This is a genomic window from Bounagaea algeriensis, from assembly GCF_054491375.1.
This window is the reverse complement of the sequence record NZ_CM137102.1, coordinates 1,256,043-1,311,291: the sequence shown is the minus strand read 5'-3', so window position 1 is coordinate 1,311,291 and position 55,249 is coordinate 1,256,043. Positions and strand designations below refer to the sequence as shown.

Annotated in this window: 57 protein-coding genes, 3 tRNA genes and 1 pseudogene (2 of these 61 only partly in view); 30 read left to right on the top strand and 31 right to left on the bottom strand. The window is 71.2% G+C overall.

Annotation, left to right across the window (positions count from 1 at the left end):
- The 3 genes from ACVGV2_RS06030 to ACVGV2_RS06020 form a co-directional block, all read right to left on the bottom strand.
- On the bottom strand, positions 1–163 hold the 5' portion of the coding sequence (locus ACVGV2_RS06030) for a hypothetical protein (RefSeq protein WP_459165053.1). 77 nt of this gene lie to the left of the window's left edge; the window shows 163 of its 240 coding nt (coding positions 1–163); the start codon lies at positions 161–163; its stop codon lies beyond the left edge, outside the window.
- A gap of 183 nt (positions 164–346) precedes the next feature.
- Positions 347–1,393: a hemolysin family protein gene (locus ACVGV2_RS06025; protein WP_459165052.1), complete on the bottom strand. Its 1,047-nt coding sequence runs from the start codon at positions 1,391–1,393 to the stop codon at positions 347–349.
- Positions 1,393–2,736 (bottom strand): hemolysin family protein, encoded by a 1,344-nt coding sequence (locus tag ACVGV2_RS06020; protein ID WP_459165051.1) that lies wholly within the window; start codon positions 2,734–2,736, stop codon positions 1,393–1,395. The genes ACVGV2_RS06025 and ACVGV2_RS06020 overlap by 1 nt, the downstream gene beginning before the upstream one ends.
- A 180-nt stretch (positions 2,737–2,916) precedes the next feature.
- Between ACVGV2_RS06020 and ACVGV2_RS06015 the strand changes: the two genes are divergently transcribed.
- Together ACVGV2_RS06015 and ACVGV2_RS06010 are read left to right on the top strand one after the other, a co-directional pair.
- The gene (locus tag ACVGV2_RS06015) at positions 2,917–4,233 is read left to right on the top strand and encodes an MFS transporter (protein ID WP_459165893.1); all 1,317 of its coding nucleotides are present in this window, start codon (positions 2,917–2,919) and stop codon (positions 4,231–4,233) included.
- A 159-nt stretch (positions 4,234–4,392) separates the two neighbouring features.
- On the top strand, positions 4,393–4,983 hold the full coding sequence (locus ACVGV2_RS06010; RefSeq protein WP_459165050.1) for a copper chaperone PCu(A)C: 591 nt from the start codon (positions 4,393–4,395) through the stop codon (positions 4,981–4,983).
- A 216-nt stretch (positions 4,984–5,199) separates the two neighbouring features.
- Here the strand turns inward: ACVGV2_RS06010 and ACVGV2_RS06005 are convergent, their stop codons facing one another.
- A complete protein-coding gene (locus ACVGV2_RS06005; protein ID WP_459165049.1) occupies positions 5,200–6,807 on the bottom strand; it encodes a peptide chain release factor 3 in 1,608 nt (535 codons plus the stop codon).
- A 397-nt stretch (positions 6,808–7,204) separates the two neighbouring features.
- Here ACVGV2_RS06005 and ACVGV2_RS06000 point away from each other — a divergent pair, with 397 nt between their 5' ends.
- Positions 7,205–8,161: an ADP-ribosylglycohydrolase family protein gene (locus tag ACVGV2_RS06000; RefSeq protein WP_459165048.1), complete on the top strand. Its 957-nt coding sequence runs from the start codon at positions 7,205–7,207 to the stop codon at positions 8,159–8,161.
- 16 nt (positions 8,162–8,177) lie between these two features.
- Positions 8,178–8,375, top strand: coding sequence for a DUF6962 family protein (locus ACVGV2_RS05995; protein ID WP_459165047.1), 198 nt, complete (start codon positions 8,178–8,180; stop codon positions 8,373–8,375).
- A gap of 54 nt (positions 8,376–8,429) precedes the next feature.
- Here the strand turns inward: ACVGV2_RS05995 and ACVGV2_RS05990 are convergent, their stop codons facing one another.
- Positions 8,430–8,804 (bottom strand): MerR family transcriptional regulator, encoded by a 375-nt coding sequence (locus ACVGV2_RS05990; RefSeq protein WP_459165892.1) that lies wholly within the window; start codon positions 8,802–8,804, stop codon positions 8,430–8,432.
- A 251-nt stretch (positions 8,805–9,055) separates the two neighbouring features.
- On the opposite strand from ACVGV2_RS05990, the gene ACVGV2_RS05985 reads away from it, so the two are divergent.
- From ACVGV2_RS05985 to crcB, 8 genes and pseudogenes are all read left to right on the top strand, one after another.
- Positions 9,056–9,280: a hypothetical protein gene (locus ACVGV2_RS05985; RefSeq protein ID WP_459165046.1), complete on the top strand. Its 225-nt coding sequence runs from the start codon at positions 9,056–9,058 to the stop codon at positions 9,278–9,280.
- Between the two features lie 467 nt (positions 9,281–9,747).
- The gene (locus ACVGV2_RS05980; protein ID WP_459165045.1) at positions 9,748–10,086 is read left to right on the top strand and encodes a PadR family transcriptional regulator; all 339 of its coding nucleotides are present in this window, start codon (positions 9,748–9,750) and stop codon (positions 10,084–10,086) included.
- An 11-nt stretch (positions 10,087–10,097) separates the two neighbouring features.
- The gene (locus ACVGV2_RS05975) at positions 10,098–10,394 is read left to right on the top strand and encodes a hypothetical protein (RefSeq protein ID WP_459165044.1); all 297 of its coding nucleotides are present in this window, start codon (positions 10,098–10,100) and stop codon (positions 10,392–10,394) included.
- 66 nt (positions 10,395–10,460) lie between these two features.
- A complete protein-coding gene (locus ACVGV2_RS05970) occupies positions 10,461–11,750 on the top strand; it encodes an APC family permease (protein WP_459165043.1) in 1,290 nt (429 codons plus the stop codon).
- A gap of 2 nt (positions 11,751–11,752) precedes the next feature.
- Complete coding sequence (locus tag ACVGV2_RS05965; RefSeq protein ID WP_459165042.1) at positions 11,753–12,067, top strand: hypothetical protein; 315 nt, start codon at positions 11,753–11,755, stop codon at positions 12,065–12,067.
- A 126-nt stretch (positions 12,068–12,193) separates the two neighbouring features.
- Complete coding sequence (locus ACVGV2_RS05960) at positions 12,194–12,682, top strand: fluoride efflux transporter FluC (RefSeq protein ID WP_459165041.1); 489 nt, start codon at positions 12,194–12,196, stop codon at positions 12,680–12,682.
- Positions 12,679–12,912, top strand: a pseudogene (locus ACVGV2_RS05955) (DUF190 domain-containing protein); the annotation flags it as partial. The gene ACVGV2_RS05960 and the pseudogene ACVGV2_RS05955, both read left to right, overlap by 4 nt.
- 17 nt (positions 12,913–12,929) lie before the next feature.
- A complete protein-coding gene (gene crcB / locus ACVGV2_RS05950; RefSeq protein WP_459165040.1) occupies positions 12,930–13,295 on the top strand; it encodes a fluoride efflux transporter CrcB in 366 nt (121 codons plus the stop codon).
- A gap of 218 nt (positions 13,296–13,513) precedes the next feature.
- Here crcB and ACVGV2_RS05945 read toward each other — a convergent pair.
- From ACVGV2_RS05945 to ACVGV2_RS05935, 3 genes are all read right to left on the bottom strand, one after another.
- A tRNA-Val gene (locus ACVGV2_RS05945) sits at positions 13,514–13,585 on the bottom strand.
- 75 nt (positions 13,586–13,660) lie between these two features.
- Positions 13,661–14,125, bottom strand: coding sequence for a peroxiredoxin (locus tag ACVGV2_RS05940; protein WP_459165039.1), 465 nt, complete (start codon positions 14,123–14,125; stop codon positions 13,661–13,663).
- A gap of 142 nt (positions 14,126–14,267) precedes the next feature.
- Positions 14,268–14,705 carry a DUF3052 domain-containing protein gene (locus ACVGV2_RS05935; protein WP_459165038.1) on the bottom strand — a complete coding sequence of 146 codons (438 nt, stop codon included), beginning with the start codon at positions 14,703–14,705 and terminating at the stop codon, positions 14,268–14,270.
- Between the two features lie 229 nt (positions 14,706–14,934).
- Here ACVGV2_RS05935 and aceE point away from each other — a divergent pair, with 229 nt between their 5' ends.
- Positions 14,935–17,808: a pyruvate dehydrogenase (acetyl-transferring), homodimeric type gene (gene aceE, locus ACVGV2_RS05930; protein WP_459165891.1), complete on the top strand. Its 2,874-nt coding sequence runs from the start codon at positions 14,935–14,937 to the stop codon at positions 17,806–17,808.
- A 257-nt stretch (positions 17,809–18,065) separates the two neighbouring features.
- Here the strand turns inward: aceE and ACVGV2_RS05925 are convergent, their stop codons facing one another.
- On the bottom strand, positions 18,066–19,343 hold the full coding sequence (locus ACVGV2_RS05925; RefSeq protein ID WP_459165037.1) for a M14 family zinc carboxypeptidase: 1,278 nt from the start codon (positions 19,341–19,343) through the stop codon (positions 18,066–18,068).
- Positions 19,344–19,521: 178 nt separating this feature from the next.
- Here ACVGV2_RS05925 and ACVGV2_RS05920 point away from each other — a divergent pair, with 178 nt between their 5' ends.
- From ACVGV2_RS05920 to ACVGV2_RS05890, 7 genes are all read left to right on the top strand, one after another.
- Positions 19,522–19,806, top strand: a complete 285-nt coding sequence (locus tag ACVGV2_RS05920) for a DUF3263 domain-containing protein (RefSeq protein ID WP_459165036.1) — start codon at positions 19,522–19,524, stop codon at positions 19,804–19,806.
- Between the two features lie 121 nt (positions 19,807–19,927).
- Entirely contained in the window at positions 19,928–21,142 is a 1,215-nt protein-coding gene (locus ACVGV2_RS05915) for a PucR family transcriptional regulator (RefSeq protein ID WP_459165035.1), read from the top strand.
- A gap of 351 nt (positions 21,143–21,493) precedes the next feature.
- A complete protein-coding gene (locus ACVGV2_RS05910) occupies positions 21,494–22,414 on the top strand; it encodes an ACP S-malonyltransferase (RefSeq protein WP_459165034.1) in 921 nt (306 codons plus the stop codon).
- Positions 22,411–23,394, top strand: coding sequence for a beta-ketoacyl-ACP synthase III (locus tag ACVGV2_RS05905; protein WP_459165033.1), 984 nt, complete (start codon positions 22,411–22,413; stop codon positions 23,392–23,394). Before ACVGV2_RS05910 ends, ACVGV2_RS05905 begins: the two co-directional genes overlap by 4 nt.
- Before the next feature lie 57 nt (positions 23,395–23,451).
- Positions 23,452–23,691, top strand: a complete 240-nt coding sequence (locus tag ACVGV2_RS05900) for an acyl carrier protein (protein WP_459165032.1) — start codon at positions 23,452–23,454, stop codon at positions 23,689–23,691.
- Complete coding sequence (locus ACVGV2_RS05895) at positions 23,688–24,932, top strand: beta-ketoacyl-[acyl-carrier-protein] synthase family protein (protein WP_459165031.1); 1,245 nt, start codon at positions 23,688–23,690, stop codon at positions 24,930–24,932. Before ACVGV2_RS05900 ends, ACVGV2_RS05895 begins: the two co-directional genes overlap by 4 nt.
- 127 nt (positions 24,933–25,059) lie before the next feature.
- A complete protein-coding gene (locus tag ACVGV2_RS05890) occupies positions 25,060–26,496 on the top strand; it encodes an acyl-CoA carboxylase subunit beta (protein WP_459165030.1) in 1,437 nt (478 codons plus the stop codon).
- A 187-nt stretch (positions 26,497–26,683) separates the two neighbouring features.
- On the opposite strand, the gene ACVGV2_RS05885 is transcribed toward ACVGV2_RS05890, so the two are convergent.
- From ACVGV2_RS05885 to ACVGV2_RS05865, 5 genes are all read right to left on the bottom strand, one after another.
- Positions 26,684–27,226, bottom strand: a complete 543-nt coding sequence (locus ACVGV2_RS05885; protein WP_459165029.1) for a hypothetical protein — start codon at positions 27,224–27,226, stop codon at positions 26,684–26,686.
- Positions 27,227–27,320: 94 nt separating this feature from the next.
- A complete protein-coding gene (locus ACVGV2_RS05880) occupies positions 27,321–27,797 on the bottom strand; it encodes a DUF3145 domain-containing protein (RefSeq protein ID WP_459165890.1) in 477 nt (158 codons plus the stop codon).
- A gap of 407 nt (positions 27,798–28,204) precedes the next feature.
- On the bottom strand, positions 28,205–28,927 hold the full coding sequence (locus tag ACVGV2_RS05875) for a hypothetical protein (protein WP_459165028.1): 723 nt from the start codon (positions 28,925–28,927) through the stop codon (positions 28,205–28,207).
- Between the two features lie 139 nt (positions 28,928–29,066).
- Positions 29,067–30,104 carry a hypothetical protein gene (locus ACVGV2_RS05870; protein ID WP_459165027.1) on the bottom strand — a complete coding sequence of 346 codons (1,038 nt, stop codon included), beginning with the start codon at positions 30,102–30,104 and terminating at the stop codon, positions 29,067–29,069.
- Positions 30,101–30,592: a SigE family RNA polymerase sigma factor gene (locus ACVGV2_RS05865; RefSeq protein WP_459165889.1), complete on the bottom strand. Its 492-nt coding sequence runs from the start codon at positions 30,590–30,592 to the stop codon at positions 30,101–30,103. Before ACVGV2_RS05865 ends, ACVGV2_RS05870 begins: the two co-directional genes overlap by 4 nt.
- 211 nt (positions 30,593–30,803) lie before the next feature.
- Here ACVGV2_RS05865 and ACVGV2_RS05860 point away from each other — a divergent pair, with 211 nt between their 5' ends.
- Positions 30,804–31,637, top strand: a complete 834-nt coding sequence (locus ACVGV2_RS05860) for an LLM class F420-dependent oxidoreductase (protein ID WP_459165026.1) — start codon at positions 30,804–30,806, stop codon at positions 31,635–31,637.
- Positions 31,638–31,956: 319 nt separating this feature from the next.
- Here ACVGV2_RS05860 and pobA read toward each other — a convergent pair whose 3' ends face one another.
- Positions 31,957–33,129: a 4-hydroxybenzoate 3-monooxygenase gene (gene pobA / locus ACVGV2_RS05855; protein WP_459165025.1), complete on the bottom strand. Its 1,173-nt coding sequence runs from the start codon at positions 33,127–33,129 to the stop codon at positions 31,957–31,959.
- A 226-nt stretch (positions 33,130–33,355) separates the two neighbouring features.
- On the opposite strand from pobA, the gene ACVGV2_RS05850 reads away from it, so the two are divergent.
- The 4 genes from ACVGV2_RS05850 (at position 33,356) to ACVGV2_RS05835 (ending at position 37,893) form a co-directional block, all read left to right on the top strand.
- Entirely contained in the window at positions 33,356–34,159 is an 804-nt protein-coding gene (locus tag ACVGV2_RS05850) for an SAM-dependent methyltransferase (RefSeq protein ID WP_459165024.1), read from the top strand.
- A gap of 125 nt (positions 34,160–34,284) precedes the next feature.
- Entirely contained in the window at positions 34,285–34,743 is a 459-nt protein-coding gene (locus ACVGV2_RS05845; protein ID WP_459165023.1) for an RrF2 family transcriptional regulator, read from the top strand.
- 317 nt (positions 34,744–35,060) lie between these two features.
- Entirely contained in the window at positions 35,061–36,029 is a 969-nt protein-coding gene (locus tag ACVGV2_RS05840) for a sulfite exporter TauE/SafE family protein (protein ID WP_459165022.1), read from the top strand.
- 319 nt (positions 36,030–36,348) lie between these two features.
- Positions 36,349–37,893 carry an AMP-binding protein gene (locus ACVGV2_RS05835; RefSeq protein WP_459165021.1) on the top strand — a complete coding sequence of 515 codons (1,545 nt, stop codon included), beginning with the start codon at positions 36,349–36,351 and terminating at the stop codon, positions 37,891–37,893.
- Positions 37,894–37,948: 55 nt separating this feature from the next.
- Here ACVGV2_RS05835 and ACVGV2_RS05830 read toward each other — a convergent pair whose 3' ends face one another.
- Positions 37,949–38,785: an SDR family NAD(P)-dependent oxidoreductase gene (locus ACVGV2_RS05830; RefSeq protein ID WP_459165020.1), complete on the bottom strand. Its 837-nt coding sequence runs from the start codon at positions 38,783–38,785 to the stop codon at positions 37,949–37,951.
- 110 nt (positions 38,786–38,895) lie between these two features.
- Between ACVGV2_RS05830 and ACVGV2_RS05825 the strand changes: the two genes are divergently transcribed.
- Positions 38,896–39,291: a hypothetical protein gene (locus ACVGV2_RS05825; RefSeq protein ID WP_459165019.1), complete on the top strand. Its 396-nt coding sequence runs from the start codon at positions 38,896–38,898 to the stop codon at positions 39,289–39,291.
- A gap of 57 nt (positions 39,292–39,348) precedes the next feature.
- Complete coding sequence (locus tag ACVGV2_RS05820) at positions 39,349–40,323, top strand: NADPH:quinone reductase (protein WP_459165018.1); 975 nt, start codon at positions 39,349–39,351, stop codon at positions 40,321–40,323.
- A gap of 89 nt (positions 40,324–40,412) precedes the next feature.
- Here ACVGV2_RS05820 and ACVGV2_RS05815 read toward each other — a convergent pair whose 3' ends face one another.
- The 7 genes from ACVGV2_RS05815 to dnaG all read right to left on the bottom strand — a co-directional run bounded on the left by ACVGV2_RS05815 (position 40,413) and on the right by dnaG (position 46,168).
- Positions 40,413–41,117, bottom strand: a complete 705-nt coding sequence (locus tag ACVGV2_RS05815) for a superoxide dismutase family protein (RefSeq protein ID WP_459165017.1) — start codon at positions 41,115–41,117, stop codon at positions 40,413–40,415.
- Between the two features lie 375 nt (positions 41,118–41,492).
- Positions 41,493–41,567 (bottom strand) — tRNA-Ile (locus ACVGV2_RS05810).
- A 141-nt stretch (positions 41,568–41,708) separates the two neighbouring features.
- Complete coding sequence (locus tag ACVGV2_RS05805) at positions 41,709–41,915, bottom strand: hypothetical protein (protein WP_459165016.1); 207 nt, start codon at positions 41,913–41,915, stop codon at positions 41,709–41,711.
- 769 nt (positions 41,916–42,684) lie between these two features.
- Positions 42,685–42,756, bottom strand: a tRNA-Asn gene (locus tag ACVGV2_RS05800).
- A 129-nt stretch (positions 42,757–42,885) separates the two neighbouring features.
- Positions 42,886–43,647 (bottom strand): trans-aconitate 2-methyltransferase, encoded by a 762-nt coding sequence (locus ACVGV2_RS05795; RefSeq protein WP_459165888.1) that lies wholly within the window; start codon positions 43,645–43,647, stop codon positions 42,886–42,888.
- A gap of 47 nt (positions 43,648–43,694) precedes the next feature.
- On the bottom strand, positions 43,695–44,240 hold the full coding sequence (locus tag ACVGV2_RS05790; RefSeq protein WP_459165015.1) for a hypothetical protein: 546 nt from the start codon (positions 44,238–44,240) through the stop codon (positions 43,695–43,697).
- Positions 44,240–46,168: a DNA primase gene (gene dnaG, locus ACVGV2_RS05785; RefSeq protein WP_459165014.1), complete on the bottom strand. Its 1,929-nt coding sequence runs from the start codon at positions 46,166–46,168 to the stop codon at positions 44,240–44,242. The genes ACVGV2_RS05790 and dnaG overlap by 1 nt, the downstream gene beginning before the upstream one ends.
- A 65-nt stretch (positions 46,169–46,233) precedes the next feature.
- On the opposite strand from dnaG, the gene ACVGV2_RS05780 reads away from it, so the two are divergent.
- Positions 46,234–47,118: a sigma-70 family RNA polymerase sigma factor gene (locus ACVGV2_RS05780; protein WP_459165013.1), complete on the top strand. Its 885-nt coding sequence runs from the start codon at positions 46,234–46,236 to the stop codon at positions 47,116–47,118.
- A 48-nt stretch (positions 47,119–47,166) separates the two neighbouring features.
- Here the strand turns inward: ACVGV2_RS05780 and ACVGV2_RS05775 are convergent, their stop codons facing one another.
- The 6 genes from ACVGV2_RS05775 to ACVGV2_RS05750 form a co-directional block, all read right to left on the bottom strand.
- The gene (locus ACVGV2_RS05775) at positions 47,167–47,757 is read right to left on the bottom strand and encodes a carboxymuconolactone decarboxylase family protein (protein WP_459165012.1); all 591 of its coding nucleotides are present in this window, start codon (positions 47,755–47,757) and stop codon (positions 47,167–47,169) included.
- An 88-nt stretch (positions 47,758–47,845) separates the two neighbouring features.
- Positions 47,846–48,970 (bottom strand): serpin family protein, encoded by a 1,125-nt coding sequence (locus ACVGV2_RS05770; RefSeq protein WP_459165011.1) that lies wholly within the window; start codon positions 48,968–48,970, stop codon positions 47,846–47,848.
- Positions 48,971–49,135: 165 nt separating this feature from the next.
- Positions 49,136–49,321 (bottom strand): hypothetical protein, encoded by a 186-nt coding sequence (locus ACVGV2_RS05765; protein ID WP_459165010.1) that lies wholly within the window; start codon positions 49,319–49,321, stop codon positions 49,136–49,138.
- Between the two features lie 244 nt (positions 49,322–49,565).
- Positions 49,566–50,864 (bottom strand): deoxyguanosinetriphosphate triphosphohydrolase, encoded by a 1,299-nt coding sequence (locus ACVGV2_RS05760; RefSeq protein WP_459165009.1) that lies wholly within the window; start codon positions 50,862–50,864, stop codon positions 49,566–49,568.
- Between the two features lie 86 nt (positions 50,865–50,950).
- A complete protein-coding gene (locus ACVGV2_RS05755; protein WP_459165008.1) occupies positions 50,951–51,619 on the bottom strand; it encodes a YdcF family protein in 669 nt (222 codons plus the stop codon).
- Between the two features lie 74 nt (positions 51,620–51,693).
- Complete coding sequence (locus ACVGV2_RS05750) at positions 51,694–53,079, bottom strand: glycine--tRNA ligase (RefSeq protein ID WP_459165007.1); 1,386 nt, start codon at positions 53,077–53,079, stop codon at positions 51,694–51,696.
- A gap of 688 nt (positions 53,080–53,767) precedes the next feature.
- Between ACVGV2_RS05750 and ACVGV2_RS05745 the strand changes: the two genes are divergently transcribed.
- Together ACVGV2_RS05745 and ACVGV2_RS05740 are read left to right on the top strand one after the other, a co-directional pair.
- Complete coding sequence (locus ACVGV2_RS05745; protein ID WP_459165887.1) at positions 53,768–54,166, top strand: ArsR/SmtB family transcription factor; 399 nt, start codon at positions 53,768–53,770, stop codon at positions 54,164–54,166.
- Entirely contained in the window at positions 54,163–54,582 is a 420-nt protein-coding gene (locus ACVGV2_RS05740; RefSeq protein WP_459165006.1) for a Fur family transcriptional regulator, read from the top strand. Before ACVGV2_RS05745 ends, ACVGV2_RS05740 begins: the two co-directional genes overlap by 4 nt.
- A gap of 6 nt (positions 54,583–54,588) precedes the next feature.
- Here ACVGV2_RS05740 and ACVGV2_RS05735 read toward each other — a convergent pair whose 3' ends face one another.
- Complete coding sequence (locus ACVGV2_RS05735; RefSeq protein ID WP_459165886.1) at positions 54,589–55,014, bottom strand: hypothetical protein; 426 nt, start codon at positions 55,012–55,014, stop codon at positions 54,589–54,591.
- Positions 55,015–55,019: 5 nt separating this feature from the next.
- A protein-coding gene (locus ACVGV2_RS05730; protein WP_459165005.1) for an isoprenyl transferase crosses the window boundary here: on the bottom strand, positions 55,020–55,249 show its end. Its footprint extends 652 nt past the window's final position; only the last 230 of its 882 coding nucleotides appear in the window; its start codon lies beyond the right edge, outside the window; the stop codon is at positions 55,020–55,022.

Below are 55,249 nucleotides of genomic sequence, written 5' to 3'. Positions count from 1 at the left end.
GCAGACCGCCGAGCAGCGTCACCGGACTGGCGAGGGTTTCGAGGTAGGTGTTTTCTTCGATTTTTCCGTATCCGGTGAATGTGCCTCTGCCGAGGAGGAGCAGCAGCGGGAGCAGGAAGAGGAAAGTGATCCCTCCGAGAAGGGTGGTGTACATGTTGCGCATGGGATGTGTGATCTCTGTCGAGGATGCTTTCCCGCCGTTTCGGGGGTGATTCCTACTGTAGTGCCGTTGCGACTGGGATGCGAATGCAACGTCGGCACACCGCGCATTCTTCGCGGTAATACCGGAGATAGACCCTTCCTCGGGATGCGCTGCCGACTTCCGTGCTGCGTGCGCCTGCTGCGGTTATGCCGACCGGCGGCGGTGGGCGGTGTCGCGGATTTCGCCGACGAGTTGTTCGAGTACGTCTTCCAGGGCCACGACGCCGAGGGCGGTGCCGTGGGAGCCGGTGACCCGGGCCAGGTGGGTGCCTTGGCGGCGCATGGTGTGCAGGGCTTCGTGCAGCGGGGTCTGGTCCGACACGGTGGGCAACGTGCGCAGCGCACCGGCCAGCGGTGGCTGTCCCGGTGGCGGTGTGGTGCGGGCGGCGGTGAGGGCGTCGCGCAGGTGCACGTAGCCGGCCAATTGACCGGTGTCGTCGGTGACGGGAAACCGGGAGAACCCGGTGCGGGTGGCCGTGACCTGCACGTCGTGCGGGCCGGCGTCGGCCGGTATGGTCACCAATTCCTCCCGGGGAAGCAGCACCGCCTCGACCGCGTGCTGCGGGAACTGCAATGCGCGTTCCAGCAAGTCGTGTTCGGCGCTGGGCAGCATGCCGTGTGCGTGGGACTCGTCGATCAGCGCTGCCATGTCCTCGCGGCCGTAGCTGGCGGCGACCTCCTCGCGCGGGCTGACCCGCATGAGCCGGACCAGGCCGTTGGCCACGGCGTTGAGCGCGGCCACGGCGGGTTTGACCACTCGCACGAGTCCGTACAGCGGCGGTCCGAGCAGCAGCGCGGCCCGTTCCGGTGCGGCCAGGGCGAGGTTTTTCGGCACCATTTCGCCGAAGACCATGTGGAAATAGGTCACCACCGCTAGCGCTAGCACGAACGCCACCGGGTGCAACAACCAGTCCGGCAGGCCCAGCGCGGTGAACGGGACTTCCAACCAGCGGGCCACGACCGGTTCGGCGACCGCACCCAGGCCCAGCGAGCACGCGGTGATGCCGAGCTGGGCGGCGGCCATCATCAACGACACCCGCTCCATCGCCTGCAGCGTCACTCGCGCCATCCGGCCGCCGGAGGCAGCGCGCGGCTCGATCTGGCTGCGGCGCGCCGAGATCAGGGCGAACTCGGCTCCGACGAAAAAGGCGTTGCCCGCCAACAACACCACGGCCAGCAGGATCGATCCCATCAGACGTGCTCCTCCTGCCCGCCACCATCGCCGGTGTCTGCTGGTTGGCCCTGCACATCGACGCGGTCCACGCGGAATCCGTCCATCCGCCGCACCGTGACCCTGACGCTGCCCGAGGAGAGGGGAAGGGTGAGCACGTCGCCTGCGGTGGGAATCCGCCCCAGTGAGTACTGCACCAGCCCGCCGACCGTGTCGTACTCGCCGTGCTCCGGTAGCGCGATCCCGGTCAACTCAGCCACTTCATCAGGCCGGGCCAGCCCGGAGACCGTCCACACCCCGTCCGGGCGTTGCCGGACCGGCATGCCGGCTGGGTCGTGTTCGTCGCTGATCTCGCCGACCAGTTCCTCGAGCAGATCCTCCAGGGTGACCACACCGGCCGTGCCGCCGTACTCGTCGACCACGATCGCCAACTGCATGCCTTGGCGGCGCAGCAGCGCCAGCAATCCGTCGAGGTCCTTGCTTTCGGGTACGAGCACGGGACGGGACATGATCGTGCTCACCGGCTGGTGGCGCTCGTGCTCCGGCACCGCGACGGCCTGTTTGAGATGCACCACCCCCACCGGATCATCCGCGCTGTCACCAACCACGGGAAACCGGGAATGCCCCGTCGTTTCGGAGGCTGCGACCACGTCGGCGGCCGGTGCTGCCGCTGCCACGGTGCGCACCCGCCGCCGCGGCGTCATCACCTCGGCCGCGGTCTTCGCCCCGAGCGCGAGCGAGCGCGACACCAGCCGCACCGTTTCCGCGTCCAACACGCCCTGCTCACCGGAATGCTTCGCCGTCCAGGCCAACTCCTGCGGGGAACGCGCCGAGGCCAGCTCTTCCTGCGGGGCCACCCCCACCATCCGCAGCACCCTGTTGGCCGAGCCGTTCAACACGCGGATCAACGGCCCAGCCGCAGTCGTGAACCCCCGCTGCAACGGGGAGGCCACGCGAGCGATCGGCCACGGACGCGCAATCGCGAGATTCTTCGGCACCAACTCGCCGAACACCATCTGCACACCGGTGGCGACCAAGAACGCGAGGGTGAACGCCACCGGCGTGGCCGCCTGCCCCAGCCCCACCGTCTGCAACGGGCCGCGCAACAACGCCCCCAGCGAGGGCTCGGCGACATAGCCCACGACCAGGCTCGTGACCGTGATGCCCAACTGGGCACCCGACAACTGCGTCGACAACGACCGCAACGCCGCCTGCACGCCCCGAGCACGTCGATCACCCGCCTCGGCAGCACGATCCACCCGCGCCCGGTCCACGGTGACCAACCCGAACTCGGCGGCCACGAACACCGCGTTCGCCCCGACCAGCACCACCGCCAGCCCGAGCAAGACCCACTCAACCGCCACGGGCCCCACCCCAACGACCGGCACACGCCCACACCACCATGCGTGTCAGCCTAAAAGTCCGCTCCCACCGCGCCGCAGGCAGGCGCACGTCTGCCCGACAGGAGGCGACGGTCCAGCGAGAGCCGGCCCCGCGACCCTCCAACACGGCGAGCCCAACGATGTTGTGGAAATGGAGCTCCTATCCTTGCCCGTGTGGACACGTCATCCGCTTCCGCGTCCTCGGGGGTGCGCCGTGATTGGCGTGCGGTGCTCAGTTGGGCCTTGTGGGACTGGGGGTCGGCGGCGTTCAACGCCATCATCGTGACCTTCGTCTTCACGGTGTACCTGACCGATACCGTGGCCCCTGACCCGGACAGCGGGTCGCGGGGGCTCGGAGTCGCCCTGGCCGTGGCGGGGTTGCTCGTCGCGGTGCTCGCGCCGGTCACCGGACAACGCAGCGACGTTGGCGGTCGGCGCAAGCTGTGGCTCGGCGTCCACACGGGTCTGGTCGTGCTGAGCATGGGCGGACTGTTCTTCGTCCGGGACGATCCGTCCTACCTGCTGCTGGGATTGGTGCTCCTCGCGGTCGGCAGCGTCTTCTTCGAGTTCGCTCAGGTCAACTACAACGCGATGCTCCTGCAAGTCTCCCGACGGGGCACCGTCGGGCGGGTGTCCGGTTTCGGCTGGGGGGCGGGCTACTGCGGCGGCCTCGTCGCGCTGGTGATCGTGCTGTTCGCCTTCATCCAACCCGAGGTGGGCCTGTTCGGTGTGACTGGCGAGGACGGCCTGAACATTCGGGTGGTCGCGGTGTTTTCAGCGTTGTGGTTCGCGGTTTTCGCGCTGCCGGTCTTGGTCTGCGTGCCCGAGGCGCCGCCCTCCGGGGACTCGCGGCGGCTGAGCTTTCTCGCCAGCTACGTCGCGCTCGGCAAGCGGCTCGCGGGCATGTGGCGCACCGAGCGCCGCACGCTGTGGTTCCTCGGAGCCAGTGCCATCTACCGTGACGGGCTGGCCGCCGTGTTCACCTTCGGCGGAGTGATCGCCGCGGGCACCTTCGGTTTCAGCGCCACCGAGGTCGTGCTCTTCGCGATCGCGGCCAACCTCGCTGCCGGTGTCGGCGCGGTCCTCGGCGGCTGGCTGGATGACCTGCTCGGACCGAAAAGGCTGATCGTCATCGGTTTGAGCGCTCTGATGTTGCTGGGCACCGCTTTGGTGGTCCTCGAGGGCGCGACCGCGTTCTGGATCTGCGGCCTGGCGCTGGCGATATTCGTGGGACCGACCCAGTCGGCCAGTCGCACCTTCCTGGCCCGGATCGTCACCTCGGCGCGTCAGGGAGAAGCGTTCGGGCTCTATGCGACAACCGGACGCGCGGTGAGCTTCCTCGGCCCGCTGGCCTTCAGCAGCTTCATCGCCGTGTTCGGAGTCCAGCGGGCAGGCATGGCCGGGATCGTGCTCGTCCTCGCCCTCGGCCTCATCGCGCTCCTTCCCGTCCGCGCGCCGCAACACCAACGGGAGAGCTGACGAAGGTGTCACGGCGGGGCGAGCGACAACTACCAGCGGCCCCCGACGTCGCAACCGCGGCGAATTTGCCCGGCACAGTTCGGCTGAGGAAGATGGCAACATGGGCACGGGTCCGCAGGGTCGGATCGTCCGCGGCTACGAGGGAGGGATGCTGCAACCGTGATCCGTCCGCAGCACCGCACGAGCGCACGCCTGCGACTGGTTCCGGTCGCACTCGGACTCGGCGCCGCCGTCGTCCTCGGGGGGTGCAGCGCCGGCCAGGACGCGGAAACGCGCACGCAGGTCGCCGCCGTCAACGGCGCCTCGGGCGACACGGGCAACATCGCGATCCGCAACGTCCAGTTCACCTTCCCCCGGACCGGCGAGGTCTACCCCCAGGGGGCCTCCGCCCCGGTGCAGGGAATGATCATCAACTCGGGCGAGACCAGCGACCGCCTCGTCGGGGCCTCCAGCTCGTACGCGGCCTCGGTCCAGGTCAGCGGCGCGACCGAGCTGCCCGGCGACACCGCCCTGCACGTCTACGGAGCGCCGGCCCCGAGCGCCGAGCACTCCGGCTACGCCCAGCCGCAGCCCCGCCCCGGCCAGCGCGAGGTCACGATCACCGTCCACGGCCTCACCGAACAGATCGGGCCCGGCGTGACCATCCCGGTGACCTTCCGCTTCGCCCAGGCCGGAGAAGCCACCGTGCAGGTACCCATCGCCCGGGACCACAGCCCACGCCCCGAGCACGGCAGCCCACAGCCCGAGTGATCCGTTCCGGCGCCGAACCGACCGGGCGGTGCCGCCCAACTAGCAAATGTGGTTCGCGTAGCGAGGCTGGGCACCGCGGGGATCTCGCTGGCGCCGGTGCTGCTGGAGCGGCTGATCGCCGAACTGGGCTGGTGCGCGGCAAGGAGCAGACCGCCGCTCGGGCCGCGGCCCGATTGAGCCGCGGTCCGGTGGAACCGCGGGAGCACGCGCTCGGAGTCATTCGGTGGTTTCCTCCTCGGCGGTGCCGAGGACGTGTCGCAGGTCCAGTTCGGGGCGCAGGCGCAGCAGCGAGCGCAGCGCGATGTTGTCGGTGAACACGGCCAGCAGCGAGCCGTCGCGGCGTTGCAGGACCTCGCTGGTGCGGGTCTGCAGCTGCGGCCGCTGCTGCGGATCGCCGACCAGCCGCACCACGTGGTACGGCAGCCGCTCCAGTGTGATCGGGGCGCCGAACTCGCCCTCCATGCGCTGAGTGGCCACGTCGAACTGCATCGGCCCGACCGCGGCGAGCACCGGCGCTCCCCGCCCGCGCTCCTCGGAATGCAGCACCTGCACCACCCCCTCCTGGGACAGCTGCTCGATACCGCGGCGGAACTGCTTCGAACGGCCGGGATCGGTCGCGCGGGCCACGGCGAAGTGCTCCGGCGTGAAACTGGGGATGCCGGGAAACTCCACCGCCGGTTTGCCGCTGTAGAGCGTGTCGCCCACGCCCAACGCCGACGCGTTGACCAACCCGACAACGTCGCCGGGATAGGCCGTCTCCACCGTGTCGCGCTGCTGCCCGAAGACCTGCTGGGCGTACTTCGTCGCGAACGGCCTGCCAGTGGCAGCATGCGTCGCGGTCATCCCGCGGTGGAACTCCCCGGAACACACGCGGGCGAAAGCCACCCGGTCACGATGCGCCGGATCCATCCCGGTCTGCACCTTGAACACGAACGCCGAGAACGATTCGTCCACGGGCCGGGCGTCACCGCGGGCGTCCGCGCGCGGGCCCGGCGCGGGCGCGAGCCGGACCAGCAGGTCGAGCAGCTGGCCCACGCCGAAGTTGCGCACGGCCGAACCGAACAGCACCGGACTCGCCGACGCGGCATGAAACGCCGCGGTGTCGAGATCGCCGCCATCGGCCGAGAGCAGTTCCGCCTCCTCCACGGCCTGCTGCCACTCCTCGCCGACTTCGGCGGCGGCCTCGTCCGGTGCCAACCGGCGCTCCGCCGCGAGGTGCGCACCGGCCGCCTGACGCTGGTAGCCGACGAACTCGCCGCTGTCCCGGTCCAGCACGCCGCGGAAGTCCCCGGCAACACCGACCGGCCAGGTCAGCGGCATCGGCCGCAGCCCGATCTTCGCGCGCAGCTCGTCGCACAGCTCCAGCGCCTCGCGGCCGGGCCGGTCCCACTTGTTGATGAACGTGATCACCGGGATGCCGCGGTGCCGACACACGTCGAACAACTTCAACGTCTGCGGCTCCAGACCCTTGGCCGCGTCCAACAGCATCACGGCCGAATCCACCGCCGCCAACACGCGGTAGGTGTCCTCGGAGAAATCCGCGTGCCCCGGCGTGTCCAACAAATTGATCACGCTGTCGCCGTAGTCGAACTGCAACGCCGCCGAGGTGATCGAAATACCCCGACTGCGCTCCATGTCCAACCAGTCGGAGACGACGCCACGCCGCCCGGCCTTGCCGTGCACCGCGCCGGCTTCGGAGATCACCCGCGCGTGCAGCGCCAACGCCTCGGTCAACGTCGACTTACCCGCATCCGGATGACTGATCACGGCGAACGTACGACGCCGCGCCGCCTCCCACGCCGGATCGGCCGCGGCCGTGCTCATGAGATCTCCCCTCGCTCCCTGGTCAGCTGCGAACTGTCAGCTACGAAACGTCTGGCCGAAGGACTCCGACGGCTCGACTCGGCCTCGCCGTAGCGGTACTGCTACCAGACCGCGCGCCGTCGCTTCGGTCGGACGATCGGGGTGTTCCCACAAAAATAACACTTACGTTAGGGTAGGTTTTGAGGCGTGCAGCGGTCACGTGGGGACTGTCGTGACGCGGGCCCGTCGGGGACGGGGACGGAGCTGATCGAGCACGTGCTCGCGGCGTTCGCCGACGGCGCGGCCAGCCGGTCCGGTTTCAGCGAAGCAGCGAAGGGGCACCGAGTGTGCCTGCTCGCCGCGTCGCGCTGTGCGACCTGAAATGACCATCGGCACGCAGACAGGAGACGGACGGATCATGATCACGCCTGAGGCGCCCTCCCAGACCGTCGCCAAGGCGCGCGGGCTCCTGCTCGGCATCGCCGTCGGCGATGCCCTGGGAGCCGCGTTCGAAGGCCAGCTCAGCGTCGCCGGGGAGCACCTCGTGGCCCAGGAGCAGGGCACGACGCAGCTGCGCTACACCGACGACACCGCGTTGACGCTCGTGCTCGCACGGCACCTCACCAAACGCCGTGGCCTGCTCCCGATCGACGAGGGCGGGCTGGCCGCCGAAATGGCCCGCGAGTGCCAGCGGGAGCCCTGGCGCGGCTACGGCAGGGGCCTTCGCGAGACCTTCGAACGCATCCTCACCGGTGTGTCGTGGCAGGAGGCCGCCGCGGCCAGCTTCGCCGGGCAGGGTTCCTACGGCAACGGCGCGGCGATGCGCGCATCCCCCGTCGCGCTGGTTGCCGCCAGTCCCACCCACGCCGCCGAACTCGCCCGCGTCAGCGCCGCCGTCACCCATGCCCACCCCGACGGTCAGCGCGGCGCCATGCTGCAGGCGTGCGCGGCGCTGCTCGCGCTGAACAGCGACGTCGGCAAGCCGCTCGACCGGTACGCCTTCCTCGACCACCTCGCCCGCGCAATCGAGCGCACCGACTGGCAGAGGAGGCTGGACGCGGTCCGCAACCTGCTGGGCGAGACCTCACCGAGCGCGGCCGCCGAACACCTCGGCAACGACGCCTGCGCCCCCACGTCGGTACCCTTGGCGCTGCTGGCGTTTCTGCAGTACCCCGACCAGCCGGCCGAGGCGATCCGCTACGCCATCCGGGCCGGCGGTGACACGGACACGATCGCCTCCATGGCCGCGGCCCTGAGCGCGGGCCGCACCGGTGTGCACGCCCTGCCCGCCGAGTGGATCGATCGGCTGGAGAACGCAGCCGAAATCATCGAACTCGCCGACGTTCTCGCCGGCCGCATGTCCCCGTCGCAGTGACCCGCAGCGCCACCCCATGGCGCGCCCCATGATCGTCGCGATCAGCGCCCACGGGCTCGCGGGAATCGTGTTCGCCCTGCCCGAATCCGCGGTCGCCGCGTCCGAACTCGACACGACCTCGTTGTCCCACCTCGCCCAGATCCCGGGCTTCCTCCTCCTGTACCGAGCCGTGGCCCGCGGCGGGCGGACGGGAAAGCTCCACGGGACTTCGTGACGAATGCCGCACGACGACCCCGGCGACGTCCGGGCGCCGAGGAGGTGCACGTGTTCAGGGCCCCGCCGAGCGGTCGCGCAGCGCCGCCGCGAACTCCTCGGCGATCCGCAGCTGTTCGCGCAGGTTCCGGCACTGCTGATCGGCCCTGTCCTGGAACTCCTGCAGCCGGCGCTGCCGCTGCGCCTGCTCGTCGCCATCAGCGCTGTCGAGGATCGCCAGCAGCTCCCGCATCTCCTCGAGCTGCAGACCCAGCGGCTTCATCTGCTTGATCAGTTCCAGCCGGGCGATGTCGGATTCGGAGTACAGCCGGAAACCGCCCTGACTGCGCGTGCTCGGCACGACCAGACCCACTTCTTCGTAGTAGCGGATCGTGCGCAACGACAGGGCCGTGCGCTCAGCCACCTCACCGATCTGCACGTGTCCGCTGATCATTGCGTCCTTCCTCGCGACCGCGCCACCGCTCATCGACACCGCCGGTCCGCGCTGTCAAACGCCGATTCTCGCGCATCCACCGCGGCCCGCGCACCGGCCACCGGCCGAGCCGGCCGCCGCCGGCGCACCACGCGGCACCAGCTACTACGCGGACACCGCCCGGAGACGGCATTGACCCACGCGCAGACACGCGACGAAGAACGAGACACCAGCACCTGGCCGCGACGATGCGTCGGCTGCGGACGGAAATGGAGCAGCTGACCGGCTACATCGACCAGTCCGCCAGGAGCATCGACGAGCGCAAGCAGCACCTGTGGGACGACCTGCGCGACATGGACTTCGCCGAGAAGGCCCACTTCCGCCACGAAGTGGACCTGTCGGTCCGCTCGACCGAGCACGCGGCGACATCACGGGCAAGCGCCAGTACGAGATCACCGGCGGGCACCTGGAGTACATGCTCGACAGCTCGCTGAACATCAGCGACGACGTCCTGCAGCGCGAGCTGAGCCGATCCGCCGACGACAAGATGCAGAACATCGTGGCGACCATTCAGCGGGAGCAGTTACCTGACGAACCGGTGCGGCCAAGCAACCGACCGCCAATCCGTGCAGCCGCTCACGAGGGTGCCGCCGCCCGCCTGGCTCGCGGTCCTGGCCGCGGCAGCTTTATCGGAATACGATGTCGGTGTACGATATCGCGAAACGATGTCGACTGTGCGTCGTCGCAGTGGCGAGCGGTTGGAACAGCGGGAGGTGGGGCTGCGTGCTGGCGCTTGTGCAGGCGTGTCGCGGGTTGTCGGTGCCCGGCGCGTGGACCGCGCGGGACTGCTGCGTGTTTCCGGACTCGCGGTCTGGTTGTCCGCCCTCGACGTAGCATCGGAACCCGATATCGGCTTCGTGAGTGTGAGCGGGGCCGGGGTTTGCGTCGAGGGGAGCACGAGGTGCACGAGTTCCAGCGGGGCGCGATTCGGCTGCACATCCTGCATCACGCGGCTGAGGAACCGATCCACGGTGCGTGGATGGCCCGCGAGCTGGCCACGCACGGCTACGAGATCAGCTCGGGCACGCTGTATCCGACGCTGCACCGGTTGGAAGCCGACGGGCTGCTGACCTCCGAACAGCACACCGTCGAAGGGCGGGTGCGGCGGGTGTACCGAGCCACCGAGGCCGGCTGCGAGGCGCTGGCCGCCGACCGGGCAGCGCTGCGGGAGCTGGCCGAGGAGGTCCTCGGAGGCGGGGACGGCGACAGCACCGATCACGAGGACGACACTGCGACCTAGGAGGTCCGAGGATGACCACCGCACCGGTGAAGCCGTCCTGGCGGGTCCGACTGCTCGGCACGAGCGCGCCGGCGGCGGTGGTGCTGATCCCCCTGATCGTGACCATGCTCGGCGCGGAGATCTTCACCAAGGTGCCCGTGCTGGTCTCCGAGGGGGTGTGGATGTACCTGCACGAGGCGCGCAACGAACTCAGCCAACTGTTCGGCCTCGTCTTCGTGCTCATCGTCGGCGCCGGGACCTGGTCGCTGGACAAGTGGCTGGCCACACCGCCACATCCGGACGTCCGGGCCGACACCACTCGAACCTGACCCGATCGATTCCTCCCCGGCCCGTTGTCAGCCGGCCCACCGCCTGCGAAGGACGTGAGCACCCCCGTGTCTGCCACCTCGAACGATCCGTCCCCGTCGCTGGCGCGCCGGCTGGGCACCGTCGACGCGGTGGTGCTGGGGCTGGGCTCGATGCTCGGCGCCGGCGTGTTCGCCGCGTTCGGCCCGGCGGCGGCCGCGGCCGGTTCCGGGCTGCTGATCGCGCTCGGCCTGGCCGCGGTGGTGGCCTACTGCAACGCGATGGCCTCGGCCCAGCTGGCCGCGCGCTACCCCGAATCCGGCGGCACCTACGTCTACGCCGGCCACCGGCTCGGCCCCGTGTGGGGATTCCTGGCCGGATGGGGCTTCCTCGTCGGCAAGACCGCCAGCTGCGCGGCCATGGCCCTGACGCTGGGCGCCTACGCGTGGCCGGAGCACCCGCTGCCGGTGGCCGCGACCGCGATCGTCGTGCTCACGGGTGTGAACTACTTCGGCGTGGGCAAGACCGCCCGGGCCACCCGGGTGCTGGTGGTGCTGACGCTGCTGGCCCTGGCCGGGGTCGTCGCCGCCAGCCTCGGCGGCGGGCAGGCCAGCCCCGCACACCTGACCGACTGGTTCCCGCACGGCGTCCTCGGCATCACCCAGGCCGCCGCGCTGCTGTTCTTCGCCTTCGCCGGCTACGCCCGCATCGCCACCCTCGGCGAAGAGGTCCGCGAGCCAGCGCGGGTCATCCCCCGGGCCATCCCGCTGGCCCTGGGCATCGTCGTGCTCCTCTACGCCGTCGTGGGCACGGCCGCCCTGCTGGCCGTCGGCCCCGCCACGCTCGCCGAATCCACCGCACCGCTGGTGGCCGCCGCCCGCGCCGGCGGCCTCGACGGGCTGGCGGTGCTCGTGCGCGTCGGCGGGGCGGTGGCCTCCGCGGGCGTGCTGCTGTCGCTGATGGCCGGCATCGGCCGCACGAGCCTGGCCATGGCCCGCCACCGCGACCTGCCCGGCTGGCTCGCGGCGATCCACCCGCGCCACGAGGTGCCGCACCGGGCCGAACTGCTGCTCGGCCTGCTCGTGCTGGCCCTCGTGCTGGCCGCCGACCTGCGCGGCGCGATCGGCTTCTCCAGCTTCGCGATACTGCTCTACTACGGCCTGGCCAACGCCGCAGCCTTCACCCTGCCCGGACCCCAGCGCCGCTGGCTGCGACCCCTGACTGTGCTCGGCCTCGCCGGCTGCCTGGCCCTGGCCGCCACCCTGCCACCGGCCAGCGTGCTCACCGGCACCGCCGTCCTGCTGCTCGGCGTCCTCGGGCGGGCGGCGACGACCGCGCTGCGGCGCCGGGTCCGACCACACACCACGGGCGGTGAATAAGCATGCTCGCAGGCCGCCTCGACCTGGTGGGCCAGACGGTGAGCTCGCCCTGGCTGCACGCCGTCGTGGCCGGCATGACCGCCCTGGACGTGGTCTTTCCCGTCATCCCCGGCGAGACCGCCGTGGTCACCGCCGGCGCGGGCGCCGCCACCGGCCCGCCGCACCTGCTGCCGGTCAGCGCCGCCGCCGCGCTCGGCGCGTTTGCCGGCGGCCACATCGTCGACCGCCTCGGGCGCGGCGCCGGCGGGCTCGTTGCGCTTGCTCCGTCTTGGCTTCCAGGTGCCGGACGCGCTTCTCGGGTGAGTTCGTTAGGCTAGTCGTCAGCACGCGGAGTGCTTGTGCGGCGGTGGGGCCCGCCGTCCCGCCCGCGTTCGGGCGGGTAAACCGCAGTTCGGATCTGCCAACGGTCCCTTCCAGGAGTTGATGCTGCTGGGAGGAGGCCTGTGCCGGAGTCGTCCGTGCCGCCGGTGGATGCCGATGTCGATGTGGCGGGGCCCACGCAGCGTCGAGGGCTACGCCAGCATCCGGCGATGGTGCTGGCGGTGATCGTCTGCGGGGGCGCGCTGGGCGCGCTGGCCCGCTACGGGATCACCGCGGCACTTCCGCACCCCGCCGGTGGAATGCCGTGGGCGACGCTGGGCATCAATACCAGCGGCTGTCTGCTCATCGGCGTAGTGATGGTGCTGATCATCGAGGTCAGGGCCGGGCAGCGCCTGCTGCGCCCGTTCATCGGCGCGGGGGTACTGGGCGGCTACACCACGTTTTCCACCTACGTCGTCGACATCCAGCACGCGATCGCCGCGGGTGCGCCCGCCACGGCCCTGGCTTATCTCGGCGGGACCGTGGTGGCGGCGATGCTGGCGGTGTTGGCCGGTTCGGCCGCGACCCGGGGCGTGCTGCGGCTGGCCCGCAGCTCGAGGAGGCGGCCGTGAAACAGCAGGGGTCGGCGCTGCGGTTGACCACCTTCATCGACGAAGTCGCCCAGTGGCACCACAAACCGCTGCATGCCGAGATCGTGCACCGCGCACGTGCCGCCGGTCTGGCCGGGACGACCGTGCTGCGCGGGCTGGAGGGCTGCGGCGCGCCGAAGAACATCCACACCACCCGGACCCTGTCGCTGGCGGAAGATCTGCCCCTGGTGATCCGCTACGTCGGCCGTGAGCACGAGGACGACGTTCGATGACGCTGCTGTGGGTCACCCTCGGGGCCGCGGTGGGGGCTCCGCTGCGCTACCTCGTCGACCGAGCGGTGCAAACCCGCCACGACTCGGTATTTCCCTGGGGCACGCTGACCGTCAACGTCACCGGCTCGGCGATCCTGGGGTTCCTGCTGGCCCTGCCGGCCGGCCCGGCGGTGTCCGCTGTGCTGGGCACCGGCTTCTGCGGCGCGCTGACCACCTACTCCACCCTGAGCTACGAAACCCTCCACCTGGCCCAGGACCGCTCCTGCCCACTCGCGGGACTGAACGTGCTCATCAGCGTCATCGCCGGCATCGGCGCTGCCTACTGCGGGCTGGCGTCAGCACAGGCGTTGGGGTTCCAGTAAGGCCGCCTGTCGGAGGCGGGTCACGGCTAGGTTGCCGTTCTTCGAGCCGATGCCGAAGCTCGGGAGCCGGCTGAAGACCATCGCTGTCTCGGACCAGGTGAAGTCGTCCCTCGACGCCCCGGTGTCCGCGGATGAGTTTCGCCAGGTCATCGGAGTGGGCGGCTGGGAAGGACCGGTTCCCGGCAAGGAATTGGCCCTTCCACCTGGGGTTTCGACCGTGGGCGCAGCTGGGCTCGAACCAGCGACCCCTTGCTTGTAAGGCAAGTGCTCTTCCGCTGAGCTATGCGCCCCCGAACGTGGCCAGCCGGCAGGCCGACTCCGGTGATCCCACCCTACCGGCAGGCCACGAGCGGTTGTCGGGCGGTTCAGCCGGCCAGGTCCGCCAGGGCCTTCTTCCACCCGCTCTGGTCGCGCGGCTCACCGGGCTGGTTCACCTCGGCGAAGCGCACGGCACCCTCCTTGTCGACCAGGAAGGTCCCGCGCAGCGCCATGCCCGCGTCGGCGTTGAACACACCGTAGGCCTGCGCGGTCTCACCGTGCGGCCAGAAGTCCGACAGCAGCGGGAAGGTGTAGCCCTCCTGGTCGGCCCAGGCCTTCAGCGAGAACGGCGTGTCCACGGAAACACCGAGGATCTGCACGTCCTCGTTCTGGAACGAGCTCAGGTCGTCGCGCACCTGGCAGAGCTCGCCCTGGCACACACCGCTGAACGCGAACGGGTAGAAGACCACGAGCACGTTCTTCTGGCCGCGGTAGTCGGACAGCGACACCTGCTGCTTGTTGTAGTCCGGCAGCGTGAAGTCCGGCGCCTGCGCACCGACCTCAACCGTCATGAGTGCACCCTTCGTTCGGCATGAGCTTGCGGAGTCGAACCTACACCGCGCACCGGTGCAGGAATGATCATCGGACCGGGCAGCGAACCGGTACGGACCCGGGTGGGGTGAACTTTCCGCGCGAAATGTTCACCGCCGCGCGTCAGCGCCGCCCGGCTTTGGCCCGGCGACCGCCGAGCCGCGTCCCCAACCAGTTCTCGCCGACGTTGACGTTGGCCGTCTGCGCCAGGTTCGCCGTGTCGGCGGCCTCGGCGATATCGCTCGGCTCAACGTACCCTTCCCGGCCGGTCTTCGGGGTCAGCACCCAGATGACCCCCTCGTCGGACAGCGGAGTCATCGCGTCGAGAAGCGTGTCCGTCAGGTCGCCATCGTCATCACGCCACCACAGCAGCACGACGTCGACCACCTCGTCGGCATCTTCCTCGAGCAGGTCACTCCCGCAACGTTCTTCGATCGCGGCCCGGACGTCGTCATCGACATCCTCGTCCCAGCCGAGTTCCTGGACGATCAGGTCCGGCTCGATCGCAAGCCGGTCGGCGACGTCGACTTCGCCCTTGCCGGCGTCTCCCGCGGCGACCACGGTGCTCTCACTCCTCCAATGCTGTGGTGCGGTTGTCACCGCACGCGAAACTTTTCGATGCGGTCGTCAGCGAACACTGCCAAGTGCCTCCGGCGCAACCGCTCGCGTGCACGACACGCCGACGGCGTTCCGTGTGATCCGACTCTAATCCCCGCGCGCCAGCGAGGACACCCGGAGGAGGACAACTCCGCGTTCGCTCCCCCTCCCGATCATGCCGCGAGATGCGACCATGGGCGGTGTTCGACGTCACGCGGACGCCCCGGCGTCCGCCCCGGCGGCCGCCCGCACGGTCGCACCCGCCACAGTCCACGACGCAGTGGAGGAAGTTCCGTTGTCCTCGCCGCACGACGACCCCAACACCGCCCACTCCGAGCGGGTACGCATCATCCGCGACGGGCAGGCCGCCCACCTGCCGGACATCGACCCGGACGAGACCGCCGAGTGGATGGAATCGTTCGACGCCGTGCTCGACAACGCGGGCCGGCAGCGCTCCCGCTACCTGATGCTTCGGCTGCTCGAGCGGGCACGCGAAAGCGGTGTCGGCGTTCCCTCGCTGACCAGCACCGACTACGTCAATTCGATCCCGACCGAGCAGGAACCGTGGTTCCCCGGGGACGAGGAGACCGAGCGCCGGTTCCGCGCGTGGATGCGCTGGAACGCCGCGGTGATGGTGCACCGCGCGCAGCACCCGGACATCGGCGTGGGCGGGCACATCTCCTCGTTCGCCTCCTCCGCCAGCCTGTACGAGATCGGGTTCAACTGGTTCTTCCGCGGCAGGGACCACCCGGGCGGGGGTGACCAGCTCTACTTCCAGGGGCACGCCTCCCCCGGCGTGTACGCGCGGGCGTTCCTCGAGGGGCGGCTCAGCGCCGACCAGCTCGACGGGTTCCGCCAGGAGTACTCGCACCGCGGCGCCGGCGGCGGGCTGCCGTCGTACCCGCACCCGCGGCTGATGCCCGATTTCTGGGAGTTCCCCACCGTGTCCATGGGCCTGGGGCCGATGAACGCGATCATGCAGGCGCGGTTCAACCGCTACCTGCACGACCGGGGCATCTCCGACACCAGCCAGCAGCACGTGTGGGCCTTCCTCGGCGACGGCGAGATGAACGAGCCCGAGTCCCGCGGTCTGCTGCAGGTCGCCGGCAACGAGGGCCTGGACAACCTGACCTTCGTGATCAACTGCAACCTGCAGCAGCTGGACGGCCCGGTGCGCGGCAACGGCAAGATCATCCAGGAGCTGGAGTCGTTCTTCCGCGGCGCCGGGTGGAACGTCATCAAGGTCATCTGGGGCCGCGAGTGGGACGCGCTGCTGCACGCCGACCGGGACGGCGCGCTGATCAACCTGATGAACACGACCCCGGACGGCGACTACCAGACCTACAAGGCCAACGACGGCGCGTTCGTCCGCGAGCACTTCTTCGGCCGCGACCCCCGCACCAAGGACCTCGTCAAGAACCTCAGCGACGACGAGATCTGGGGCCTGCGCCGCGGCGGGCACGACTACCGCAAGATCTACGCGGCCTACAAGGCGGCGATGGAGCACAACGGGCAACCCACGGTCATCCTGGCCAAGACGATCAAGGGATACGGGTTGGGGGCGAGCTTCGAGGGGCGCAACGCCACGCACCAGATGAAGAAGCTCACCCTCGACGACCTCAAGCTGTTCCGGGACAGCCTGCGCATCCCGCTCACCGACGAACAGCTGGAGCAGGACCCGTACCGGCCGCCGTACTACCACCCCGGCCAGGACGCTCCCGAGATCCAGTACCTGCTGGAGCGCCGCAAGCAGCTCGGCGGATTCGTCCCGGACCGCCGGGTGCGCGCCAAACCGCTCGCGCTGCCCGGTGACCAGGCCTACGAAGCGGTGCGCCAGGGATCGGGCAAGCACGAGGTCGCCACCACCATGGCGTTCGTGCGCCTGATCAGGGAACTGGCCAAGGACGAGGAGGTCGGGCCGCGGCTGGTGCCGATCATCCCGGACGAGGCGCGCACGTTCGGGATGGACTCGATGTTCCCCTCGCAGAAGATCTACAACCCGCTGGGCCAGCACTACACGCCCGTGGACGCCCAGATGATGCTCGCCTACCGGGAGAGCGAGCAGGGCCAGATCCTGCACGAGGGCATCAACGAGGCCGGATCGGTGGGATCGTTCACCGCCGCGGGCACCAGCTACGCCACGCACGGCGAGCCGATGATCCCGGTGTACATCTTCTACTCGATGTTCGGCTTCCAGCGCACCGGCGACGCGCTGTGGGCGATGGCCGACCAGATGTCGCGCGGGTTCCTGCTCGGCGCGACCGCGGGGCGGACCACGCTCACCGGCGAGGGGTTGCAGCACGCCGACGGCCACTCGCAGCTGCTGGCAGCCAGCAACCCGGGCGTGGTCTCCTACGACCCCGCGTGGGCGTTCGAGATCGCCCACATCGTCAAGGACGGGCTGCGTCGGATGTACGGCGAGAACGCGGAGAACGTCTGCTACTACCTGACGGTCTACAACGAGCCGTACAACCAGCCGCCGGAACCGGAAGGTCTGGACGTGCCGGGGCTGCTGCAAGGGCTCTACCGTTACCGGCCCGGTGAGCAGGAGTCCGGACCCCGGCTGCAGCTGCTGGCCTCCGGCGTGGGCATGCAGGAAGCGCTGCGGGCGCAGGAGCTGCTGGCCGACGAGTGGGACGTCTACGCCGACGTGTGGTCGGTGACCTCGTGGACGCAGTTGCGCCGCGAAGCCGAGGCCGTCGACCAGCACAACCTGCTGCACCCGGAGGACGAGCAGGTCCCTTACGTGACGCGCGCCCTGGCCGACGCGCAGGGCCCGATCGTGGCCGCCTCGGACTGGATGCGTGCGGTGCCGGACCTCATCCGCCCCTGGGTCGGACGGCCGATGTACAGCCTGGGCGCGGACGGGTTCGGCTTCTCCGACACCCGGATCGCGGCGCGCCGCGTGTTCCTCGTGGACGCCGAGTCCATCGTGGTCGCCGCGCTCTCCGCCCTGGCCGACGAGGGACGGCTGGACCGCTCGCGGGTCTCGGAGGCGGGCCGCCACTACCGGATCGACGATCCGCGGGCGGCGGGTTCGCGGACTTCGGAGCCGGGCACAGCGTGAGCCGCTGACCTGCAGGTCCCTGCGGAGCGCCGCGGCACGTCGAACGGGCCCGGGAAGAGGCCGTGCTTCCCGGGCCCGTTGCGGCTTTCCCGGTCGTTGCGGCTTTCCCGGTCGTTGCGGCTTTCCCGGTCGTTGTAGCTTCCCGGACCCGTTGCGGCTTTCCCGGTCGTTGCGCGTGCGCAACGGGCCCGATACGCCCCGCGGACCGTCGTTCTGCGCGGCCGTGCTCGGTGCTCACCACGAGCCGCGCCCGGTCCTCACCGCAGGCCGTGCTCGGCCCGCGGGTCGAGCAGCAGCGCGGCGAGGGCCCGCTGCTGCTGCCGCAGCGGAACGAACCGCCCGCCGTCCGGCGCGGGAAGGCTGCGCACGCCGTGCAGCCGCAGCGCGGGGGCGAGCGCCGCGTACTCGCTGCCGGAGAGGCGGTAGCCGGCAGGCGGGTCGGTGTCCACCTGCTCCGGTGCGGGTTCCTCGTTGTCCGCGCCGCCGAAGTAGACCGGTCCCACGTCGCGGAGACCGGCCGTGCGGGCCTGCTGCGTCGCGCGGTCGATGTCCGCGCCGCGTTCGCGCAGCATCCGCAGGGTGGCCGTGAGCCCCGTCTGCTGGGAGTGCACCCGGCGCCGGTTGTTCACCGCGGGATCGGCCTTCTCCTCCTCGGTCATCGGGTCCTGGCGGGCCTCGACGAGCAGCCCGAGGGCGTGCTTGAGCCCGACGGTGTTGCGCAGGATCCGCTCCTGCCCGTCGCCGGCGACCTGCTTGACGGGTTCGCCCGTGTCCGGGTCGGTCCACAGTCCGTAGACGCCGGTGCTGTAGCCGGCTGCGGCGGCCGCGGGGAACACGCCCTGGCGGGCGAGGCCGCGGGCGAGGCCGTGCACCTCGGGGCGGGTGTTCAGGTTGCGCGGCCACAACGCCAGCAGGTCCTTGGTGTAGTACGGCGGTTCGGCGCCGTACTCGTGCAGGTCGTGCACCACGTCCGGCTGGCGGTCGCGGATCACCCGGGTGATGGCGCGCGCTTCCGGCGAGGCCAGTTCGAGGTGGTCGCGGTTGATGTCCGCGCCCTGGGCGTTCTCGCGGGTCCGGGCGACGTGGCCGTCGGGGTTCGCGTTGGGCACGAACAGCAGCCGCGTGCTGCGCAGCAGTTCGCGCACGGCCGGGGACTCGCTGGCGGCGAGGTCGCGGATGCGGCTCAGGCACGCTTCTCGCCCGGAGGGTTCGTCGCCGTGCTGCGAGCACACGAACAGGGCCGTGGTGCCGGCGGGGTTGCCGAGGCCGACGAGCCGCAGCGGCCGGTCCTGCGTGGTGCTGCCGATGCGCCGCACCGACACGTCCGCGTGCCGCCGGTCGAGAACGCGCAGGAAGTCGGATTCCTCGCCGGGGCTCGTCCAGCGGGCGCCGCCGCTGTCCTCGAAGCCCGTGCGCGGCGGCTCGACCTCGGTCGGCGCACCGGGGGCCGCACCGGCAAGCCCGGGGACGAGGACCGCGCAGGCCGCCGCGGCGGCGAGTGCTCTGCGCCGGAACGTGGTCCGCAGGAAGCGCACTGTGTTGCCCGCCCTTCGCTCAGCTGTTGATCACCGGACGTAATCCACCACGCCGGCACTGCTGCTGCAAGACCGCTGGCGCGAATTCGACCTACCGGATTCTCGAACAGACGTGCGCATGGGGGTAGGCTGGTGATGGCGTGCTCGTGCGGAGGGGGATTCCATGAACCACACCGAGTTGGACAGCACCGAGCTGAGCGGCACCGAGCTGGGCGGCACCGAGCTGGGCAGCACCGAATTGGGCGGCACCGGCCTGAACGAGACCGACCGCGCCATCCTGGCGTTCGAGAGCGAATGGTGGCAGCGCGCGGGCAACAAGGAACGCGTGATCCAGGAGCGCTTCGGCTTCTCGGCGATGCAGTACTACCGGCGGCTGAACCGGCTGCTCGACGAGCCACAGGCGCTGGCGCACCAGCCCGCGCTCGTGAAGCGGCTGCAGCGGTTACGCGACGCGCCCCGGTGACGACCGCGCACCCGGCGCCGGGATCCATCCGATGCCGGAGCCCGATCAGCGTCAGGCGTCGGGCCCCGATCCGGCGCCGGGGTCCGATTCGCGGGGATCACTCACGTGGGATTCTGGCGGCATGAGCAACGAACCGGCGGGTGAACCGGCCGGCGATGCCCGCTCGGACCTGAGCGTGGCCACCCTGCACCGCCTGGAGCACGCTTCCGGGGAGCTGGCCGGCGCCAGCGTCTCCGAGATGGAGCAGCGCCTGCCCTGGTTCCAGCGGCTGCCCGCGGACCAGCGGGCGAACGTGCTGCTGGTGACCCAGACCGGTGTGTCCAACTTCGTCGCGTGGCTGCAGGACTCCACCGAGGCGATCCGGCTCACCGCCGAGGCCTTCCGCACCGCACCGCGGGACCTGTCCCGCTGGGTGAGCCTGCGGCAGACGCTGGAGCTGGTGCGCGTGGCCATCGACGTGTTCGAACAGCGCCTGCCGGGGCTGGCCGCCGACGACACCGAGCACCGGTGGCTGACCGAGTCGATCCTGCGCTACACCCGCGAGATCGCGTTCGCCGCGGCCACCTCGTACGCGGCCGCTGCCGAATCGCGCGGCGCGTGGGACGCGCGGCTGGAGGCCCTCGTCGTGGACGGCATCGTCCGCGGTGACGCCGAGGAGTCGCTGCTGTCCCGCGCCTCCGCACTCGGCTGGAACCAGTCCTCCGCGGCCACGGTGCTCGTGGGCACCGCGCCCGAGGACGATCCGCCGTCGATCGTGTACCAGGTGCGCAGCCGGGCCGCCCGGATCGGCTGCCCGGTGCTGCTCGGGGTGCAGGGCAGTCGGCTGGTGGTGGTCCACGGCAGCACCCGCGAGGAGCGGGCCGGCCGGGAGGCCGCCAGCATGCTGGCCGAGGTGTTCGCCGAGGGCCCCGTCGTGGCGGGGCCGACCGTGCCGAACCTGGCCGAGGCGCACCGCTCCGCGAGCGACGCGATGTCCGGTTTGCGAGCGGTGGCCGGATGGCCGTCGGCTCCGCGTCCGGTGCCCTCGGCTGATCTGCTGCCGGAACGTGCGCTCGCGGGCGATCCGGAAGCGGAGCGGCAGCTGGTGGAAGAGGTGATGATCCCGCTGACGGATGCGGGAAGCGCCCTGCTGGAGACGGTGGACACCTACCTCGAGGTGGGCGGCGTGCTCGAGAGCTGCGCCCGCCAGTTGTACGTGCATCCGAACACGGTGCGGTACCGGTTGCGCCGGATCGGCGAGCTCACCGGGCACACCCCGTCGAACGCGCGGGACGCACACGTGCTCCGGGTCGCGCTCGCCGTGGGGCGGCTGGCGAAGTCCCGCGGGCTGTGGTGATCGTCCGCGCTGCCGCGGGAGCCGGTGCCTCGACGGCGCACCGTCCGTGACCAGGCCCGCTCGACTTTGTGGAGGCGCGCCAGTACCTCCGGCGCACCGCCCGCCGGCTCGCCGGGACGGGCGGATGCCACCGACGCGTGCCGCCGACACGTGCGGTGTGCGGTGCATTCCGCTCGAGCTGCGGTAACGGCGCGTTCACCGCGAGATCACGCACAGCAGGCACATCCTCGCGCGCGGAGCCCCTCGGGCGCCGCATCGTGGCGTATTTGTGGACACTCCACAACATTGCGCCTGCGACTTCGTTCCTGCCGTCATCCCGATCGCCCGGCCGCGACGTGTTCAGTGGCAGATGTGATCGCACTGTTGGCACCTGGGCAGGGATCCCAGGCCCCTGGCATGCTCAGCCCGTGGCTGGAGCTCGACGGCGTGCCCGAGCAGCTCGGCACCTTCAGCGAGCGCACCGGGCTGGACCTGCTGCGCCTGGGCACCACCGCGGATGCGGAGGAAATCAAGGACACCGCCGTCACCCAGCCGCTCGTCGTCGCCACCACGCTCGTCGCTGCCGATCAGCTGCGCAAGCGGTTCGCGCTGCCGGAGACGACGCCCGTCGCGGGGCACTCCATCGGTGAACTCGCCGCTGCCGCGCTGGCCGGCGCGTTGACGCCGGAGGACGCCATCGACCTCGCGGCCGTGCGCGGTCGCGAAATGGCGTCGGCCTGCGCGTTGGAACCCACCGGCATGTCCGCTGTGCTCGGCGGGGACGAGAACGCGGTCCTCTCGCTCCTGGAGCGCCTCAGCCTCGAGCCGGCCAACCGCAACGGCAGCGGGCAGATCGTGGCCGCGGGGCGGACGACGGCGCTGGAGCAGCTCGCCGAGCAACCCCCCGAGGGGGCGCGGGTGCGTCCGCTGCCGGTGGCCGGCGCGTTCCACACCCGGTTCATGGAGCCGGCGCGGGAGAACCTGGCCCAGCACGCCGACGAGCTCACCCCCACCGACGCCCGCATGCCGTTGCTGTCGAACTCCGACGGAGCTGTGGTCACCGGTGGTTCCGAGGTGCTCAAGCGCCTCGTGTCGCAGGTGACCAGCCCGGTGCGTTGGGACCGCTGCATGGCCACGCTCGGCGAGCAGGGAGTGGACGCCGTCGTGGAGTTCCCGCCGGCGGGCGCGCTCACCGGTATGGTGCGCCGCGACCTGAAAGGCACCAAGACCGTGGCCCTGAAAACCCCAGCCGACCTGGACAAGGTCGCCGATCTTCTGGAGGGCGCCGCGTGAGCGCTCGACCGACAATCAGCCAGCCCGCCCCCGCTGCTGGTGTGCGCCTGCTCGGCTTCGGCTCCACCCAGGGCAACCGGGTGGTGACCAACGCCGAGCTGGCCGAGATCGTCGACACCGACGACGAGTGGATCCAGCAGCGCGTCGGCATCGTGCACCGCCGCCTCGCCGAGGATGACCAGACCGTGGTGAGCATGGCCGTGGAAGCCGGTGCGAAGGCCGTGGCGGACGCGGGGCTGATCCCGTCCGATGTGGACCAGGTGTTCATCGCCACCTGCACCATGCCCGGGCAGATCCCGAACGCGGCCGCGCAGGTCTCCGAGGAGATCGGCATCGGCGCGCAGGGCGCCGCCGACATCAACGCTGCCTGCGCGGGCTTCGTCTACGCGCTCGACGCGGCGACGAACGCGATCCGCGCCGGCACCGCGCGCAACGTGCTCGTCATCGGTTCGGAGCGGTTCCAGGAGTGGCTCGACTGGACCGACCGCGCCAACTGCATCATCTTCGCCGACGGCGCGGGCGCCGCCGTGGTGGGGCCGTCCGAGGAGCCGGGTGTGGCGCCGGGCGTGCTCGGCAGCGCCGGAGATCTGGTGGACACCATCTACTTGCGCGAGGGCAAGTACATCTACCAGGAGGGCCAGTCGGTCTTCCGCTGGGCGAGCACCCAGATCGCACCGGTGGCCGAGCAGGCGGTGCACCGCGCGGGCCTGTCCCTGTCCGATGTGGATGTGTTCGTGCCGCACCAGGCGAATCTGCGCATCGTCGAGGCGATCGCCCGCAAGCTGCAGAGCCAGGGTGCGCGTGACGACCTCGTCGTGGCACGTGACATCGTTTACTCCGGCAACACGTCCTCCGCGTCGATCCCGCTGTCCATCGACCACATGCGCGCAGCGGGGGAGATCTCCAGCGGGGACGTGATGCTTCTGGTGGGCTTCGGTGCCGGGCTGTCGTACGCCGCGCAGGTCGCCGTGTGCCCGTGAGCCACCGCCGCGCGGCGGTGGTGACGTGCTCCAACATTGAACGAGGAAGGGAAAACCGTGAGCGAGAACGAGATCGTCGAGGGCCTGGCTTCGATCGTCGAAGAGGTCGCCGGTGTGGACGCCGCCGACGTCAGTGTCGACAAGTCCTTCGTGGACGACCTGGACATCGATTCGCTGTCCATGGTCGAGATCGCGGTGCAGGCCGAAGACAAGTTCGGCGTGAAGATCCCGGATGACGAACTGGCCAACCTCAAGACCGTGGGTGATGCGGTGAACTACATCACCAAGAACGCATGACCACAGACGTAGCGATCACCGGGTTGGGCGCGACGACGCCGCTGGGCGGCGACGTCGCGTCCACATGGGACGGAGTGCTCAACGCTCGCTCGGGGATCCGCCGGCTCGAGGCCGACTGGGTGGACACCTACGAACTGCCTGCCAAGCTCGGCGCTCCGCTGGCCACCGACCCCAGCGAGGTGCTCCCCCGCGTCCAGCTGCGGCGGTTGGACCGGTGCGAGGCCATCGCGCTGGTCGCCGCCCGGCAGGCGTGGGAGGACGCCGGATACGCCCTGCCCTCCGACGAGACCGAGCCGGTCGACCCCGATCGGCTGGGCGTGTCGATCGGCACCGGGATCGGCGGCCCGCTCACGCTGCTGCAGCAGGACGACGTCCTGAAAGGCGACGGGCTGCGCAAGGTCTCCCCGCTGACCGTGCCGATGCTCATGCCGAACGGGCCGGCGGCGCACGTCAGCCTCGACCTGCGGGCCCGCGCTGGCGTGCACTCCCCCGCCTCGGCCTGCGCCTCCGGTGCGGAAGGCCTCGCCAAGGGCATGGACCTGATCCGTTCCGGAGAGGCCGACGTGGTCGTCACCGGCGGGGCTGAGTCCTGCATCGCGCCGATCACGATCGCCGGGTTCGCGCAGGCTCGCACGCTGAGCACGCGCAACGACGCCCCGGAACACGCCTCACGGCCGTTCGACGCGGACCGCGACGGCTTCGTGATGGGCGAAGCCGCCGGCGTGGTCGTCCTGGAAAGCGCCGAGCACGCCCGGGCGCGCGGCGCGCGGGTGTACGGCTACCTCGCCGGGTACGGCATCACGTCGGACGCCTACCACATCACGGGCAGCCACCCGGACGGTCTGGGCCAGATCAACGCGATGCAGAAGGCTCTGCGCGGCGGAGACCTCTCGCCCGCGGACATCGGGCACGTCAACGCGCACGCCACCTCCACGCCGGTGGGGGACATCGGCGAAGCCCACTCGGTGCGCCAGACGCTCGGTTCGGACGCGGTGGTCACCGCACCGAAGGGCGCGCTGGGCCACCTCGTCGGCGGTGCCGGCGCGGTGGAGAGCATCGTGACCATCATGTCGTTGTACAACGGCGTCATCCCCGCGACGGCGAACCTGAACACCATCGATCCGAAGGTCGAGGTGGACGTGGTCGCGGACAAGCCGCGCGAAGTCGCCCAGAACGCGGCGTTGAACAACGCGTTCGGTTTCGGCGGGCACAACGTGGCGCTCGCCTTCACCCGGGCCTGATCCGTCCGTTGTCCCGGTATCCCCGCGCGGCGCCGAGCTGTGCCGCGCGGGGTCGCTCCCGCGTGCGCGGGTCGTTTCCGCGCGCCGCGCACCATCCCTCTCGGTTCTCTCCGTCGGAGGCATTTCGATGACCGCACTGGCCGCTCGGCCGGAACACGCACCGGACCAGCGGGATCCCCGCGATCCGGAGCCGCGCCTGGAACAACTGCTGGACGAAGGGTCCGCCGAACCGCTGCACCCGCGCGATGACAGCGGAATGTTCGCCGTGCGCGGCCGCATCGGGGGGGCCAAGGTCATCGCCTACTGCAGCGACGCCACGGCCAAGGGCGGTGCGCTGGGCTCGGCGGGGTGCGGTCACATCGTCGACGCCATTGACCAGGCCGTGCGGGAGCGCTGCCCGGTGATCGGTGTGTGGCACTCGGGCGGCGCCCGCATCCCCGAAGGGGTGGAGTCGCTGGACGGCATGGGGCAGATGTTCGCGGCGATGATCCGCGCGTCCGGCCGCGTGCCGCAGATTTCCGTGGTGGTCGGCCCGGCCGCGGGCGGTGCGGCGTACGGGCCGGCGCTGACCGACGTCGTCGTCATGGCCCCGGACGGGCGCGTGTTCGTCACCGGCCCGGACGTGGTCCGCAGCGTCACCGGCGAGGAGATCGACCAGGAGGGGCTCGGCGGCGCCGAGGCGCACGGTTCGAAGTCCGGTGTGGTGCACGTGGTCGCCGACGACGAGCCGGACGCCTACGCACGGGCCCGCGAGATCACGGGCCTGTTCGCCACGCCCGGCATGTTCGACCTGCCGACCGTGCAGGCCCGGTGCGACCTCGGCGAGCACCTGCCGCAACGGCCGCAACGCGCCTACGACGTCAAACCGCTGGTGCGCGACCTGCTGGACACGCGCGCGGACGGCTCGGCGGAGTTCGCGGAGCTGCAGGCGAAGTGGGCGCCGAACATGGTGACCGGCCTCGGCCGGCTCGGCGGCCGCACGGTGGGAGTGCTGGCGAACAACCCGCTGCGCAAGGGCGGTTGTCTCGACTCGCTGTCGGCGGAGAAGGCCGCGCGGTTCGTGCGGATGTGCGATTCGTTCGGGGTGCCGCTCGTGGTGCTCGTGGACGTGCCCGGCTACCTGCCCGGCGTGGACCAGGAGTGGGGTGGCGTCGTGCGGCGCGGGGCGAAACTGCTGCACGCGTTCGGCGAGTCGGTCGTACCGCGGGTGACGCTCGTGACGCGCAAGTCCTACGGCGGTGCTTACATCGCGATGAACGCGGCGGCGCTGGGGGCGACGAACGTGTTCGCCTGGCCGGGCGCCGAAGTCGCGGTGATGGGCGCCAAGGCGGCGGTCGACATCGTGCACCGCAAGAAGCTGGCGGCAGCTGCGGAGGAGGAGCGCGAGGCGCTGCGCGAGCAGCTCACCGAGGAGCACCAGCGGGTGGCCGGGGGCGTTGACCGGGCGATGTCGATCGGCGTGGTCGACGAGGTCATCGACACCGACGACACGCGTCGACGCATCGCCGAGGCGCTGGCCGCTGCCCCGGCCGGCCGCGGCGCGCACGGCAACATTCCCCTCTGAACCGGATGCACCACTCCCCTTCATCCGTTCGCGTGGGGAGGAATTGTCCGGCAAAAGCGTGGGGACAACTCACAATTTTCATGAAAATTGTGCTCTCTGGAATGGGTCCAATGTGGCGGTGCAGCGCCCGGAGTTGGCGCGGGCCCCGGTGTCAGCAGCTGGTCCGGTGTCAGCAGCTGGTCCGGTGTCAGCAACTGCCGACGAGGGCGCTGCCGGGCAAGCCGGTGGTGGCCAGCCGCGGGCCGTCGTCGACCGTGATCGGGTAGACGACGCGCCAGCGCACGCAGGAGCGCGGCAACTGCGGTGGCGCGTCGCCGGGGTCCTGGTGGCTGGTGAAGCTCAGGTGCACGCGCAGCTCACGGTCGGAACCCGATTCGACGCGATGCACGAGCACATCGCTGTCGCGGGTGGAGGAGTACTCCTCGTGCCACTCCTCCGGCGGCATTTCGGCCTGCTTCGCCGCGGTGACGGTGGACTCCCACGCGGCGTAGTCCCGTTCGTTGATCGCGGTGAAGTGCGTGCGCAGCAGCTTGCCGACGAGGTCCCGCGCGGGATGCACATCGGCTCCCGGGGTGAACCGCAGCAGCCCGTCCGGTTCGGCGACGGGCGGCTGCTGCGCCGATGCGGCGGGTCGGTACAGCTGGCGCAGCGCCACTCCACCTGCGAGAGCCCCCAGCAGCACGACCACCGCGAGCGGAAGGCTCCATGTCCACCAGGTACGCGATCGCACGGGGCCAGCTTCGCACACCGCGGTGCGCACCTGCTCCGCCACGGTGGTGATCCGGACCGCGCAGGAAAGCGGCGCGCCGCGTTCAGCGCACCGTTCAGCCGACGCGGTGCAGCGTCGTGACGGGATCGCCTTCGGCGGCGTGCCGGAACGGTTCCAGCTCCGCGTCCCAGGCAGCTCCCAGCAGTTGCTGCACGCGGTGGTGCACCGACTCCGACGCGCCCGGTTCAGTGGTCAGCGCACGCAGCTGGTCCTCGCCGACGACGATGTCGCCGTTGGCGCTGGTGCACGCTCGCCACAGTCCGAGACTCGGCACGTGGCAGAAGCGCTGTCCATCCATGCCCGGACTGGGGTCCTCGGTGACCTCGAACCGCAACATCGGCCACGCGCGCAGCGCCGCGACGAGACGCGCGCCGGTGCCCGGCTCTCCGGACCACGTGCAGTCGGCACGGAGCTGACCGGGGGCTGCCGGTTGCGCCGTCCAGCGCAGTTCGGTGCGGACCCCGAGAGCGCCGGACACGGCCCACTCGACGTGCGGACAGACCGCAGACGGCGATGAGTGGACGTAGACCACGCCGCTCGTGGGGCCACGCGTGCTGCCACGGGTGCTCACTGCTGACCTCCGCTTCGACGAGGGACGTCTTCCCCTACGACCTCGACGACGTCGATCAGCCGGATTCCCGGTGGCGGCTGCCGGGCCGATAACGATCACCTTCGAGTCGTCATTCTGCACAGGGGTTGCAATCACGCGCCACAGCGGATGGCCGGGTGCACACCCGGCACCTGTTGGTCACCACGAGCTTTCGATCGAGCACCGCGAGTGATCATCGCAGCTGACAACCGGTCCTTCGGGGAGAACCCCGGAGGGAGCGCACTCTCGAGACTCCTCCTGCTCCCCACGAACACCACTCGAATGGGTGAAAGAGCTCCTGCTCCCGGGGCTTGCGACCGGACCATCCACCACCCGCGCACGCGGCGCGGTCACTCCTCGGAACGCTCCGGCCGGTGTTCCGCCGACAGTTCCGAGCGGGGCCCCGCTTCCCCGTCGTGCAGCGTGGCCGGGTCGTGCAGCGTGGCCGACCGGCCACCGCGTGCAGACCGCTCGGAACGCGGCAGCCGCCGCGGCGGAAGCGTCGCGTAGGCGCGGAACAACCAGGCACCGAGCTGCAGCGGCAGCAGCAGCGGGACGACCGCGGTCAGCGCCGCAGCTACCACCCCGGCACGCAGCACGTCGGCCGGCACCAGCACCGGGTTGCGGTCGACGAAGTTGCCGGTGAGGGTTGCGCACCCGCACAGCACTCCGACCACGGCGACCAGCGCGAGGACCGCGAACACGAGCGCCGGCCGGTAGTCGAGCGAGCCCGAACCGAGCAGCACCGCCACCCACCCGAACAGCGCCGGGCTCTGCTGCCGCTCGGTGGTGGCCGCCCAGAGCAGCCCGCCCACCACGGGCAGCGCCGCAGCACCGCTCGACCACGCCTCCGCGAGCTGCGCGCTCCACACCTCACCGGCCAGTCCGAGCCGCGCGAGCAGCTCCCCGAGCACGTCGAACGCGCTCGGGGAAGCACCGGGCAGCACCTGCCCACCGATCCACCCGAGCGTCCAGGCCGACATCGCGAGGGCGGCGAGGAGCTGCCCGTGCGGGCGGTCCAACGCCGTCCGCACGAGCCGGAGCAGTTCCCGGCGATGATTCTGCGCGTCCACTGCGGGAGATTCTGCCGGACGATCGCGGCGGCTGGTCGTGCGCGCAGATCCGGGCACGTCCCGCCGCGCGGCCCGCCAGGCGGACCGGTCCGCCGCGCTGGACGGCCGGGAAGTGCTGGACGGCCGGGAAGTGCGCCCGTCAGCCCCACAGCGTCACGGGACGCCCGGTGCAGTCCGCGGCACCGCACTCCACGGGGACCTCGCGGACCACGGCGCCGTCCACGAGCCACTGCCGCTGGCCGGCGGAGACGAGCACTCGCCCCATCCGGTCGGCGGACAGCTGCGGCCGGCCAGCTCGCGGCCCGCCTGCAGTGAACGGAACGCCGGCGCCGGTCACCGCGCCGGAAGCACCGTCCACCTCCGTCACCCGCACCTCGCCGCTGCCGCACGCGGCGGGCCGCAACACCGCCACGCCGCGCTCGCTGCCGGTGACCGCCAACGGCCCGCACTCCCCGCTGTCCAGACCGGGCACCGCGGGACCGTGGACCGCGCCCGCGGACGGATCCACCACGCGGAGCTCGGTCGACTTCCCCGCGCCGAGCAGCACGGCCACGCGTCCACCACCGGTCAGCGCCACGTCGCGCACGCTCGAACCCGCCGGCACCTCGAGCTCCTGCCGCTGGCCGCCGTGCACGACCACCACCGCCTCACCAGCGCTGCGCCGGTCGACGTAGGCGACGCGCCCGGAGCGCGCCGCGAGGATCGACGGATCCGCCGTGTCCGGTACGCGCGCCACCGGGCGGCGGCGCCCGTCGGGCGAGACGGCGATGATTTCGCGCTGCGCACCGGAGACCAGCGCGTACACGTTCTCCGCAGTACCTGCGAGCGCTTCGGGCCTGCTCCCGTCGAACCGCGCCAGGTCCGGGCCGCGCCCGCCGTCGGCGAGGTCGTACACCGCCAGCACACCGGATTCCGCGGCGGCGACGTAGCTGTTCGGACGCACGCTCACCGGCTGCGGCTCGTCCTCGGCGGGCAGCCCTGCGAGCACGTAACCGAGCAGGCCGCAGACCGCGGCGACCGCCGCGGCGGCCGACAGCACCGGCACTCGGCGGTGGCGGTGCTTGCGCGCGCGGGCGAGCACGCGGTCGAACGCGCTCGGTTCCGGTTCGACGTCCTCGACGGCGCACCGCAACTGCGCACGCAGCCATTCCTCCGTGGACTCCCGCGCACCGTTCACGCCTGTTCTCCCAGCAGTTCGACCAGCCGCGCGGCACCCCGCGAGCAGTACGCCTTCACCGCTCCCGGGCTGCATCCCATCACGTTGGCCGTTCGCGCTTCACTCAGGTCGGCGTAGTAGCGCAGCACGATGGCCTCCCGCTGCCTGCGCGGCAACTGCGCCAGCGCCGCGCTGAGCACGGCGCGGTCCACGCCGCGGCCCGTGTCGTCCGGTTGCGTGTCGCGGGTGGCCAGACGGGGCAGGTACCGCCGGGCGACGCGCCGGCGCCGCAGCACCGAGCGGGCCCGGTTCAGCACGGCCTGCCGCAGGAACGCCAGCGCCTTGTCCGGATCGCGGAGCCGCGCCCGCGAGTCGTACACGCGCACGAAGGCGTCCTGCACGATGTCCTCCGCGCTGCCGCGGTCGTCCACCAGCAGCACGGCGATGCGCAGGAGTTGCCGGTAGTTCTCCTGGTAGAGGTCGGTCAGTTTGCCCGTCAGTTCATCCATGGCCGCCAGCCCGTCGCCCGACCAGGCGGTCACGGGCGCCGCAATCGACACCGTCACATCCCTGCACGACGCCCGACCCCCCCTCTACGGTTGTGCCCGGAATCGGTTGACTCCCGTCCGTGCCGGCGAGCCGCACACGTCCATGATCATCTCATGTCGGCGCGCCGGTCCGGCGAGGTCTCCGAACGCCCCGATCCCGACAGGAGGACCGATGCGGTTCGGCATCCAGACGTTCATCACCGATGAAGGAATCCAACCCGTCCCGCTCGCCCGGGCCCTGGAACAGCGCGGGTTCGACTCGCTGTTCATCGCCGAGCACACGCACATCCCGACCAGCAGGGAGACCCCCTATCCGGGTGGAGGCGAGCTGCCCCGGATCTACTACCGCACGTTGGACCCGTTCGTGGCGCTCACCGCCGCTGCGGCGGTCACCGAACGGCTCGTCGTCGGCACCGGGATCGCGCTGATCATCGAACGCGATCCGATCACCACCGCCAAGGAGGCCGCCAGCCTCGACGTGGTCTCGGGTGGACGGTTCGTGCTCGGCGTCGGTGCCGGCTGGAACCGCGAGGAGATGCGCAACCACGGCACGGAGCCGAGCCGCAGGGGTGCGCTGATGGACGAGCGCATCCGCGCCATGCGCGCCATCTGGACCGAGGAGCAGGCCGAATTCCACGGCGAGCACGTGGATTTCGACCCGATCTACGCCTGGCCCAAGCCGGTGCAGAACCCGCACCCGCCGATCTACGTGGGCGGTGAGAGCGAGCGCTCGGTGGAGCGGGTGGCCGAGTACGGCGGCGGTTGGCTGCCCCGCGGCGGTACGGCCGACCTCGGTGACCGGGTCGCCAAGGTCCGCGACCGCGCCGGTTGGCGGGTTCCGGTGTCGGTGTACGGCGCACCGGCCGACCGCGCCACGCTCGAGGAGTACGCCGCGGCCGGGGTGGACGAGGCGCTGCTCGCCCTGCCGACCGAACCGCAGGACGCGTCGCTGCGGCGGCTCGACGAGCTCGCGGAGGTGAAGAGCGGGCTCGCCGGGCAGGCGTGACCTGGCGCCCGCGGGCTGCACCGTCGAGGACCTCTTGAAATCGGCGTGCCTTCGACGGCTGCGTTCCTTCGACGGCGGGTGAGTCAGAGCAGCCGGGGAGCCACCCAGCAGAACCCGCGGTGCGCCGGACCCGACCGGCCGTGTGTGCATTTCGCGAAATGCACGCACGGCCGGCGCAACAGGGAGCACCGGCGTCCCGCTGGATCGGTGCGGCTCCGAGCGGAACGCGTCCGCAGCCGGACGCATCCCGCACGGGAGCGTCCACAGTGCACGTCCGTCCGGCAGGGCCACCCGCTCGACGCTCCGCTCGCACGCCCGGTCAGACCAGCGGCATGCCCACGTAGTTCTCCGCCAGCGTCGTCGCCGCGGCGGTCGAGTTGCGCAGGTAGTCGAACTGCGACCGCTGCAGCCGCCGGTCGAATCCCGCGTCGGGACCGTCGAAGCGGTGCGTCAGCGAGGTCATCCACCAGGAGAAGTGCTGCACGCGCCAGACCCGCAGCAGGCAGTCCTGCGAGTAGGTGTCCAGTCCCGTCGTGCTGCCGCTGCCGTAGTAGTCGTCCAAGGCTTCGCACAGCCGGTACACGTCGGCGACGGCCAGGTTGAGCCCCTTCGCCCCGGTGGGCGGCACGATGTGCGCCGAGTCGCCGGCGAGGAACAGCGAGCCGTAGCGCATCGGTTCGGTGACGAAGCTGCGCATCGCCGTGACGCTCTTGTCGATGATCGGCCCCTGGCGCAGGTCCCAGCCCTCGCTGCCGAGCCGCACGGCGAGCTCGTCCCAGATCTGCTGATCCGACCAGTCCTCGGCCGATTCGTCCGGTCCGCACTGCAGGTACAGCCGGCTGAGCTCGGCCGAGCGCATGCTGTGCAGCGCGAAACCGTTGCGGTGGTTGGAGTAGATGAGTTCGTCGGTGGACGGCGGGACTTCGGCGAGGATGCCGAGCCAGCCGAAGGGGTACACCCGTTCGTAGACGGTGCGCACGTCGTCGGGGACGGCCTCGCGGCACACCCCGTGGAACCCGTCGCAGCCCACGACGAAGTCGGCCTGCAGTTCGTGCTGCGCACCGCCGTGGGTGAACCGCACGGACGGCCGGTCCGTCGCCACGTCGTGCACCGAGACGTCGGAGACCTCGTGGTAGAGCTTCCCTCCGTCGGCGATGCGGCGTTCGGCGAGGTCGCGGACGACGTTGGCCTGGCCGTAGACGGTGATGGCCCGACCGGTCAGCTCGGTGAACGGGATGTGCGCGTGCTCGCCGTCGAACTGCACGTAGACCCCGCGGTGCGCGTCGCCCTCGGCCGCCAGCCGCTCACCCACGCCGGTCGAGTGCAGCAGGTCGACGGTGCCCTGCTCGAGGATGCCCGCGCGCACCCGCTGTTGGACGTACTCCTGGCTGCGCCGTTCCAGCACCACGGAGTCGACGCCCCGCAGGTGCAGCATGTGCGAGAGCAGCAGCCCCGCCGGCCCTCCACCGACGATCGCGACCTGAGTTCGCATTGTTCGCATTCCTCTCGTGGCTCGGACCACCCCAGGGTTTCAGCCGCACGGTCGGCGGTCGCGACACCGAGCTCCCGCTGAGCGGAAAACCGCTGGCCTGCTCGAGCTGCGCTCAAGTTTCCGCTGCTTTTCCGCCCACGAGGGGCGATTCCGCGGCGCCCGGTCCCCTACGATGTCGACCGGCGATGATGTTGATCGGCGATCCGGAGCGACGCGAGGAGGCACCGTGCCCGAGCCCGAGGAGCCGCAGCAGGTCGACACCACTCGGCCGAACGCAGCGCGGATGTACGACTACTACCTGGGTGGTTCCGCGAACTTCGCAGTCGACCGGGAAGCCGCCGACACGGCCGCGCACGTCGTCCCCGACGCCGTGGCGTACGCGCAGGCGAACCGGGCGTTCCTCGACCGCGCCGTGCGCTACCTGTGCGCGCAGGGCGTCGACCAGTTCCTCGACCTCGGCTCGGGCATCCCGACCAAGGGCAACGTGCACGAACTGGCCCAGCAGCACTCCGCCACCGCCCGCGTCGCCTACGTCGACATCGAACCGGTGGCCGTGGCCCACGCCCGGCGCTTGCTGCAGGACACCGAAGGGGTCACGGTCACGCAGGCCGATGTGCGCGACCCGCAGGCCGTGCTCGGCGCTGCCGGCGTGGCCGATCTGCTCGATTTCACCCGTCCGGTGGCGGTGCTGGCGGTGGCGATCATCCCGTTCGTACCCGACGACGCCGAAGCGGTCGCGCTGGTCACCGGCTACCGCGCCGCCTGCACCGCGGGCAGCTACCTGGCCGTTTCGCACATCTCGCAGCTCGGCGCCAGCACCGAACAGGTGGCCCACGCCGAGGAGATCATGGCGCGCACGCCCACCCCGGTGTCCTGGCGCACCGCCGACCGCATCGTCCCGCTGCTGCAGGACTGCGAACTGGTGCGGCCGGGGCTGGTCCCGGTCGCGCAGTGGCGGCCGGACACGCCGCCGACTCCGGAGGAGGTCGCGCGGGCCAACTCGTTCGGGGCCGTCGGCTACCTGCCCTGAGCGGCCGCCCTGTCCGGGCCGCTCCGCGCGGCTGCGGCTCCGCGCCACTGCGAATTCCCGGGCGCGGACACGCGCCGACCACCCGGCGCCCCCGCTACCCGGCCGAGTTGCGGGACAATAGCTCCATGCGGATCTCGACCAAGGTGGACTACGCGGTGCGGGCGCTCATCGAGATCGGCCGGTTGCAGCCGGGCGAGGTGGCCCGGGCCGAGGACCTCGCCGCTGCGCAGGGCATCCCCCGCACGTTCCTGCTGAACGTGCTCGCGGACCTACGCAAAGCGGGCATGGTGGCCAGCCGCCGCGGGCAGACCGGCGGTTGGGTGCTGGCGCGCTCACCCGGGTTGATCTCCGTCGCCGACGTCATCCGGGCCACCGACGGCCCGCTGGTCAACATCGCAGGCTCCCGCCCGGAGGACGCCACCTACCAGCCGTCCGAAGCCGTGCTGCAGCGCGTGTGGATCGCGCTGCGCAGCAGCCTGCGCGAGGTGCTCGAGCACGTCACCCTGGCGGATCTGCTGGAGAGCTCGCTACCTCCGGAGATCGACGCGCGCACCGCCAGCGAGGAAGTGTGGCGCAGCCGGTAGCGGAGGACCATCGCGCGGCGAGGTGCATCGTGCCGCCGCAGGAACCCGAACCCTTCGGAAGCCCCGGCCCGCGCAACTACTTGTGACCCTGCTCACCGGGGCGGTGCGCGCACGGCATCTCCCCCGCGGGGTCGCCGCGCACCACATCGGGCCCGTGCGCTGCACGACCACCGCTCGCACTCGCCCCGTCCGCGCCGGAAACACCCGATCCTACGTCGTGGAACGGCTGTAGCTCAGCGACGAGAAACTGTACCTTTCTTGTCGACTTAGTTGTGAAAAACGCGCCGACCGGGCGCGGACGACGCGGGAGCATTCGCATGGTGACTTTGGTGCTCGTGGCCCTGGCCGGGTTCGCGGCACAGCTGGTGGACGGTTCCCTGGGCATGGCCTTCGGGGTGACCGCCACGACCGGGTTGCTGGCCGCGGGCATGGCGCCCGCCGCGGCTTCGGCATCGGTGCACCTGGCCCAGATCGGCACCGCCGCCGCCTCCGGGGCCTCGCACTGGCGGTTCGGCAACGTGGACTGGCCGGTCATGCTCTGGCTGTCCCTGCCCGGCGCCGCGGGCGGCTTCCTCGGCGCCACCGTGCTCACCAGCCTGTCCACCGAGGCGAGCGAACCGTGGATGGCCACGCTGCTGCTCCTGCTCGGCTGCTACGTGATCGTCCGGTTCGCCCTCGGCACGCGGCCGGTCGTCCGCTCCGGGTTCACGGTGCAGAACCGGCGCTGGCTCGCACCGCTGGGCCTGGTCGCCGGGTTCCTCGACGCCACCGGCGGAGGCGGCTGGGGGCCGATCTCCACGTCGACGCTGCTGAGCAGCGGGCGCCTGACCCCGCGCCGCGTCATCGGCTCGGTCGACACCGGTGAGATCCCGGTGTCGGTGGCCGCCAGCATCGGCTTCCTGCTGTCGCTGGGCACCTCCGGGCTGTCGTGGATGGTCATCGGTGGACTGCTCGTCGGCGGCGTCGTCGCCGCCCCGTTCGCCGCCTACCTCGTGCGGATCCTGCCGACCCGCATCATCGGCGTCGGCGCCGGCGGCATGATCGTGATGACGAACCTGCAGCTGATCCTCTCCGCGGTGGGCGTCGAAGGTCTCCCGCTCGTGGCGATCAACGCGGTGCTCGTCGTGCTCTGGGCAGGCTTGATCACCTGGGCGGTGCGGCGAACCCTGGCCGAACGCCGTACCGCGCCCGCGGTCGCCGAGACGGCGCAGGCGGAACGGTCGGCGGAATCCGACGAAGCACCGGAAACGGCACGCACCGGCAGCGACTACGAAACCGTGGGCTGAACGCCCGGCCCGGCGCCCCCGGGCCCGCATTCCCGGCGTCCCCAGTCCCCGCGTCCTCGACCCCCGACCGGTCACCGGCGGGGGTCGAACGCTGCCAGACCCAGCTCGGCACGCCCGTCGACGAGCAGCTGCGCCGTGATCCGCCCGGTCAGCGGACCGAACGAAGTTGTGCAGGCTCACACCGAAACAGCCGCCACCTTCCAGTCAAAAGCGACCTTCCGGACGCACGTCAGCCTTGCTCTCCTGTCGAGCGATCGCAGAGATCGGTAGAATTTTAGTGAGCTTAACGAATAATATTGCAATCGGAGCAACGGAAACGATGGTGGACGCAGAAGAACCTCGCTCCAACGTGGAGATCCTGCTCGGCGCACTCGCCGGACGCCGCGAGGAGCTCGCGTTGGTCCACGGCGATCGACGGATGACCAGCGGCGAACTCGTTGATCAGGTGTACCGGGTGGCCCGAGCGCTGGCCGAGCACGGACTCGGCCCGGGGCGGACCGTAACCCTGCTGGGAGCGAACGCCCCGGAGATGCTGATCGCGCGTTACGCGGCGAACCTCCTCGGCGCGAGCGTCGCGCAGCTCTACAACGGCATGTCGGTAAGCACGAAGGCAGCCGTCCTATCCGATGTGGACACCACGGCCCTGCTGTATGACCGGGCCTTCGCGGACAGCGCCGAACAAGTCCTGCAGGGGTGCAAACCGGAGCTGGTCTTCGGGCTCGGGCCCGGCGAACCGGGCACCGACCTCTTGAGGTTGGCAGCGGAACAGCCCGCGGAACCCCTCGCTGGACGCGCGCGCCCCGGGGACGTGCAGCAGATCCGCCACACCGGTGGCACCACCGGGCACCCCAAGGGGGTCTGCTACACGTTCGGCAGCGTGCTGCGTGCCACGCAGCAGCGGCACGGCGGCCCGTTCGACCTGTCGGCACCCCGCCAGCTCGCCGCGACCACGCTCGCGCACGCCGCGGGTGGCCTGGCTGATGGCACGCTGCAACGAGGCGGATACGTGGTGCTGCACGACGAGTTCGACCCCGGCGCCGTGCTGCGGACCATCGAGGCCGAGGGCATCACCTCGATGTGGTTGCTGCCGCCACTGCTGTACCAGTTGCTCGACCACCCCGAGTTCGACCAACGGGACCTGTCGAGCCTGCAGAACATCATCTACGGCGGGTGCGCCGCCTCGCGCAGCAGGCTGGTCGAAGCCGCACGAAAGCTCGGCCCGGTGCTGTACCAGATCTACGGGCAGACCGAAGCCGGTCTCATGAGCGTGCTACCGCCCGAGGAACACGATCCGGAACGTCCGGATCTGCTGTCCACCGCCGGTCGTACCGCTGCCGGCGCCGACATCGCGGTGTGCGACTCGGACGGCGAGCCGGTCGCACCGGGGCAGCCGGGCGAGCTGTGGGCACGCACCCCGGCGCACATGGACCACTACTGGAAGCAGCCGGAGCTAACGGCGCGCACCGTCCAGAACGGCTGGGTGCACACCGGCGACGTGGGCTACCTGGACGACGCCGGATACCTCCACCTGATCGACCGGGTGAAGGACATGATCATCGTGGTGGGCGGTCACGTGTACACCTCCGAGGTCGAAGAAGTGCTGTTCGCGCACCCGCAGGTGCGCATGGCCGCCGTGTTCGGCGTCCCGGACCCGAACGGCGCCGAGGTCGTGCACGCCGCGATCGTGCCTGAAGCAGGCGCGGACGTGGACGCCGAACAGCTACGCGAGTTCGTCGGACGACGCCAGGGCCCGATGTACCGGCCTCGGGACATCCACCTCGTGCAGCGTCTGCCGTTGACCGACGTCGGCAAGCCCGACAAGAAGGCGTTGCGCACCCAACTCGTGGAGACCGGCGAGCATTGAACCGGTGGTCGACCGCGCTCGCCGCGGGCCGACCACCGTGCGGTCCGATCCGCGGTCAGCTGCTGGCGTCGATGGCGTCGAGGACGCGCTGCGTCCGAGAGCGCGCACCATCGCGGACATCACCGCTGGGCAGGACATGGAGCTGATCCGCCTCCACGGCGGCCAGGACGCGGCGGGCGGCCTCGTCGGGTTCGAGCATGTCCCGCATGGTTTCCTCGATCTCGGCGAGCGCCGCCGAGGCCTCGGTCCCGAGCCGTTCGACCCACTCCTGGCTACCGCTGGTGCTCTCCGCGGTGCCTTCGGCCATCGGAGTCCGGACGAACCCCGGGCAGACCGCGGTCACCCCGATCGGCAACCGCAGCAGGCCCAGCTCGGCGTGCAGGGCCTCGGACAACGCGACCACCCCGTGCTTGGCGGTGCTGTACGAAGCGGCCAGCGGGGTGGCGCTCAGTCCGGCGATCGAGGCGATGTTGACCACGTGCCCGCGGCCGGCGGCCACCAGGTGCGGCACGAAGGCCCGGATGCCGTGCAGCACGCCGAACAGGTCCACGTCGAGCACGCGGCGCCACTCGGCCAGGTCGACCTCCCACAACGGTCTCCCCTCGCCGGGCGCGATCCCGGCGTTGTTGACCACCAGATCGATCCGGCCGAACCGCTCGAGGACGCGCTCGGCCAACGCCGCCAGCGCGGCCGCGTCGGTGACGTCGACTCCGACCGGCATCGTCACGCCACCACCTGCGGCGAGCTCGGCAGCGGTCCGCTCCACCGCGGCGTGCCCCACGTCGGCCAGCACCACCGAGACCCCGCGCTGCACCAACTCGGCCGCGATGGCGCGGCCGAGCCCCTGCGCGGCCCCGGTCACCACCGCCACCTGTCCCGACTCGATGTGCATGGCCCCCTCCGAAACGTCGTGCCGGCAGCGAAACGTCGTGCTGGTGGCGAGCAGCCTACGGGGGGCGACCACGTTGCGGACAGCAGATTTCGACGCGTGCGTCGGAGGAGATGCCCGCGGGGGAACAGCCGCACAGCACGGAACTCGGGGCCCGGGTGCTCGTCGGGCTGCTGCGGGAGGAGTTCGACGAGCTGTTCCACGAGGTCGGCAGGCAGGTGCTGGCTGCGCGGGGCGCTGGCGAGCGGTGCGCGGGCGCCGCGTTGTTCCACGTGAAGACGACCGGCCGCGGTAGGATGCTGTTCGTGGACGACCTCGGCACTCACCCTGGGCTCGCTGCAGCGGGAACGGTGCCGCACTGCTGGCCGAGCCGGAACGCCGCGGGAAGGCAGCGGGCCGCGCTCGCGTCGAGCTCGATCCCGGGGCTGCCAACCGGGCGGCGCGCCGCTTCTACCACCGGACGGGTGCGACCGCCCTGCACTTCGCGAAACCCCGAGGGGCAGTCGTGACGGGACCGGGGCGATCATGACGGGACCGGGGCAGTCGTGACGGGGACGCCCGCACGGATGCGCGCGGCGTACTTGACCGAGCTCGGGCCTGCGGACAACATCCGGGTCGGTGAGCTGGACCTCCCGGAATTGGGACCTGCCGACGTGCTGGTGCGGGTGGGCGCGGTCGCCGTCAACCCGGTCGACGGGTTCGTGCGCTCCGGGGCATATCCGACACCGGTACTGTTCCCGTTCGTCGTGGGCCGCGACCTCGTGGGCACCGTCGCCGCGCTCGGCTCCAGAACGACGGGGTTCGACCTCGGTGAACGGGTGTGGTGCAACAGCCTCGGCCACGATGGCAGGCAGGGAGCGGCTTCCGAGTACGCCCGCGTGCCCGCGGACCGGCTGTACCGGCTGCCCGAGGGCGTGGACCCGGTGACCGCTGTTGCGGTGGTCCACCCGACCGCGACCGCGCAGCTCGCACTGGTCGCCCATGCCCGACTCACCGCGGGTGAGACCGTGTACATCGCGGGCGGCGCGGGCCACGTGGGCGGCGCCGCGGTCGTGTTGGCGGCGCGTGCCGGAGCGCGGGTCGTCGCGAGCGCGAGCGCCGCCGACCTGGAGCACTGCCGCTCGCTCGGCGCTGGGACCGCTCTCGACTACCGCGACCCCGAGCTCGGCGATCACCTGCGCGCGGCCGCCCCGGACGGAATTGACGTGCACCTGGACACCTCGGGCAAGCACGACCTGGGCCTGGCCGTGGACCTGCTCGCCGCGCGCGGCCGGATCGTGCTGATGGCCGGGATCAGCGCCACGCCCGAGTTGCCCGTGGGACGGCTGTACACCCGCGGTGGCAGCGCGATCGGCTTCACCATCAGCAACGCGACCATCCCGGAACTGGCAGGTGCGGCGGCGCGCATCAACCAGCTCCTCGCCGAAGGAGCACTCGCACCCCGCGACGTCGAGACCCTGCCGTTGGACGCGGCCGCCGAAGCCCACCGGCGCCTGGAATCCGGCCGGGCCCGCGGCACCCGCCTCGTCCTCCGGCCATGAGCCCTTGCCGGGGTTACCGCTGTTCCGCCGAGCGGCAGCGCGTCCAGACCGGTGAGGTGCTCGACGATCGGCGCGCCCGCTCGCGCGGATCAGGAATCGGGGAGGCTGATGCAGGCCACTCGTCCCCCTGCCTCCCCCGCGCTGCCGGGTTCGGTCCGGGTGCGCTCGTTCTCGTGGATGACGACGGAACGCGGAGCGCGATCAGTGGTCGCGAACGGAACCTCGGCACGTGCCTGGGCGTTGCCCTGCTCGTCCGTCCGGGTGTCCAGCCAGAACTCGTTCTCGGGGTTCGCGTAGGCCGGGTCCCTCGAAGAGTCCTCCGGCGTGGCTGCCGGATCCACTTCGTGCTGGAAGTGCGGTCCCGCATCGTCACCGGTGGGCCCGCACTGGTTCTCGTGCGCGTGGATCGCGTACCCGCGCTGCGGTTGCAGTCCGCTCGCCTGCAGGCTCATCACGGTCGAGTCCTGCGCCTTCTCGGTGGTGACCACGAGTTCGGCACCTTCTGGAGCGGCCGGATCGTAGGTGAAGGCGTTCTCGGCCTGCTCCGGCGGCGCCAGCGTTCCGCGCTGGACGTCCGGCTCCCCGGCGGCGCCGTTGCCCTGCTCCTCACCGGGTTGGTTCCCGGGTGGCTGCTCGCCGTTCTGGGGCTGCTCGGGAGTGGGACCGTTCGCCGGCGACTCCGCCCCCTCGGGCTCCTCCTGCTGTCCGCAGGCCGCCATTCCAGCCACGAGCACACCGCACCCGAACATGATGGCCGCGCGACTCGCAGCCGTTCGCCCTGTTCGTCGCTTCATGTCCCAATGATGCACACGCGCGTGTGGCGGTGCAGGGACGAGACGCACCGCGTTTCGCGAGCAAGCCGGATCCGCGCCTGTGCCTACCGTCTTTCTTGATCAAGCAGAGGAACCGCGCGCCGCGCCGAGGGACCGGTGCACCAGGTCGAACCCACCGTTGGACCAGCCGAGCGGCTCGGCCACTCGAAGGTGTCGACCACCCAGGACGTGTCGACCACCCAGGACGTCCACACGGGCCGCCGCGTGACGAGCCACCGAGCGGCCGACGCGTTGAGCCGGGTTGAGTGGTTCAAGGAATGAGCCCGGAAAGACCCGGGAAAGACCTGGTCGTGATCTTGGTCTTCTTTCCCAGCAACTCTGTAACCAGCGAAAACGTGGGGCAGGTCGGATTTGAACCGACGACCTGACGGGTTATGAGTCCGCTGCTCTGACCTGCTGAGCTACTGCCCCGACGGCCCGATCGTAGCGAGATCACCGGGGAGTGCGGGCCGCGGGTCCCCACCGCGCAACCGCAGCAGGGCCGCCCCGTCCGCCGCATGCGAGGCCGGCGCGCCGTGGTGCACGACGCGCCGGCCTCGGTCGGATCGGTCCTCAGGCCATGAAGCTCAGTATGCTGAACGCCCCCGTCAGCTGGCCGATGATGGCGATCGTGGTCAGCAGCGCCCCGATGGCGACCACGGTGCCGACCGACAGCAGCAGCACGTACACGAGCGCCTTGACCGGTTTCGGCAGATTCTCCACCGTCGACCAGTCCGGCAGCGAAATGTGCGGGTGCTTCCCGATTCCTGGTGCCGACATCTGACTACCCCCGTCCTTCGTCAGTCCCCGAACCCGAATACCGCTGTGTCGGACGAGACGACCAGCGGCGGTGTTGCCGTTGCGCGCAACGCATAACGAATCAGTTGCTTCTGCTGATCCGAACGACCGATTCCCGCTGCCCTGCCACCCGGGCACCGAGATCCGGAGTGCGTTGAACCGGCACCGACGGCACCGCCCATCCTCCGCCGCGGGACCGTGGAACGCGACCCCGATCACCCGAATCGCCCCTCGTGCGAGGGAGTTCCGATACCGGGCACGCAGGAGCGGCACTCCGGGCCGCACCCGGGCGTCCTGTCGTGCGGAAGCGATCTCCGGTGACCGACCGCCCCGCCTCCGAAGGGCTCGGTCGATCCCGAGGCGGGCTGTGCGGGATGAACGAAGTTCGAGCTCGGACATTCGGACCATGCACCGTTGCTACCCGTGATCTTACCAGGCGAACCGCTCGGCCCCGCGTGCAGGCGCGCGCACTCGGCGTGGTCCCGCGCACCGGGAAACGACGGCGCAGCGAGATCGGTGCGATTCGATCGTTTTTCAGAAGTGCGAATTTTCGCTGCACCAGAATGGTGATCAACTCCGCCGCCGACGGTCCGCGCGGCGAGGCCGAAACCGCCGCGGTGCTCGGTGGGCGCGCGGCGAAGGCGCGGCGCGCGCCCCGCGGGATGCGCGACGCGGACCGTGCGGGCGGTCACACGCAGCGTGCGGCCGCGCACGCGAAAAGCCCGGACCGCGCGGCCCGGGCTTCGGTGAGCTCCTCCGGTTGGATTCGAACCAACAACCTTTCGGTTAACAGCCGAATGCTCTGCCCTTGAGCTACGGAGGAATGTTGTGCGTCAGCTCAGTTCCACCGGCCGATCCGTTCCCTTCGCTGACGTCGTCCACTTTAGCGCACCCGACCCGGCGGGTTTCACGCACCCCCGGCCTGCTCGCTGCGGAGCAAGGAAACCGCCGGTCACAGCCGGTGCAGCAGGACGAAGACGCGGCGGAACGGCAACCACGTCACCCCGTCCTCCCGCCGCGGGTACGCCGCGCGCAGGCGCGGGGCGAGCTCTTCCCGGAAGCGTTCCCACTCCTCCGCGCTCAGCGCCGCCCGCACGGGCCGCAGCCCGGCACCGCTGATCCACTCCAACACCGGGTCGGGCCCGTGCAGCGCGTGCACGTAGGTGGTCTCCCACGCGTCGACCGCGACCGCCGGCCCGGCCAGCCGGTCGGCGTAGCCGACGGCGGAGGACACGACGTCCGCACCGGGCACGGTCCCGGTCAGGCGCTCGCGCCAGTGCTCCTGCTCGGCCAGCTCGCGGGCGAGCGCGTGCGAGGGGGCCTCGAAGTTGCCCGGCACCTGGAAGGCGAAGCAGGCCCCGCGCGGCATCCGGTGCAGCCACCCGCGCAACAGCTCCTCGTGCCCGGGCACCCAGTGCAGCACGGCGTTGCAGAACACCACGTCGGTCTCCGGCCCGGGATCCCACGCGCGCACATCGCCCACCTGCGCGTCGACCCCGCGCGAGCGCGCCTCGGCCACCATCTCCGCCGAGGAGTCGACCGCCTCGAGCTGCGCCCCGGGCCAGCGCCGCAGCAGCCCCGCGCTGAGCGTGCCGGCGCCGCAGCCCAGGTCAACGACCCGGCGCGGACGTTCCGCCGGCACGCGGGCCAGCAGTTCCCGGCCCGGGCGGTCCCGCTCGTCCTGGAAGGACAGGTACGTCCCCGGATCCCACATCGCCACCCCCGCACTCGAACCGTACGGTTGTACGGTATCAGGGCGGGTCACTCGGCCGCGGCCGCACCCGGTTCGCCCCCGCTGCGCAACCGGATGCTGAGCTCGCGCGCCAACGCGGTCACCAGCTGCTCGTCGGTGCCCGGATCACCGCGGACCTGCAGCACGACGCCGTCCTGGCCGGGCACCTTGCGCTGCACCACCCACGCCCCGCCGCCGGGCAGCTCGCGGTGGTGGCGCGAGCGGATCGAACCGGTGACCCGCTCGTGCACCACCTGCGGCACCCGGCCGGGCGCGGACAGCCGCAGCCGACGCGGCGGGTGGTCCCGCAGCACCACGGCCCGGTCGGCGGTGGCGATCTCCTCGGCCTCGACGACGTTGAGACTGCCCGCGTCCCACCTGGCCTTGCTGATCAGGTGCCAGCCCACGCGGCGCCGCTCCGGCAGCCACAGCCCGCGCTGCGTCGCCACGGTCGCGCCCTCCTGGGCTTCGGCCACGGCGAGCACGCGCTCGTCGCGCTCCAGCGCGCGGCGGACCTCCTCCGGAACGCGCGAGCCACCGGTCAGCCCGGTCAGCAGCCGCCGCAGGGCCGACATCACACTCCGCCGCCCATCGCCTGGTCCAACAACGACTTGCGGTAGCCCTCGAGCGCGATGAGATCGCCGAACAGCTGGTTGTACTCCTCGGGCTCGTCCACCGGCGACATCCGCTGCACCTTCGACTTGATGTCCGCGATCTGCCTGCTCACCAGGGTCTCCTGCAGCCGCGCGATGAGCGCGTGCACGTACCGCGGATCCTCGACGGAGTTGATCTCCAACGTCTCCACCGCCAGCTCGGTCAGCAGCGACCGGGCCACCTGCGACTCGCAGTGCTGCGAGACCGCTTCCACCAGCGCCGAACCGCCCAGTCCGGAACCGCAGCCACCGGCCGCGAGCATCGCCCGGTGCAGTTCGGCGTAGGCGGGTTCGGTGAACGCCTCGGCCGGCAGCCCGTCGTACGGCGGGCCGGCCAGGGCCGGCACCTGCAGCGCGGCCTTGAGGGTCTCCCGCTGCGTCCACCGCGGATCGTGCCGCGGCGGCTTCGGCGGCGGGTCCGCCTCGAGGCCGAGGCTCTGCTGGCTCCGCTGGTTCTGCTCCCGCTGCCGCCGCCGCGGACCGCCCTGCTTCTTCGCGGGCGCGCCGGCCTCCTCCCGAACGCGGTGCACCACCTGGTTCTCGTCGCTCCAGCCTGCCCACCAGGCCAGGTTCACCGCGTAGCCGTCGCGGCTGGCCGGGTCCTTGATCCGGGCGACCAGCGGCACGGTGCGGCGCAGCGCTTCCACCCGGCCGTCCACCGAGTCCAGGTCGTAGCTGCCGAGCAGGCTGCGGATGGCGAACTCGAACAGCGGTCGGCGCCGCGCCACCAGGTCCCGCACCGCGCTGTCACCGGAGGATTCGCGCAGCTCGCACGGGTCCATCCCGTCCGGACCGATGGCGATGTAGGTGTGGCTGGCGAGTTCCTGCTCGCCCTCGAACGCCCCCAGCGCGGCCTTCTGCCCGGCCTCGTCGCCGTCGAAGGTGAAGACGACCTCGCCGCGGAAGCTGCGCTCCTTGCCGTAGTCGACGTCCATCATCAGCCGTCGCAGCACCGCGATGTGCTCATCGCCGAACGCGGTGCCGCAGGAGGCGATGGCCGTGGGCACGCCGGCCATGTGCATGGCCATCACGTCGGTGTAGCCCTCGACGACCACGACCTGGCGCCGTTTGGCGATCTCCCGCTTGGCCAGGTCGATGCCGAACAGCACCTGCGACTTGTTGAAGATCGGCGTGGCCGAGGTGTTGACGTACTTGGCCTCGATCGGGTCGTCGTCGAAGATGCGGCGCGCGCCGAAGCCGACCACGTCACCCGAGAGGTCCTTCAGCGGCCACAGCAGCCGCCGGTGGAACCGGTCGATCGGGCCGCGCCGGCCCTCCCGGCTCAGCCCGCACTTGATCAGCTCCTCGAGCTCGAAGCCCTTGCCCAGCAGCATCTTCGTCAGCCGGTCCCAGCCGCGCGGCGCGAAACCGCAGCCGAACTTCGCCGCCGCGGACTCGTCGAAGCCGCGCTGGGCCAGGTACTCGCGGGCGGGCCGCGCCTCCTGCTCCGAGCGCAGCTGCTCGGCGTAGAACTCGGCGGCCAGCCGGTGCGCCTCCACCATGCGGGCGCGGGTGCCGCGGTCGCGCTGGCTCGGCGGTGCCCCGCCCTCGTAGTGCAGCTGCACGCCGGCTCGGTCGGCCAGCCGCTCCACCGACTCGATGAAACCGAGGTGTTCGATCTTCATCAGGAAGGCGATGACGTCGCCGCCCTCGCTGCAGCCGAAGCAGTGGAACGTGCCGTGGCTGGGACGCACGTTGAACGAGGGGGTCTTCTCGTCGTGGAACGGGCACAGCCCCTTCTGCGCGCCACCGCCGGCGTTGCGCAGAGCGACGTACTCCGACACGAGGTCGTCGATCCGGTTGCGATCGCGGACCTCGGCGATGTCGCTCTCCCGGATTCGTCCTGCCACGGGTCCAGTCTAGGGAAACGGATCGCCGCCCGCGCGGACCCGGGTCGGTGCGGCAGAATCTCCCCATGACCACCGCCTTGGCCGCCGAGTTCGAGCAGCACCGCGCACGGCTGACCGGTGTGGCCTACCGCCTGCTCGGCACGGTCGCCGACGCCGAGGACGCGGTGCAGGAGGCGTGGCTGCGGTTGGCCGGCACCGAACGCGACCGCATCGACGACCTCGGCGCGTGGCTGACCACCGTGGTCAGCCGGCTGTGCCTGGACCGGATGCGGTCGGCCGCGGTGCGCCGCGAGCAGTACCCCGGGTCGTGGCTGCCGGAGCCGGTCGTCACCGAGGAGCAGCGCCCGGACGACGTGGTCGGGCAGCGCGACGACCTGCGGATGGCCGCGCTGCGGATCCTGCACGAGCTCAACGCCGATCAGCGGCTGGCGCTGGTGCTGCACGACGGGTTCGACGTGCCGTTCGGCGAGATCGCCGCGCTGCTCGGGTGCAGCGCGGCCGCGGCGCGCCAGCACGCCTCGCGGGCACGTCGAGCGATGACTGAGGCGGACCCGGCGCCGCGGGTGCCGCTGTCCGAGCAGCGCGCCGTGCTGGAGCGCTTCCTCGTCGCGGTCAACACCGGGGACGTGGCCGAGATCGTGCGCACGTTGCACCCGCGGGCGGTCGTCCGCGGCGACGGCGGCGGCCGGGAGCGCACCGCGCGCAACCCGGTTCGCGGGGCCGACAACGTGGCCCGGTTCGCCGCCGGCCTGGTGGCCAAGTACGGCGCCGACATCGTCACCGGCGCCCGGCCGGTGCTGGTCAACGGGGACGCGGGCCTGCTGCTGCCCGGCTCGCCGGACGGCGGGCCGGTGGCGCCGCGGGTGCTGAGCCTGAGCGTGCGCGAGCAGCGGGTGGACGAGCTGTTCGACGTGGTCAATCCGGACAAGCTCACCCGCGTGCCGTGGTGATGCCGGGCTCCTGCCCCGGCAGGAGCCCGGCACTGCGGCCGGAACCGCTCAGGGCATCGGTGCGCGGCAGGCCGCGCCCGAGGTGAAGCCCTGCTCGGTGATCCCCAGCGCGTGGTTGAACCGGGCGCGTTCGTTCTCCAGCGCGATCGCGTGGGTGAGCTCGACGAGCCCGGCGTGCCCGAGACGCCGGTCGAGCTCGGCGACCTGCTCGTCGGTGACCTGCATCGGTTGGGCGCACATCGCCTCGGCGTAGCCGAGCACGAGCCGTTCCAGTTCGGTGTAGTGCGGCGAGTTGCGGTGGTCGTCGACGTCGCGCAGGCGCTCGACGTCCAGTCCCTGCCTGCGCTGCAGCATCGTGCCGAAGTCGACGCACCACGAGCAGCCGATGCTGGTCGCCGCGCGGTGCACGGCGAGTTCGCGCAGCCCTCGGGGGAGCACGTGGGCGCTCTTCTCCGCCGCGAGCTCGCTGATGCTGAACGCGAACATCAACCTGCGGTGGTGCGCCAGCACGCTGAGCGGTTCGGGAACTGCGCCGTACCAGCGCCTGGTCAACCGGTAGGCGAGCCGCGTCAGCCACCCGGCGCGCTGCGCGGGCACCTGCGGAACGCGTGCGCTGGATTCCTGCTGCGGGCGTGTCATCGTCGCTCCTTCACGCGCCGCCCCGCTGTTCGGGGCCGTGCACTGGAGTGACGGGACGGCGCCCGCCGATGTGACAGCCGTTGGGGCGCTAGCTCCCCGGATCGGTGACGCGGGCGAGGAAGTAGGGCACCCCGCTGGCGCGGTGACGCACGAGGAACCAGAACGGGCGGTCCACGGTCACGCGGATCGGCCGAGGAGGGCGCGCCACGGACGTCAACCGCATCACCGCCGCCGTGGCCGCGGCGCCTTCCAGTCCGTTCTCGTCGACGCGCAGCACCGACTCGTGCACAGCGGTGGACACGCGCATCGGCCGGTCGGTGAGCGGGCTGAAATCCGCCTGGGGGGTGAACACGGTGTCCACGCCCAGCGCCCCGAGCGGCCCGCGCAGTTCGGCGTTGCCGCGCACCTCGAACCGGGGCAGCGCCAATTCCACCCGCTGCGTGCCCGTGCTGCCGAGCAGGGCTGCCAGGTTCTCGGAGGTCAGCGCGTCCTCTGCGGTCTCCAGCGCGCGCACCGGGTCGGAGGCGGCTTCGGGCAGCAGCACCACCGCTTCGATCCCGCCGAGCGCGGGCAGGCCGACGGCTTGCCAGCCGTGCGCGGCGGCGTACGGCAGGTCCCGGCTGACGTGCATCATCGGCACCGGCCGGCTCCGCCCGGGCGCGTGGAAGGTGCGTTCGCGCGTGTCGTTTCGGTCGAAGGCCTCTTGCCACGACGTCTTCAGGTACAGGGCGTTGACCAGCGCCGCGACCGTGTCGGGGTCGATGGTGCCGGGTTGCAGCAGTTCGGGGATCAGCCCGCGCGTGGTGTCGGCGACGTCGGTGTTGATCTCCTGCCGGGCCTGTTCCGGGTCGGCGCGGAGCCGGGTGCTGCGCACCGCGCCACCCGGCCATGCGGCGAGCTCGGACAGGTAGTCCTGCTTCGGTGCCAGGTCCTCGTCGGCCCACAGCACGTTCGACGCGGCGAGTTCCGGTTGTTCGCGCGCCTTGCCCGGATCGTCGAGGGCGGAGGCCGCGGTGACCGCTGAGCGCAGCTTCGCCGGCTCGTCGGCGAGCGCCGTGCGCAGCTGTTCGCGCGCGGGACCGGTGGTGGCTTCGGCGACGAGGCCGAGAGCGCTGAGCACGGAGTAGGGCGACCAGCAAAACGAGGTCTGCACCGACGGCGCGAGGGCGCGGTGCAGGCTGTGGCTGAACGCGAGCGGAGCTGGGGCGGGCACGGCGCCTCCCGGGGGCGGGGACGTGGAGCGGTCCCGAGTCTGCCAGCTCCGGGGCGCTCGCAGGGTGGTTCCGCGCGTGGCTGCCCGAGGTCGGGGATCCCGCAGCGAGGCCCCGCCGGAGGTTCCCCCGCCCGACCCGCTACGCCGCTCGATCCGCGGACTCCCTCACCGCAGCGTTTCCTCGGTGTCGGCCAGGCCCATCAGCCGCAGTTCCCGGGCGATGTACTCGGCGGCGCGTTTGGCCGAGGAGTCCTGCCAGCCGAGGTCGTTGATCCAGTCGGCGAGGTCGTCGCTGTTGACGTAGGGCTCGCCGGCGACGACGAGCTTCTGGATGTAGTGCCGCTGGGGCATCGGGGTCTCCTTGCGGCGATGCTGACGAGCCGGGACGGCTTCGGGGGTCCCGGCTCGCGGCCTTTCGGGGGAGCGTGGCCGTGGCGCGTGCGCGAGCACCACTGCGCAACACGCTTTGTGACATCGTGCAATACGCAGAAGATCGATTCACCCGGTTACGCGAAAAATCACAGGGAATTCACTACGATACGTAGCAATCACGGTGCGTGCTGGCTCGTCCTGCGCGCACACCCGGCGCCCGCGCTCAGGCCGCGCCGGCGAGCCGCCGGTGCCACCGCACGGCTTGCGCATCGGTCAGCGAAGCCACCTGGTCGACCACCACGCGCCAGCGCTCCGCGTCGTCGCGCGCCCGATCCCACACGTCGCGCAGAACCGGATCGAGATCACGCGGCGCGTGCCTCGCCACCTCCCGCGTCAGCTCCACCAGGAGATCCCGCTGCCGCGCCTGCATGCGGGCGCGTTCCGACGTGCGCAGCACGTACCGGAAAGCGAACGCCTTGAGCACCGCGACCTCGGCCACCACCGGCGCGGGCACCACCAGGTCGGCGGCGTACCGGGCCAACGGCGGCTCGGCGAACCGCTCCCGCGTCGAACGCACGGCCGCGCCCACGAACCGCCCCACGAGCTCGCTGGTGAGCCGCTTCAACGCGGTGTGCTCGGCGAACGCGCCGGAACAGGCGGTGACCGCCTGCACCGCGGGCAGCGCGGCGAGCCGTTCCACCGCCGCGGTCAGCGCCTGCTCCCCCGCCCGTCCCGCGGTCGAACCCGGATCGAGGTCGGCGGCGATGCGCACGATCTCCGCGCGTTCCACCGGACTGCTCAGCGAACGCAGCGAGATCCGCCCGGCGAGCACGCCGTCCTCGAGGTCGTGCACCGAATAGGCCACGTCATCGGCCCAGTCCATGACCTGGGCCTCCAGGCAGCGCCGTCCCGGCGGCGCGGGCGCGCGCACCCAGTCGAACACCGCCCGGTCCGCGGTGTACGCGCCGAACTTGGCGCGCCGCTGCCCGTCCGGCCGCGGCCAGGGGTACTTCAACACCGCGTCGAGGCAGGCGCGGGTGAGGTTGAGCCCGCTGCCGCCCTGCGCGGAATCGGCGGCGGACCACTTGGGTTCCAACCGCGTGAGGATCCGCAGCGTCTGCGCGTTCCCCTCGAACCCGTCGCAAGCGGTCAGCAGCTCGTCGAGGGCGCGCTCGCCGTTGTGCCCGAACGGCGGGTGCCCGATGTCGTGGGCCAACCCCGCCGTGTCCACCACGTCGGGGTCGGCGCCGAGCGCGTCGGCGATGCCCCGGCCGATCTGCGCGACCTCGAGCGAATGGGTCAGCCGAGTCCGCGGCACGTCGTCCTCTTCCGGCCCCACCACCTGCGTCTTGCCCGCCAGACGCCGCAGCGCGGCCGAGTGCAGCACGCGCGCGCGGTCCCGCGCGAACGGTGTCCGCGCGGCCACCCCGCTGCGGTCCTCGGTCGCGAACCACGCGGTTTTCGGCTCCTCGGGCCCCGGACGCGCAACGTCGTCGGAGGCGTAGCCGGCAGGCACGGTCATCGCGCCCCACGCTACGTCGCGCCGCCGACACCGGCGGCACGACGAGCTGACCGCAGGTTGAACAGCACACCGCTCAAAACCAGCGATCACCCCAGGGAGAAGCCGAGCGATTCACCTTCCACCACCGCCGAGGCGTGGGTGAGGCGGTAGTAGACCATCGCCGTGGTCTCCCGCGCGATGTAGCTGGCCTTCGCCTCGAACGTCTGCCCCGTGGGCCCGTCGCGGGTGGCCGAGGACCAGGCGCGCAGCCCGAAGTCCTCGGCCATCGTCTGCGCCCGCAGCAGGTGCCACGGGTCGCTGACGATGAGGCTCGTGCGCCACCCGCGTTCCGCGGCCAGCTCGGCGACCGCGTCCATGCTGCCGAGCGTGTCGCTGCCCTCGTCGACCTCGACGATCCGATCGGTGGGCACCCCGCGTTCGACGAGCCACCGCTTGCTCGCCTGGGCTTCGGTGTACTCGTCCCCGGTCTGCCGCCCGCCGACGGTGACCACGTGGCTCGCCAGGCCCTGCCGGTACAACCCCAGCACCTGCTCGAGCCGGGACCTCAGCACGTCCGAGGGTTCACCGTGGTACTGGGCCGCACCGAGGACCACGAGGATGTCCACCGGGCGGCGCTCGTCGGCGCGCGCGACGTGCCACACGTGGTAGGCCGTCCCGCTGACGAGCAGCAGTCCGACGAGCACGCTGCCGACCACCGCGCGGCGGACGGCGCGCCACCACCGCCGCCCGCGGCGGGCGCCACCAGAGGCCTTCACGCTGGCAACCTCACAGACTCACGTCGCGCGTCGCCGCGGTCCGCCCACCGGGGCGGCGGATCGCGGTGCGCTCCTCAGCAACCGACGAGGCGGACCGCCAGGTACTCCTCCAGCTTGTCCATGGCGACCCGTTCCTGCTGCATGGTGTCGCGTTCGCGCACCGTCACGGCGTGATCGGACAGCGAGTCGAAATCCACGGTCACGCAGAACGGAGTCCCCACCTCGTCGTGCCGACGATACCGACGTCCGATGGCTCCGGCGTCGTCGAAGTCGACGTTCCAGTTCCTGCGCAGCTGGTTGGCCAGGTCACGCGCCTTCGGCGAGAGGTCGGCGTTGCGGGACAGCGGCAGCACGGCGACCTTGACCGGGGCCAGGCGGCGGTCCAGCTTGAGCACGACGCGCCGGTCCACGCCGCCCTTGGCGTTCAGCGCCTCGTCCTCGCGGTAGGCATCGGTCAAAAACGCCATCATCGGACGACCCACGCCGGCGGCGGGCTCGATCACGTACGGCCGGTAGCGCGCGTCGGTCGCCTGGTCGTAGTAGGACAGGTCCGCGCCCGAGTGCTCCGAGTGCGTCCCCAGGTCGAAGTCCGTGCGGTTGGCGATGCCCTCGAGCTCGCCCCACTCGTTGCCGGCGAAGGCGAAGCGGTACTCGATGTCGACGGTGCGCTTGGCGTAGTGCGAGAGCTTGTCCTGCGGGTGCTCGTAGTGGCGCAGGTTGTCCGGATCGATCCCCAGGTCCGTGTACCACCTGGTGCGCTCGTCGATCCAGTACTGGTGCCACTCGGGGTCCTCACCCGGTTCGACGAAGAACTCCATCTCCATCTGCTCGAACTCGCGGGTGCGGAAGATGAAGTTGCCGGGGGTGATCTCGTTGCGGAAGGACTTGCCGATCTGGCCGATGCCGAACGGCGGCTTCTTCCGCGCGGTGGTCATCACGTTGGCGAAGTTGATGAAGATGCCCTGCGCGGTTTCCGGACGCAGGTAGTGCAGCCCTTCCTCGCTCTCCACCGGACCGAGGTAGGTCTTGAGCATCATGTTGAACTCGCGCGGCTCGGTGTACTGGCCGCGGTTACCGCAGTCCGGGCAGGGAACCTGCGAGAGGTCCTCCTCGCTGGCCTCCTTGCCGGTGCGCTCGACGTACTCCTCGGCGAGCTGGTCGGCGCGGAACCGGTGGTGGCAGTTCTGGCACTCCACCAGCGGGTCGTGGAACGCGCCGACGTGACCGGAGGCCTCCCAGACCTTGCGCGGCAGGATCACCGACGAGTCCAGGCCGACGACGTCCTCGCGGCCCTGCACCATCGCCTTCCACCACTGCCGCTTGATGTTGTCCTTGAGTTCGACACCGAGCGGACCGTAGTCCCAGGCCGACCTGGTACCGCCGTAGATCTCGCCGGACGGGTAGACGAATCCGCGGCGCTTGCAAAGATTGACGATCGTGTCGATCTGATCGGCGGGCACGTTCACTCCGGAAATCTCGGCTGGTTACGACAGCACCATTGTTCCAGGTCCGTCCGGGGCGCGGACGGACCGGTAACCTGCGTGCCCCGCAGCGGCCCGATTCGCGACGGACCCGTCGAGCGGATCCGCGGCACGCGCGCCCGGCCGGGCACCGCGCCGCAAAATCCCGCGGCCGCCCGCGACGTCCGGGGCTTTGCGGTGCGGTGCACGTGGCCGCACGGTGTTCGTGCTGCGCTGCCGACCGCGGCCAGGTGGTCCGTACCATGGGTAGCGCGGCGCACACACCCGTGTTCGCCGCGGCGCGGCACGTCTCGGAAAGGATGCCATGCCCGCTGTGAACTCGAATTCCCCGGCGGAACCGCACCACCCGGCCGATGCGGCCCGGTCGACGGCGCCGCGCGGGAACGAGCCGTTGCGGGAGGAGTCCGCGTGCCAGCACGCCGGGGCGCGCCAGCCGGAAGTGGCCCTGCAAGCGGCGGACCTGGACTCCACAGCCCTGGACTCCACAGCCCTGGACTCCACAGCCCTGGACTCCACAGCCCTGGATTCGGGCGCCCTGGATTCCACCGCCCTGGATTCGGGCGCGGTGGACCCGGGTGCGGCAGATCCCGCCGCGGCCGATCCTGCGGCGGCCGATCCTGCAGCGGATGCGGCGGCGCAGCACGACGACCACCGGCAGCGGTCCCACCTGCAGCAGGCGCAGCGCCCGGCACCCGCCCCCAGCTGGTCGCAGGACACGCTCACCGAAGCGGGAGACCTGCTGCGCGCACTGGCCGCACCGGTGCGGATCGCGATCGTGCTGCAGCTGCGCCACGCCCAGAGCTGCGTGCACGACCTCGTCGATGCGCTCGGCGTGGCGCAACCGCTGATCAGCCAGCACCTGCGCGTGTTGAAATCGGCAGGGGTCGTGCGCGGTGAGCGGCACGGCCGCGAGGTGGTATACCGGCTGGTGGACGAGCACCTGGCGCACATCGTCGTCGATGCCGCCACGCACGCCGAAGAAGTCGCCGGCGCCCGGGACGACCGGCGCGCGGCCGATGCGCGCACGAGCACCGCAGAACCCAGCAGTGGACAGGAGACACGTTGACCACCGGCGAGCGTTCCACGGCCGGAGTTCCCGGCCTGCGAGCCACCAGGCAGCGCGCTGCGGTGTCGAAGCTGCTCGACGAGGTCGACGAGTTCCGCTCGGCGCAGGAGCTGCACGAACAGCTGCGCAACCGCGGCGAGGGCATCGGCCTGACGACGGTGTACCGCACGCTGCAGAGCCTGGCCGATGCCGGCGAGATCGACGTGCTGCGCGCGACCAGCGGCGAGGCGGTGTACCGCCGCTGCTCCAGCCACCACCACCACCACCTGGTGTGCCGGCACTGCGGCCGCACCGTCGAGGTCTCCGACCCGCCGGTGGAGAACTGGGCCGAGCGGATCGGCCAGGAGCACGGGTTCTCCGACGTCAGCCACACCGTGGAGATCATCGGCACCTGCCCGGACTGCGTGTCCTCCTGACCGGCGCTACCGCGCCAGCTCGTCCCGCACCTGCGAGGCCGTGGACACCACGAGCATGAGCAGCGTGCCCAGCGCGGACGCCTCCATCCCCGCTGCCGGGAACGCGTACCGCAGGGTCACGTCCGCGCCCCGCTCGTTCGGCACGGTGCCGAGGGTGCCGAACAGGCCGCGGCCGGCGCGTTCGGCCACCGCGCGGCCGAGTTCGTCCCCGCCGGGCACGTCCCAGGCGACGACGCAGGTCAGGCTCAGCACGGTCAGCCCCTCGGTGAGCCGCATCGCCTGCACCACGCAGGGCACGTCGGCGTGCTGGAAGGTCAGCGTGCCGTCGTCGTCGACGTGCACGTCGACGAAGGCCTCCAGGGCCTCGCGCGCCGATGCGAGCAGCCGCGCGGTCGCCGCCGCGTCCGCGGGGCTCGCCACGTCCTCGGGCATGCCGGTCACGACGAGACCCCCTGTTGACCGCCCTCGGCCGAGGGGACCTGCACGCCGGCCTCCTGCTCGCCGGTCTCCTGCTCGTCGGCCTGATCGATCGCCCCGCCGAAGCGCCGGTCCCGGCGCGCGTACTGCTCGCAGGCGCGCCACAGGTGCCTGCGGTCGACATCGGGGAACAGCGTGTCCTGGAAGACGAACTCGGCGTAGGCCGACTCCCACAGCAGGAAGTTCGAGG

Bases quoted from the DNA above. Each gene is read 5' to 3' on its own strand.
- ACVGV2_RS06025 (WP_459165052.1), bottom strand. From the start codon at position 1,393: ATGGGATCGATCCTGCTGGCCGTGGTGTTGTTGGCGGGCAACGCCTTT.
- ACVGV2_RS06005 (WP_459165049.1), bottom strand. From the start codon at position 6,807: ATGAGCACGGCCGCGGCCGATCCGGCGTGGGAGGCGGCGCGGCGTCGT.
- ACVGV2_RS06000 (WP_459165048.1), top strand. From the start codon at position 7,205: ATGATCACGCCTGAGGCGCCCTCCCAGACCGTCGCCAAGGCGCGCGGG.
- ACVGV2_RS05995 (WP_459165047.1), top strand. From the start codon at position 8,178: ATGGCGCGCCCCATGATCGTCGCGATCAGCGCCCACGGGCTCGCGGGA.
- ACVGV2_RS05985 (WP_459165046.1), top strand. From the start codon at position 9,056: ATGGAGCAGCTGACCGGCTACATCGACCAGTCCGCCAGGAGCATCGAC.
- ACVGV2_RS05975 (WP_459165044.1), top strand. From the start codon at position 10,098: ATGACCACCGCACCGGTGAAGCCGTCCTGGCGGGTCCGACTGCTCGGC.
- ACVGV2_RS05965 (WP_459165042.1), top strand. From the start codon at position 11,753: ATGCTCGCAGGCCGCCTCGACCTGGTGGGCCAGACGGTGAGCTCGCCC.
- crcB (WP_459165040.1), top strand. From the start codon at position 12,930: ATGACGCTGCTGTGGGTCACCCTCGGGGCCGCGGTGGGGGCTCCGCTG.
- ACVGV2_RS05940 (WP_459165039.1), bottom strand. From the start codon at position 14,125: ATGACGGTTGAGGTCGGTGCGCAGGCGCCGGACTTCACGCTGCCGGAC.
- aceE (WP_459165891.1), top strand. From the start codon at position 14,935: ATGGGCGGTGTTCGACGTCACGCGGACGCCCCGGCGTCCGCCCCGGCG.
- ACVGV2_RS05915 (WP_459165035.1), top strand. From the start codon at position 19,928: ATGAGCAACGAACCGGCGGGTGAACCGGCCGGCGATGCCCGCTCGGAC.
- ACVGV2_RS05895 (WP_459165031.1), top strand. From the start codon at position 23,688: ATGACCACAGACGTAGCGATCACCGGGTTGGGCGCGACGACGCCGCTG.
- ACVGV2_RS05890 (WP_459165030.1), top strand. From the start codon at position 25,060: ATGACCGCACTGGCCGCTCGGCCGGAACACGCACCGGACCAGCGGGAT.
- ACVGV2_RS05865 (WP_459165889.1), bottom strand. From the start codon at position 30,592: ATGGATGAACTGACGGGCAAACTGACCGACCTCTACCAGGAGAACTAC.
- ACVGV2_RS05860 (WP_459165026.1), top strand. From the start codon at position 30,804: ATGCGGTTCGGCATCCAGACGTTCATCACCGATGAAGGAATCCAACCC.
- pobA (WP_459165025.1), bottom strand. From the start codon at position 33,129: ATGCGAACTCAGGTCGCGATCGTCGGTGGAGGGCCGGCGGGGCTGCTG.
- ACVGV2_RS05845 (WP_459165023.1), top strand. From the start codon at position 34,285: ATGCGGATCTCGACCAAGGTGGACTACGCGGTGCGGGCGCTCATCGAG.
- ACVGV2_RS05840 (WP_459165022.1), top strand. From the start codon at position 35,061: ATGGTGACTTTGGTGCTCGTGGCCCTGGCCGGGTTCGCGGCACAGCTG.
- ACVGV2_RS05835 (WP_459165021.1), top strand. From the start codon at position 36,349: ATGGTGGACGCAGAAGAACCTCGCTCCAACGTGGAGATCCTGCTCGGC.
- ACVGV2_RS05830 (WP_459165020.1), bottom strand. From the start codon at position 38,785: ATGCACATCGAGTCGGGACAGGTGGCGGTGGTGACCGGGGCCGCGCAG.
- ACVGV2_RS05825 (WP_459165019.1), top strand. From the start codon at position 38,896: ATGCCCGCGGGGGAACAGCCGCACAGCACGGAACTCGGGGCCCGGGTG.
- ACVGV2_RS05820 (WP_459165018.1), top strand. From the start codon at position 39,349: ATGCGCGCGGCGTACTTGACCGAGCTCGGGCCTGCGGACAACATCCGG.
- ACVGV2_RS05815 (WP_459165017.1), bottom strand. From the start codon at position 41,117: ATGAAGCGACGAACAGGGCGAACGGCTGCGAGTCGCGCGGCCATCATG.
- ACVGV2_RS05805 (WP_459165016.1), bottom strand. From the start codon at position 41,915: ATGTCGGCACCAGGAATCGGGAAGCACCCGCACATTTCGCTGCCGGAC.
- ACVGV2_RS05795 (WP_459165888.1), bottom strand. From the start codon at position 43,647: ATGTGGGATCCGGGGACGTACCTGTCCTTCCAGGACGAGCGGGACCGC.
- ACVGV2_RS05790 (WP_459165015.1), bottom strand. From the start codon at position 44,240: ATGTCGGCCCTGCGGCGGCTGCTGACCGGGCTGACCGGTGGCTCGCGC.
- ACVGV2_RS05780 (WP_459165013.1), top strand. From the start codon at position 46,234: ATGACCACCGCCTTGGCCGCCGAGTTCGAGCAGCACCGCGCACGGCTG.
- ACVGV2_RS05775 (WP_459165012.1), bottom strand. From the start codon at position 47,757: ATGACACGCCCGCAGCAGGAATCCAGCGCACGCGTTCCGCAGGTGCCC.
- ACVGV2_RS05765 (WP_459165010.1), bottom strand. From the start codon at position 49,321: ATGCCCCAGCGGCACTACATCCAGAAGCTCGTCGTCGCCGGCGAGCCC.
- ACVGV2_RS05760 (WP_459165009.1), bottom strand. From the start codon at position 50,864: ATGACCGTGCCTGCCGGCTACGCCTCCGACGACGTTGCGCGTCCGGGG.
- ACVGV2_RS05735 (WP_459165886.1), bottom strand. From the start codon at position 55,014: ATGCCCGAGGACGTGGCGAGCCCCGCGGACGCGGCGGCGACCGCGCGG.